Origin of the sequence: Roseofilum sp. SBFL, assembly GCF_017746885.1 — a bacterium.
Taxonomy (GTDB): domain Bacteria; phylum Cyanobacteriota; class Cyanobacteriia; order Cyanobacteriales; family Desertifilaceae; genus Roseofilum.
In genome coordinates this window covers 1-57671 of sequence record NZ_JAGHZH010000067.1, presented here as the reverse complement: position 1 = coordinate 57671, position 57671 = coordinate 1, and the positions used below count along the sequence as shown (strand labels likewise).

53 protein-coding genes, 1 tRNA gene and 2 pseudogenes (1 of these 56 running past the window's edge) are annotated in these 57671 nt (G+C 45.4%); 29 read left to right on the top strand and 27 right to left on the bottom strand.

The features are described from left to right. The 3 genes from lhgO to J7545_RS07550 form a co-directional block, all read left to right on the top strand. Positions 1-305, top strand: partial view of an L-2-hydroxyglutarate oxidase gene (gene lhgO / locus J7545_RS07560; RefSeq protein WP_413038601.1) — the final stretch only. It extends 886 nt beyond the left edge of the window; only the last 305 of its 1191 coding nucleotides appear in the window; its start codon lies off the left edge, out of view; the stop codon is at positions 303-305. Positions 306-566: 261 nt separating this feature from the next. Beyond that, positions 567-1934, top strand: a complete 1368-nt coding sequence (locus J7545_RS07555; protein WP_318698906.1) for an NAD-dependent succinate-semialdehyde dehydrogenase — start codon at positions 567-569, stop codon at positions 1932-1934. A gap of 155 nt (positions 1935-2089) precedes the next feature. Continuing rightward, positions 2090-3727 carry an acetolactate synthase large subunit gene (locus tag J7545_RS07550; protein WP_318698905.1) on the top strand — a complete coding sequence of 546 codons (1638 nt, stop codon included), beginning with the start codon at positions 2090-2092 and terminating at the stop codon, positions 3725-3727. 176 nt (positions 3728-3903) lie between these two features. On the opposite strand, the gene J7545_RS07545 is transcribed toward J7545_RS07550, so the two are convergent. Next, entirely contained in the window at positions 3904-4347 is a 444-nt protein-coding gene (locus tag J7545_RS07545; protein ID WP_318719376.1) for a retroviral-like aspartic protease family protein, read from the bottom strand. A 68-nt stretch (positions 4348-4415) separates the two neighbouring features. Further along, entirely contained in the window at positions 4416-4997 is a 582-nt protein-coding gene (locus J7545_RS07540) for a Uma2 family endonuclease (protein ID WP_318698903.1), read from the bottom strand. 151 nt (positions 4998-5148) lie between these two features. Here J7545_RS07540 and J7545_RS07535 point away from each other — a divergent pair, with 151 nt between their 5' ends. Continuing rightward, on the top strand, positions 5149-5727 hold the full coding sequence (locus tag J7545_RS07535) for a ComEA family DNA-binding protein (protein WP_318719374.1): 579 nt from the start codon (positions 5149-5151) through the stop codon (positions 5725-5727). Here the strand turns inward: J7545_RS07535 and lepB are convergent. The 7 genes from lepB to hisF all read right to left on the bottom strand — a co-directional run bounded on the left by lepB (position 5714) and on the right by hisF (position 11481). After that, on the bottom strand, positions 5714-6286 hold the full coding sequence (gene lepB / locus J7545_RS07530) for a signal peptidase I (RefSeq protein WP_318719372.1): 573 nt from the start codon (positions 6284-6286) through the stop codon (positions 5714-5716). The two genes, J7545_RS07535 and lepB, sit on opposite strands and share 14 nt — an antisense overlap. Positions 6287-6438: 152 nt before the next feature. Then, a complete protein-coding gene (locus tag J7545_RS07525; protein ID WP_318698900.1) occupies positions 6439-6846 on the bottom strand; it encodes a gamma-glutamylcyclotransferase in 408 nt (135 codons plus the stop codon). A gap of 45 nt (positions 6847-6891) precedes the next feature. After that, positions 6892-8121 (bottom strand): DUF445 domain-containing protein, encoded by a 1230-nt coding sequence (locus J7545_RS07520; protein ID WP_318698899.1) that lies wholly within the window; start codon positions 8119-8121, stop codon positions 6892-6894. Positions 8122-8129: 8 nt separating this feature from the next. Then, positions 8130-8816: a bifunctional demethylmenaquinone methyltransferase/2-methoxy-6-polyprenyl-1,4-benzoquinol methylase UbiE gene (ubiE, locus tag J7545_RS07515; RefSeq protein ID WP_318698898.1), complete on the bottom strand. Its 687-nt coding sequence runs from the start codon at positions 8814-8816 to the stop codon at positions 8130-8132. A gap of 114 nt (positions 8817-8930) precedes the next feature. Then, positions 8931-9782 (bottom strand): response regulator, encoded by an 852-nt coding sequence (locus J7545_RS07510; RefSeq protein ID WP_318719371.1) that lies wholly within the window; start codon positions 9780-9782, stop codon positions 8931-8933. A 490-nt stretch (positions 9783-10272) separates the two neighbouring features. After that, on the bottom strand, positions 10273-10587 hold the full coding sequence (locus J7545_RS07505) for a hypothetical protein (protein WP_318698896.1): 315 nt from the start codon (positions 10585-10587) through the stop codon (positions 10273-10275). 117 nt (positions 10588-10704) lie between these two features. Then, complete coding sequence (gene hisF, locus J7545_RS07500) at positions 10705-11481, bottom strand: imidazole glycerol phosphate synthase subunit HisF (RefSeq protein ID WP_318698895.1); 777 nt, start codon at positions 11479-11481, stop codon at positions 10705-10707. Between the two features lie 209 nt (positions 11482-11690). Here hisF and J7545_RS07495 point away from each other — a divergent pair, with 209 nt between their 5' ends. Continuing rightward, positions 11691-12563 carry a hypothetical protein gene (locus tag J7545_RS07495; protein WP_318698894.1) on the top strand — a complete coding sequence of 291 codons (873 nt, stop codon included), beginning with the start codon at positions 11691-11693 and terminating at the stop codon, positions 12561-12563. Positions 12564-12584: 21 nt separating this feature from the next. Here J7545_RS07495 and J7545_RS07490 read toward each other — a convergent pair whose 3' ends face one another. Next, on the bottom strand, positions 12585-14093 hold the full coding sequence (locus J7545_RS07490; RefSeq protein WP_318719370.1) for a serine/threonine-protein kinase: 1509 nt from the start codon (positions 14091-14093) through the stop codon (positions 12585-12587). A gap of 157 nt (positions 14094-14250) precedes the next feature. On the opposite strand from J7545_RS07490, the gene J7545_RS07485 reads away from it, so the two are divergent. Next, entirely contained in the window at positions 14251-15774 is a 1524-nt protein-coding gene (locus J7545_RS07485; RefSeq protein WP_318719369.1) for a UbiD family decarboxylase, read from the top strand. 201 nt (positions 15775-15975) lie between these two features. Beyond that, positions 15976-17901: a mechanosensitive ion channel domain-containing protein gene (locus J7545_RS07480; protein ID WP_318701206.1), complete on the top strand. Its 1926-nt coding sequence runs from the start codon at positions 15976-15978 to the stop codon at positions 17899-17901. Positions 17902-17946: 45 nt separating this feature from the next. Here J7545_RS07480 and J7545_RS07475 read toward each other — a convergent pair whose 3' ends face one another. Beyond that, complete coding sequence (locus J7545_RS07475; protein ID WP_318701207.1) at positions 17947-18636, bottom strand: TerC family protein; 690 nt, start codon at positions 18634-18636, stop codon at positions 17947-17949. 217 nt (positions 18637-18853) lie between these two features. Between J7545_RS07475 and J7545_RS07470 the strand changes: the two genes are divergently transcribed. Continuing rightward, a complete protein-coding gene (locus J7545_RS07470) occupies positions 18854-19777 on the top strand; it encodes a hypothetical protein (RefSeq protein WP_318701208.1) in 924 nt (307 codons plus the stop codon). A gap of 73 nt (positions 19778-19850) precedes the next feature. Here J7545_RS07470 and clpP read toward each other — a convergent pair whose 3' ends face one another. Beyond that, complete coding sequence (gene clpP, locus J7545_RS07465) at positions 19851-20459, bottom strand: ATP-dependent Clp endopeptidase proteolytic subunit ClpP (RefSeq protein ID WP_318701209.1); 609 nt, start codon at positions 20457-20459, stop codon at positions 19851-19853. Between the two features lie 283 nt (positions 20460-20742). On the opposite strand from clpP, the gene J7545_RS07460 reads away from it, so the two are divergent. The 5 genes and pseudogenes from J7545_RS07460 to J7545_RS07440 form a co-directional block, all read left to right on the top strand. Further along, on the top strand, positions 20743-25278 hold the full coding sequence (locus J7545_RS07460; RefSeq protein WP_318701210.1) for a CHAT domain-containing protein: 4536 nt from the start codon (positions 20743-20745) through the stop codon (positions 25276-25278). Between the two features lie 82 nt (positions 25279-25360). Then, on the top strand, positions 25361-25915 hold the full coding sequence (locus J7545_RS07455) for a zinc ribbon domain-containing protein (protein WP_318719368.1): 555 nt from the start codon (positions 25361-25363) through the stop codon (positions 25913-25915). A 119-nt stretch (positions 25916-26034) separates the two neighbouring features. Further along, entirely contained in the window at positions 26035-27225 is a 1191-nt protein-coding gene (gene dxr, locus J7545_RS07450; RefSeq protein ID WP_318701213.1) for a 1-deoxy-D-xylulose-5-phosphate reductoisomerase, read from the top strand. Positions 27226-27680: 455 nt separating this feature from the next. Continuing rightward, positions 27681-28064 (top strand): annotated as a pseudogene (locus tag J7545_RS07445) (alpha/beta hydrolase); the annotation flags it as partial. Between the two features lie 54 nt (positions 28065-28118). Continuing rightward, a pseudogene (locus tag J7545_RS07440) lies at positions 28119-28247 on the top strand (Uma2 family endonuclease); the annotation flags it as partial. A 7-nt stretch (positions 28248-28254) separates the two neighbouring features. Here the strand turns inward: J7545_RS07440 and trmD are convergent. Further along, a complete protein-coding gene (gene trmD, locus J7545_RS07435) occupies positions 28255-28941 on the bottom strand; it encodes a tRNA (guanosine(37)-N1)-methyltransferase TrmD (protein WP_318719366.1) in 687 nt (228 codons plus the stop codon). Between the two features lie 220 nt (positions 28942-29161). Between trmD and J7545_RS07430 the strand changes: the two genes are divergently transcribed. Further along, positions 29162-30043, top strand: a complete 882-nt coding sequence (locus J7545_RS07430) for a cyanophycinase (protein WP_413038682.1) — start codon at positions 29162-29164, stop codon at positions 30041-30043. A gap of 184 nt (positions 30044-30227) precedes the next feature. Continuing rightward, positions 30228-32852, top strand: coding sequence for a cyanophycin synthetase (gene cphA, locus J7545_RS07425; protein WP_318719364.1), 2625 nt, complete (start codon positions 30228-30230; stop codon positions 32850-32852). Here cphA and J7545_RS07420 read toward each other — a convergent pair. Further along, on the bottom strand, positions 32849-33046 hold the full coding sequence (locus J7545_RS07420; protein WP_318699106.1) for a TatA/E family twin arginine-targeting protein translocase: 198 nt from the start codon (positions 33044-33046) through the stop codon (positions 32849-32851). The genes cphA and J7545_RS07420 overlap by 4 nt on opposite strands. Before the next feature lie 155 nt (positions 33047-33201). On the opposite strand from J7545_RS07420, the gene J7545_RS07415 reads away from it, so the two are divergent. Further along, positions 33202-33951, top strand: a complete 750-nt coding sequence (locus J7545_RS07415) for a phycocyanobilin:ferredoxin oxidoreductase (protein ID WP_318699107.1) — start codon at positions 33202-33204, stop codon at positions 33949-33951. Between the two features lie 15 nt (positions 33952-33966). On the opposite strand, the gene J7545_RS07410 is transcribed toward J7545_RS07415, so the two are convergent. Further along, complete coding sequence (locus tag J7545_RS07410) at positions 33967-34485, bottom strand: dual specificity protein phosphatase (protein ID WP_318699108.1); 519 nt, start codon at positions 34483-34485, stop codon at positions 33967-33969. A gap of 163 nt (positions 34486-34648) precedes the next feature. On the opposite strand from J7545_RS07410, the gene J7545_RS07405 reads away from it, so the two are divergent. After that, positions 34649-36145, top strand: coding sequence for an SLBB domain-containing protein (locus J7545_RS07405; protein ID WP_318699109.1), 1497 nt, complete (start codon positions 34649-34651; stop codon positions 36143-36145). 70 nt (positions 36146-36215) lie between these two features. Next, complete coding sequence (locus J7545_RS07400) at positions 36216-38543, top strand: polysaccharide biosynthesis tyrosine autokinase (RefSeq protein WP_318699110.1); 2328 nt, start codon at positions 36216-36218, stop codon at positions 38541-38543. Between the two features lie 81 nt (positions 38544-38624). Here the strand turns inward: J7545_RS07400 and J7545_RS07395 are convergent, their stop codons facing one another. The 3 genes from J7545_RS07395 to J7545_RS07385 form a co-directional block, all read right to left on the bottom strand. Continuing rightward, a complete protein-coding gene (locus tag J7545_RS07395; RefSeq protein ID WP_318699111.1) occupies positions 38625-39881 on the bottom strand; it encodes a glycosyltransferase family 4 protein in 1257 nt (418 codons plus the stop codon). Between the two features lie 202 nt (positions 39882-40083). Next, positions 40084-41076 (bottom strand): SGNH/GDSL hydrolase family protein, encoded by a 993-nt coding sequence (locus J7545_RS07390; RefSeq protein WP_318699112.1) that lies wholly within the window; start codon positions 41074-41076, stop codon positions 40084-40086. 58 nt (positions 41077-41134) lie between these two features. Beyond that, a complete protein-coding gene (locus J7545_RS07385; RefSeq protein WP_318699113.1) occupies positions 41135-41854 on the bottom strand; it encodes a class I SAM-dependent methyltransferase in 720 nt (239 codons plus the stop codon). A 241-nt stretch (positions 41855-42095) separates the two neighbouring features. Here J7545_RS07385 and J7545_RS07380 point away from each other — a divergent pair, with 241 nt between their 5' ends. The 4 genes from J7545_RS07380 (at position 42096) to J7545_RS07365 (ending at position 45588) form a co-directional block, all read left to right on the top strand. Next, positions 42096-42311 (top strand): GNAT family N-acetyltransferase, encoded by a 216-nt coding sequence (locus J7545_RS07380; RefSeq protein ID WP_318699114.1) that lies wholly within the window; start codon positions 42096-42098, stop codon positions 42309-42311. Between the two features lie 20 nt (positions 42312-42331). Beyond that, positions 42332-43699: a hypothetical protein gene (locus tag J7545_RS07375; protein ID WP_318719363.1), complete on the top strand. Its 1368-nt coding sequence runs from the start codon at positions 42332-42334 to the stop codon at positions 43697-43699. A 99-nt stretch (positions 43700-43798) separates the two neighbouring features. Further along, entirely contained in the window at positions 43799-44377 is a 579-nt protein-coding gene (locus tag J7545_RS07370; RefSeq protein WP_318699116.1) for a gamma-glutamylcyclotransferase, read from the top strand. A gap of 173 nt (positions 44378-44550) precedes the next feature. After that, positions 44551-45588, top strand: a complete 1038-nt coding sequence (locus J7545_RS07365; protein WP_318699117.1) for an aldo/keto reductase — start codon at positions 44551-44553, stop codon at positions 45586-45588. A gap of 70 nt (positions 45589-45658) precedes the next feature. On the opposite strand, the gene J7545_RS07360 is transcribed toward J7545_RS07365, so the two are convergent. After that, the gene (locus tag J7545_RS07360) at positions 45659-46699 is read right to left on the bottom strand and encodes a hypothetical protein (protein WP_318699118.1); all 1041 of its coding nucleotides are present in this window, start codon (positions 46697-46699) and stop codon (positions 45659-45661) included. A gap of 247 nt (positions 46700-46946) precedes the next feature. Here J7545_RS07360 and J7545_RS07355 point away from each other — a divergent pair, with 247 nt between their 5' ends. Further along, on the top strand, positions 46947-47627 hold the full coding sequence (locus J7545_RS07355) for a GvpL/GvpF family gas vesicle protein (RefSeq protein WP_318699119.1): 681 nt from the start codon (positions 46947-46949) through the stop codon (positions 47625-47627). A gap of 150 nt (positions 47628-47777) precedes the next feature. On the opposite strand, the gene J7545_RS07350 is transcribed toward J7545_RS07355, so the two are convergent. The 4 genes from J7545_RS07350 to J7545_RS07335 all read right to left on the bottom strand — a co-directional run bounded on the left by J7545_RS07350 (position 47778) and on the right by J7545_RS07335 (position 49919). Continuing rightward, positions 47778-47850: transfer RNA gene (locus J7545_RS07350), tRNA-Ala, on the bottom strand. Between the two features lie 17 nt (positions 47851-47867). Then, complete coding sequence (locus J7545_RS07345; protein WP_318699120.1) at positions 47868-48593, bottom strand: HAD family phosphatase; 726 nt, start codon at positions 48591-48593, stop codon at positions 47868-47870. Positions 48594-48599: 6 nt separating this feature from the next. Beyond that, positions 48600-49460: a class I SAM-dependent methyltransferase gene (locus J7545_RS07340; RefSeq protein ID WP_318699121.1), complete on the bottom strand. Its 861-nt coding sequence runs from the start codon at positions 49458-49460 to the stop codon at positions 48600-48602. A 174-nt stretch (positions 49461-49634) separates the two neighbouring features. Beyond that, on the bottom strand, positions 49635-49919 hold the full coding sequence (locus tag J7545_RS07335; RefSeq protein WP_318699122.1) for a YggT family protein: 285 nt from the start codon (positions 49917-49919) through the stop codon (positions 49635-49637). Positions 49920-50056: 137 nt separating this feature from the next. Here J7545_RS07335 and psbX point away from each other — a divergent pair, with 137 nt between their 5' ends. The 4 genes from psbX (at position 50057) to J7545_RS07315 (ending at position 52264) form a co-directional block, all read left to right on the top strand. Beyond that, positions 50057-50176, top strand: coding sequence for a photosystem II reaction center X protein (gene psbX, locus J7545_RS07330; RefSeq protein ID WP_283764344.1), 120 nt, complete (start codon positions 50057-50059; stop codon positions 50174-50176). A gap of 121 nt (positions 50177-50297) precedes the next feature. After that, positions 50298-51149 carry a Ycf66 family protein gene (locus J7545_RS07325; RefSeq protein WP_318719362.1) on the top strand — a complete coding sequence of 284 codons (852 nt, stop codon included), beginning with the start codon at positions 50298-50300 and terminating at the stop codon, positions 51147-51149. A 14-nt stretch (positions 51150-51163) separates the two neighbouring features. Then, positions 51164-51697: a biopolymer transporter Tol gene (locus J7545_RS07320; RefSeq protein ID WP_318719361.1), complete on the top strand. Its 534-nt coding sequence runs from the start codon at positions 51164-51166 to the stop codon at positions 51695-51697. Positions 51698-51733: 36 nt separating this feature from the next. Further along, entirely contained in the window at positions 51734-52264 is a 531-nt protein-coding gene (locus J7545_RS07315; protein ID WP_318699125.1) for a Tol biopolymer transporter periplasmic protein, read from the top strand. A gap of 53 nt (positions 52265-52317) precedes the next feature. Here the strand turns inward: J7545_RS07315 and J7545_RS07310 are convergent, their stop codons facing one another. Both J7545_RS07310 and J7545_RS07305 read right to left on the bottom strand, forming a co-directional pair. Next, the gene (locus tag J7545_RS07310) at positions 52318-52545 is read right to left on the bottom strand and encodes a hypothetical protein (RefSeq protein WP_318719360.1); all 228 of its coding nucleotides are present in this window, start codon (positions 52543-52545) and stop codon (positions 52318-52320) included. Between the two features lie 155 nt (positions 52546-52700). Continuing rightward, a complete protein-coding gene (locus J7545_RS07305) occupies positions 52701-53702 on the bottom strand; it encodes a succinate dehydrogenase/fumarate reductase iron-sulfur subunit (protein WP_318719359.1) in 1002 nt (333 codons plus the stop codon). 443 nt (positions 53703-54145) lie between these two features. Here J7545_RS07305 and J7545_RS07300 point away from each other — a divergent pair, with 443 nt between their 5' ends. Both J7545_RS07300 and J7545_RS07295 read left to right on the top strand, forming a co-directional pair. Then, positions 54146-54559 carry an AbrB family transcriptional regulator gene (locus J7545_RS07300; RefSeq protein ID WP_318699128.1) on the top strand — a complete coding sequence of 138 codons (414 nt, stop codon included), beginning with the start codon at positions 54146-54148 and terminating at the stop codon, positions 54557-54559. Positions 54560-54746: 187 nt separating this feature from the next. Further along, positions 54747-55601 (top strand): CPBP family intramembrane glutamic endopeptidase, encoded by an 855-nt coding sequence (locus J7545_RS07295; protein ID WP_318699129.1) that lies wholly within the window; start codon positions 54747-54749, stop codon positions 55599-55601. On the opposite strand, the gene cbiE is transcribed toward J7545_RS07295, so the two are convergent. Both cbiE and J7545_RS07285 read right to left on the bottom strand, forming a co-directional pair. Further along, positions 55578-56837: a precorrin-6y C5,15-methyltransferase (decarboxylating) subunit CbiE gene (gene cbiE / locus J7545_RS07290; protein WP_318699130.1), complete on the bottom strand. Its 1260-nt coding sequence runs from the start codon at positions 56835-56837 to the stop codon at positions 55578-55580. The two genes, J7545_RS07295 and cbiE, sit on opposite strands and share 24 nt — an antisense overlap. An 8-nt stretch (positions 56838-56845) precedes the next feature. Next, entirely contained in the window at positions 56846-57445 is a 600-nt protein-coding gene (locus J7545_RS07285) for a cobalt-precorrin-8X methylmutase (protein WP_318699131.1), read from the bottom strand. Positions 57446-57671: the final 226 nt, after the last annotated feature.

Sequence of the window (57671 nt, the reverse complement as noted above, 5' to 3'; positions counted from 1 at the left end):
GACTGTGGAAACTCGCCGCTCAACATGGCAAAGAAGGGGTTAAAGAAATTATCCGTTCCTTTAGTAAGACGGCTTTTGTCCATAGTCTGCAACAATTGATTCCCGAAGTGCAAGCTGAAGATGTAATTCCTACCCATGCTGGGGTTCGCGCTCAAGCTTTGAAACCTGATGGGGGACTGGTGGATGATTTTTTGATTGTCCAGGATAACCGGAAAATGCATGTTTGTAATGCCCCTTCTCCGGCTGCGACAGCTTCCCTAGAAATTGGTCAGGAAATTGCCGCACAAGTTCCTGAACTTGATTGAGTTCATCAATATTCATAAATGGTCAAATAGTGATACTATATCGGATGACATTGAAGTAGGGCGATAAGACATATTTCTTAAGCTCTCATGCAGTAACTACACTCGACAAGTGCTACAAATTGTAGAGTTTAAATCTTGTAATCCTCTATTGTATCTAAAATTTAAATGAAGACAATCAGTAAAAGTCTTTTGCTAGAAAGACCTGTCTCCTATCCGGCAAAGGGCTTTTTTCGCAAATGATACACTGGACGGAGAACCTGCATGGGCATTGCCACTGTTAACCCAGCAACGGGAGAACCTTGCGAAACCTTTTGTGCGCTCACAGATGCTGAACTAGAGCAGAAATTGGCTTTAGCACAACAAGCCTTTTTAGAGTATCGTCAGACTTCCTTTGCCCAAAGAGCGACTTGGCTCAAGCAAACAGCCGATATTGTGGAAGCAGACGCGGAAAAGTTTGGCAAAATTGTTACTACAGAAATGGGGAAACCCATTAAGCAAGCGATCGCCGAAGTGAAAAAATGTGCCTTGGTTTGTCGCTACTATGCTGAGAACGCTGAAGATTTCCTCAGTCCCACCTATACCGAAACCGATGCGAGTCAAAGCTTTGTCGCTTACCATCCCTTGGGAGCCATTCTAGCAGTGATGCCTTGGAATTTTCCCTTCTGGCAAGTGTTCCGCTTTGCGGCTCCCGCACTCATGGCTGGTAATGTGGGACTGCTCAAACATGCCTCCAATGTGCCCCAATGCGCGATCGCCCTGGAAGAGATTTTTACCCAAGGGGGTTTTCCTCCAGGAGCGTTCCAAACTTTGCTGGTTGGAGCAGATAAAGTCGCCCAAATTGTTGCCGATGACCGGGTAAAAGCCGCGACCTTAACCGGCTCAGAACTGGCTGGAGCGAGTTTAGCCTCCATTGCAGGAAAACACATTAAAAAAACGGTCCTGGAACTGGGTGGAACTGACCCCTTTATTGTTTTAGAGAGCGCCGATCTTGAGGCGGCTGTCGCTACGGCTGTGACGGCTAGACTGCAAAATAACGGCCAATCTTGCATTGCGGCTAAACGGTTTATTCTGCTTGAGGCGATCGCCGATCGCTTCCAAAATGCCTTGTTAGAACAATACCGACAACTGAAGATCGGTGACCCCATGGACGAGGCGAATGATATCGGCCCCTTAGCGACTCCCAGCATCCTCACAGAACTCGATCGGCTCGTGCAAGCCTGCGTCAGTCAAGGTGCAGACGTTCTGATTGGCGGTCAACCCAAGAGAGATCGCCCCGGGAACTACTACCCGCCCACCATTTTAGCCAACATTCCCCCCGGAACTCCCGCAGATACCGAGGAATTTTTCGGCCCCGTTGCCTTACTGTTCCGAGTCAAAGATATTGACGAAGCCATTACCCTGGCTAACTCCACCTCCCTAGGACTAGGAGCCAGCGCTTGGACAAATAATCAACAAGAGCGCGATCGCCTAATTCGCGACCTAGAAGCTGGAGCTGTCTTCATCAATGGCATGGTCAAATCTAATCCTCGTCTCCCCTTCGGGGGTATCAAGCGATCGGGCTACGGCCGAGAACTAAGCGTCGAAGGCATCCGAGAATTTGTCAACCTCAAAACCGTTTGGATCAAATAAGGGCAAGGTAATAGGGAATAGGGAATAGGGAATAGGAAAAACCGTGTTTTCCTTATCTCCCCATCCTCCCGATCTCCCTATCCCCCTATCCCCCCATCTCCCTATCCTCTCCATCCTCCCTATCTCCCTATCCCCTCATCCCCCATCCCATTCCCATGAATACCGCAGAATTACTAATCCGTTGTTTAGAAAACGAAGGCGTTAAATACATCTTTGGACTTCCTGGAGAAGAAAATATGGCAGTGTTAAAAGCACTGACTAAATCCTCCATTCAATTTATTACCACCCGCCACGAACAAGGCGCAGCCTTCATGGCCGATGTTTATGGCCGTCTCACGGGTAAAGCTGGCATTTGTCTGTCCACCCTTGGCCCAGGAGCCACAAACCTAATGACCGGGGTTGCCGATGCCAACCTTGATGGCGCGCCCCTAGTCGCCATTACCGGCCAAGTGGGTACAGACCGGATGCATATTGAATCCCATCAATATCTCGATCTGGTCTCCATGTTTACTGCTGTAACCAAGTGGAATACCCAAATTGTGCGCCCCAGCAATACGAGGGAAATTGTGCGCCGAGCCTTCAAAATTGCCCAAACGGAAAAACCGGGGGCAGTTCATATTGATTTACCCGAAAATATTGCTGACATGCCAGCAGAAGGCGATCCCCTAAAACGAGATAAAATAGATAAGTTTTATTCGGCTTATCATAGCCTCAACGAAGCTGCTTTAGTGATTTCTAAAGCCAAATTCCCCATGATTTTAGTGGGCAATGGAGCCATTCGAGCTAATGCCCATGAAGCCCTAACGGAGTTTGCCACCCATTTGAATATTCCAGTGGCTAATACTTTTATGGGCAAAGGTGCAATTCCCTATACTCATCCCTTATCCCTTTGGACAACCGGATTGAAACAACGAGATTTTATCAGTTGTGCTTTTGACCGTACCGATTTAGTGATTGCCATTGGCTATGATTTGATTGAATATTCCCCGAAAAAATGGAATCCCAATAACAAAATTCCTATCATTCATATTGGGGCAAAACCAGCCGAAATTGATAGCAGCTATATTCCCGAAGTGGAAGTAGTGGGAGATATTTCAGATTCGCTTTTGGAAATTCTGCGGCGCTGCGAGCGATCGGAAAAACCCGATCCCTATATTCATCAATTGCGCTCGGAAATTCGTGAAGATTACGAACAATATGCCAACGATCCAGGGTTCCCAGTCAAACCCCAAAAAATCATCTATGATTTGCGGCAAGTGATGGAGCCAGAAGATATTGCTATTTCTGATGTGGGCGCTCACAAAATGTGGATGGCTCGCCATTATCACTGCGATCGCCCCAATACCTGTATTATTTCTAACGGTTTTGCCGCTATGGGGATTGCCATTCCAGGAGCGATCGCCGCGAAACTGGTTTATCCCGATCGCAAAGTCGTCGCCGTTACTGGTGATGGGGGATTCATGATGAACTGCCAAGAACTCGAAACCGCCCTGAGAGTAGGAACACCCTTTGTGACTATCATCTTTAATGATGGCGGTTATGGGCTAATCGAATGGAAACAGGAAGACCAATATGGTGAATCTGCCTTCATTAAATTTACTAACCCTGACTTCGTTAAATTGGCGGAAAGTATGGGATTAAAAGGATACCGAGTAGACGCTTCGGAAAACTTATTGCCCATCCTCAAAGAAGCGTTAGAACAAGACGTTCCTGCTGTGATTGACTGCCCTGTAGATTATCGAGAAAATGCTCGCTTTAGCAAAAAATCCGGGGGCTTAAGTTGTCCTATTTAGACACTTTAGGGTATGGAGATCGCTTGTAGGGTAAACTTGCAGGCGATCGCTATATCAATTAAAAATTAAAAATGGGTATGGCTTACAGCGCTTTGCGCTGTTATGAGGGACAGTGTTGAATCCTCAAAGCTATGTACCAAAAGCCTATTCCCTATTCCCTAGCGCAAAGCGCTATATTACAAAATAGTTAGATAAGTTTCTGTTGGAGTAATCGGTAAAGGTTTTAGAGTACGATTATTTAAGTCTATTTCTAAGCCTAACAATTCCAAGGGAATAACACCTAAAAGAGGGTCTCGACCTCCTGGTAATGCTAAACACTCAAAGGTTCCTTGGCGATCGCCAATTGATAAGGTAGCATCCCGGAAAATCCCAGCTTTACCGATTCCCATCGCTGTTGCTACATCGACTTCTCGCAGAAGTTTGAGTCCGAGTTGAGCGATCGCCTCTTCTGGCAAGCATAAGGTCGTCGCACCAGTGTCAACTAATACGTCTTTTAGAGTGATTGAGCGGATTTGATCTTCAGCAATTACCCTAGCTTCTGCTAAAATCTCATCGGCGCGATTGGTAACGGTTAGGTTGGTGAATACTTTTCCCATGCTACTGTCCTTCATCTGGCTCATATTGGTTCACTCTGTTGATCGTAGTAATGTATTTTACTAGGGAGCGATGTTGCATTAATCACGGATTTCTACAGGCAATCGCTGCTCTCTTCATCGGTAAATACAGGCGGCCAAATTTCGTTAATTTTTATTGACCAACCTGGTAAAAGTTCGGGAATCGTTAGCTCTTGTTTATCTCGTAAAATAATGGGTTCAGCATTCGCGCGATAAAGGGTTACTGTTTGCCGATCGGGATCGATCAGGAGACCAACCAAACTACCGAGACTGAGGAATAATTTAACTTTGTCTTCGAGTGATTTTATGCGATCGCTTTGAGATTTAATTTCAACCACTAAATCGGGAACCAGATCGCCGAAATAACGAGGGGTTGTTTTCAGTCGTGCAGCACGTACAAACGAAACATCCGGTGCTTTGAGGTCCCTATTGGGTAAGATGAAGCCACCAGAGGAATCAAAGACTCGTCCTAAACGTCGAGGATAAACCCAAATTGCGAGTAAACTAGACAACAGAACAGTTATTTCACTAGAAACAATATCTGAAGGCCCCATAACAATAATTTTTCCATCTTCAAGTTCTACGCGGTAATCTTGGCCAGATGCCTCGAGAATAGCCTGTACTTTTTCAAGGTCTTTTACGCTCATGCATGACATAATTGAATCTCCTGGATAGGCGACAAGAGCTATGTTAATTCTAGCGCTGCACGCTGGTAATGGGTAATAGGTAATTGGAACCTCGATAATGGGTAATACCGCTTTTCCTTTAAAATCGCCAAGTGCTGTATATTAAATATGCAGAGGTTAAATGTATCAAGTTATGGCTGAGTTAAATCGAGTCATTCAGATACTGAAAAATCAATTACGAGCTATATTATCTAATCCTACCCGGACTCGGCTTCTCGATCCCTATTATCGGTTTCAATCCTTAGAAGAAATCGCTTTAGCGGCTCAATTTGGGGTCAAAATTGATGTCAATCAAGCCACGGTAGATGATTGGTTACGGTTACCTCTTTTATCGATTCATCAAGCGCGATCGCTCGTTCATCTCACTCAAACAGGAGTACAATTCTACCGTTTAGAAGATATTGCTGCAGCCCTAGCTTTACCCGTAAAACGATTGCGTCCAATTGAGCCGATTTTACAGTTTTGTTATTACGATCGCAGCCTAGAGTTAAATGTGAATCAAGCGTCTTTATCAGAACTTGTACAAATTCCGGTCATCGATCGCTCCCTAGCTGAAGCAATGATTACCCAGAGGGAGCATCAGGGAGACTATCAAGATTGGGTCGATTTTCAACGTCGCCTCAGTTTATCTGGAGAGCAAATTATGGCCTTGCTCCCCTATTTACGCTTCATTGTGTCTAAGCCAATCAATGACGAATAATTTCTAGACGATCGAGAGGCCAAAAGCGAACAACAGCGCGACCTATAATATTTTTCTGGGGTAAGAACTTCCAAATATGGGAATCATTACTATCGTTGCGGTTGTCTCCCATAACAAATAATCGCCCCTCGGGAACAAGTTCTGGCCCCCAGTGATATTCTGGCGGTTCAGCAATATAATCTTCTTGAATCGGTCGATCGTTCAGATACACTTTACCTCCAGAAACTTCGACAGTTTGCCCCGGTTGACCAATGACTCGTTTAATAAAGGCTTGATCTTTGCGATATCCTTGAGCTTGGAGTTGGGGTGGGGGTTCAAAAACAACGATATCACCCGTTTCAGGGGGATGGAAATGATAGGAAACCTTTTCAATCACTAGGCGATCGCCGACTGCTAAGGTAGGAAACATAGAATCTGACGGAATAAAGCGGGGTTCGGCGATCGCCGTCCGTACCAATAGCGCTACGATCGCCGCGATCGCGATAATCACTACATTTTCCCGATGCTGATTCCATACTTTCCCCAAACCCGAAAGAGAGGATTTTGAAGGTTCTGTCATTTCAATTAACAACGAAAGTTTTATATCACAAGTCTCTCATTTTACCTAATGGCAGGTTATTCTCACAATACCTATCGTCAAACGTTACTTCTTTTCGAGGGGATATACTCTAGGAGCAAATTTGATCCTAGGGAAAAAGTCAGCAAATCTTATTAAGGATGAGGGGCACTCGGATCTAAGAGGTGCTGTTTATAAGCTGCCCATCCACCATATTTAGAAATATCTAGCCAACCATAGCTTTCAATCAGTTTTTGAGGGTAAAGCATGGCAGAAATTTCTGAGCCATCTTCTAGTTTTATTTGGCCTTCATATAATCCAGGGGGTTCATTCGCCATCAGATTATTATATTGCTCAATTGTAAGTTCATAAATTTCTCCTGGAATCGAAATTCCACCTTCAGAAACCTCATAAATTCCTGGATGCAAATCGTCAACAGAATAGAGGCGATAGAGTGGTAAAGTTTGAGTAGCACAAATCAAATGGGCACCTTGCAGATTTTGATGATCGGGTTGTCCAGTGAGGGCTGAACCACAAATAAAAAATCGTTTAGTGTCTACCATAGTTTAAGAAATTTTCAATTTATACTAGACTAGCTAAATGCCATTCTATTTTAACAATAAGAAACTGACTTGTAAACAGCCAACGATCGCCCCTAATATTCCACCTAAGTTTACAATGGCTTGTAATTCACTGCGGACAATTCCATTAATCGCCATTTCCAAATTAGCGGGAGAGGTTGCATTAACGCGGTCAATAATCACCTGATCGATATCTAAAATGGGAATAACTTGGGCAATAATCAATTCCATATCTTTTTCTAAGTAGCGGTCTAAAACTAGCGCCAGTTCTTGGCTAACAATTTCTAAGGAGGATTGCATAATGCTCGAATTTTGCAGCCGAGTTAAGATCAAGGTCGCAATATTTTCCCAGTTAATGGAGTTACCTAAGCCTTGAATTAAGTCCGATCCTCGTTCTTGTAAATAAATTCTGACACTGTGCCGGATATTTTTACGCAGTTGCCGCACGGTGAGAACGGGTAAATTTTGTAGGGAAAGACTTTGTAACCATTGTTTGATCTTATGCTGAATCCCTAAAGCATCTATGAGTTCTTTTATTTTTTGGTTAGCTTCTTCCCGTTCATCTAAACAATAGTTACGGAGACGATGTAAGGCGTTTTTCAGCCCGAGGAGGTTGGCAACTACCCAATAGGTGCCGCTGGTTTTTTCTCGAAACCCTTCGTCAATGATTTGAATATTGTAGTCAGTGAGAAAGTCTATCAGGGCTTGGCGAATGGTATTCGGGGGACAGACAACATGAAAGAGCCATTCACACAGCGATCGCGCCTGAACTTCCGTTAAACTAAAATCTAACAAGACTTGATCGAAGATATGATTAATCTGGTCTTCGAGAAAATCTTCTCGACGAGCTAACACCCGAATTAAGCGCGGTAGGGATTGACCGAGTAAATCTTTGAGGATGCCAGCAAGAATTTTAATCGTTTTTTGCTCTTTGTCTGCCTCTAGCTGCTTTAAGGCTAACTGGAGTAACCAAAGAATAGCCGATTGAGTGCGCTCGGTTTGTAATAAGCGACGGGCTAAATTTTGCAGTTCCGTAGGGGTGAGCAAAGACCCCATGATCGTATCTGCAACTCTCTGAGCTAACCGTCCTTGGTTACTGGGAATTAAACCGGGAGTAAAGGGGAGTTTCCGTTTACCAATATAAATCGCTCGATAGGGGCGAAAGAGCATTTTAATAGCTAAATCATTGGTGAAATAGCCAATAATGCCACCAGCAATGGGAGGAGTGATGTATATCCAAAGATCTAGAAAACGCAAGGCTAAGACTAGGAATCAACAGATTTGGTAGCGACCAATACTCCCATCATACCGCCTGCGATCGGATAATGAACAGCATGGGTAAATCCAGCTTGGTAGGCCAGGTCAACTTGTTCGAGGCCAAGGGGAAAACGCTGGAGACTGGGGATAATGTACGCATATTCTTCTGTGAGTCCTTGTTGTTGGGCGTAAGGAACGACAATTTGATTCAGATACCACTGTTGAAATTGCTCGAGTAGGAGTTGGTTGGGACGATGGAAGTCCAGGATAGCAGCCGTTGCACCGGGCTTGAGGACACGATGGAGTTCTTGCAAGGCTTGGGGAATACTGGAGACGTTGCGGAGTCCATAGCCCATGGTGGCAGCATTAAAGGTGCGATCGCTGAAGGGAAGATCGAGGACATCCGCTTCCATCCACTCGATGGGAGTCCAGGTATAGTGATTTTGGGCGATCTCCAGCAAATTCTGACAAAAATCCACCCCATACACTTGACCACTAGGCCCCACTTGTCGAGCTAATAACCGCGTCAGATCGCCACTGCCACAGCATAGATCGATCGCCACCGAGCCGGGTTTAGCTCCACTCCACTGAACCGTCATTTGTTTCCAAATGCGATGTTGCCCTAAACTCAACCAGTCGTTCATCTGGTCATAAACTGGAGCAATACGATTAAAGATATCCTGAACCTGAGGCATGAGTCATTGAAAGGCAATAGGTAATAGGCAATAGGCAATAGGTAGTGGGTAATAGGGAAATCATTCAGAAGTCTCTGTGTCCCCGTGTCTCCCTATCCCCCATTCTCCCATCCTCTAACCCATGGCAGCAATGAGCAAACCTACAAGTTGGGCAGAGGTATGAATAGAATTTTTTTCTTCCTCGCTCAGATTATACGCTTGCGTCCATTGTAGGGAAAGCAGAGCTAAGAGTTTTTGCTGATAGTAGATCGGCATAGCCAGATGGGACTTAATCGGGCCATCAGCAAGTTCTGAATATTGAAGGGTAGCCGAAGATAAAGCTTCTTGAGTTAAGGTATCCGTACTTAAGTCAAGAAGCTCATCAGTACTGCTATAACGACCCACAGGAGAAGCGAATCCACCATCTTTAATAATTTGCAGGATACACCCTTGAGTTTCAAAGGCTTGAGCAAATACTTCGGCGATCGCCCTTAAAGCCGTCTCTAACTCTTGAGACTCTTCAGTTAACTTGACTAAAGTCGAGAGCAGTAGGGTTTGAGACTCACAAGCTTCTAACTCTTCCGTGCGCTGTTTAAGCAGATCGTAGGTTTGAGCCGCTCGATCAACCACTCCCTTTAATTCTGTCGGGTCCCAAGGCTTCGTAATATATTTATAAACCTGGCCGGAATTAATCGCTTCTACCAGATCTTCCACATCCGTAAACCCAGTCAGAATAATCCGCATGGTATTCGGATATTGTTCGACTGTCTGACTCAGGAACTCCGTACCCTTCATTTGGGGCATTCGCTGGTCAGAGATAATAACTGCCACTTCCCCTTCTGTGGCTAACACATTGAGCGCGTCTGCTCCACTTTCAGCTTTCGACACCTGAAATTCACGCCGAAAGGTTCGGTAAAGCAAGTCCAAATTATCCGGTTCATCATCTACGACGAGCATTTTTGGCTTTTTCCGTCGGCTCATACTCATAATTAGGGAACTAGTGGGCAATTGAGACCAGAACTGAGCAACTGGTCAATCTTAATCTTGACATCCACCCCTGCCTAAAGGCGAGGGGATTCCTAAACCTCACGATTTAGGTTTCTGTTTCATAGCAGTTGCCTTCACAGATTTACTCTGTTTCCGCTTCGCGGACATGAACGGGTCTTACACTCGCTCCGCAGACTGACACGGCAAGCCCTGCCGCCTTATGTGTTGAAATCTCAAAGAAGAAATCTACTTTGTTGATTCAAGGGTTGGATTGCCCATTGCCCCATCCTCTTTTCCCGGTCTACCGATTTTTCTGCGCCGTTGCGGATTTCGCAATCTTTGAAGTTAGGCTTTCTGTTTCCATCGTCGCGGGTGGGTCAGTGACCAATTTCATTCTACTGTAAAGCCGTCCTTTTAGGACGGGGTTTTAGACCCATTTTTCTGATAATAGTTTTTGGATGGTTCACCAACTTAGCGATCGGACAATGGTTTAGCGATCGCCCAAATTTGGGTAGCCACTCATCTCTGTGCCTCCTACCCGGGTTTGTTGAGCTTCATCGAACTCTACCAGCCAACTGAGGACTTCACGGGGTTCTCCGATAGCCTGATTGTCCAGCCGAGCTGTTTCATTTAAATAGCCGAAGTAATGGCCCATGAGAAAATAAACCGCTACCATCGCTACAGCAGCCCCTGCCACTAGAACCCCAGCTAACATCAAAGAGAATTCCCGCGTATGAATCGCCGATTCCATTAGATGCAAAGACCAGGCTACTAAGGCAATGACAATTATGAGAATAATGATCATTGCTCGTTTAAGAAATGTAACAATTCCTGTATTGTAACAACTTATTGCAGGACTGTCGCGGTTCAATTCTTAAATTCTTCTAGAAATCTGTACTTTCTGAACAAAATGTGATATATATCACCTCGCCAGTTGTCTGATTTTCAAACCCTGGGTCGTCAGATGCTCCTTAATTTGAGCGACAGACAGTTGGCCGTAGTGGAGTAAAGAGGCTAAAAGGGCCGCCTCAGCCTTTCCTTCAGTTAACGCTTCATGGATATGTTCGCAGGTTCCCGCGCCACCAGACGCAATCACCGGAATTTCCACAGATTCAGCAATGGTGCGGGTTAGATCTAGATCGTAACCGGCTTGAGTGCCATCAGCATCCATACTCGTGAGTAAGATTTCTCCAGCCCCACGAGCCGCCACATCCTTAGCCCAGGAGAGTGCATCAAGCCCTGTATTCTCCCGTCCCCCGCGCACATACACATCCCATCCTGGATTCTCAGGATCGCTGCGTCGTTTAGCATCAATAGCGACAACAATACACTGATTTCCGAAGCGATCGCTGGCCCGATTTACCAAATCCGGGTCTCGGACTGCCGACGAGTTGATACTAACCTTATCCGCCCCGGCCCTTAACAAATTTTTAATCATTTCTAAGGATTGAATTCCCCCACCCACTGTCAGGGGAATAAACACCTGTTCAGCCGTCCGGTAAACCACATCCAGGATAATATCTCGGTCTTCATGAGTCGCCGTAATATCGAGAAACACCAACTCATCAGCACCCGCGTCATTATAGATCGAAGCCAACTCCACCGGATCGCCAGCATCCTGAAGGTTAACAAAATTAATCCCCTTCACCACTCGTCCCGCCCTCACATCCAGACAGGGTAAAATCCGTTTAGCAACCATCGGCTTTTTCTGTTCTCCTGTTTAACAGTTGTCCCCAGACATCATACAGTGCCAAGCCTGGGTAATGGGTGAACTCTTTTTCCTCTTCCCTATTCCTTAATTCCATAATTCCATGTAAACTTCTCAGGATTTGACCAGTTTAACGTCAACCTATTGTTTGGCTTCCCTCGCAATGACAAAATACTGGTATTGCTGTGAAAGACTAATTTATGCGTCTTCTATTTACGATCGCCCATTTTTATAACCCCCAAGGGTCTCAACGGCACGCTTCCCAACGTCCCGATCCCCAACCGCGCATCCAAGCGCTCACCTCAAGTCTGTCAGCTATTCATCAACTCTATAGCCAATTCCAATGCATGATTGACATTGCTCAAAGGGTTGTTGTACCGAGCAATCAACAATACACGAATCATATTGATATCGTGATTTGTACTACTGGGGAATACCATCTACTCAAACAACTACCTATCCCTCAGGAGTCTTATCATCACCATACTACCCAATGTGAACCGATGCTTCTCGGTTTTGAATGTCAAGCCGTATTGCGCAGCAACCTTGGCTGTTATGATTATTACTGCTTTCTAGAAGACGACTTAATCTTATCTGACCCCTGGTTTTTTGTTAAACTGATTTGGTTTAATCGGATTACTGGCGATCGCAACCTTCTGCAACCCAACCGCTACGAGAGCGCCATTGGCGGTACATTCCGCAAGGCCTACATCGATGGAGATCTAAAGCCTCACGTCACTCAACCTTTTCAAAACCTAGAAGAACATCCCCAACTCACAGGAAAAGTGATGGAATGCCCAGTCATCTTAAAACGTCCCCTCAATCCCCACTCCGGTTGTTACTTCCTCAATGGCGCACAAATGGATTATTGGGCCAATCAACCCCATTTTCTCGACCGAGATACCCGCTTTATCGGCCCCCTAGAAAGTGCCGCCACCCTAGGGATTATGAAAACCTTCCGCATCTACAAACCGGCCCCTCAGAATGCCAATTTTCTAGAAATTCAGCATTTTGGTACAGGATTTTTAAATCTTATTGGTAAAGAAGTGAAAATCCCCAATCAAACCACTTAAGGGTTGTTGAGGGGCTAAAGTCTAGAGAAGAGAAAAGAGAATACACAGGACTACCCCCACTCCTCCAGATCCCACCCGTACTTCTCCAACCGCCAATCCCCAAACCGCACTCGCAGGGAGGTGACCTTGCAGTGCATTTGTAGTAAATATGTAATCACTATAATTTAACAATGAACCATTTTTACGCCAGCCGACGCGATCGCCAAGTTTTATAAACGTATCATAATCATAATCGTCTAGCGTTCCTCCCAAATCAAGCCAAATCCGCTTTTGCACGCTAAAGCCAAATCGACCCCTGCTATATTTCACCCATAATTGGTCAATGGTTCTCAAGTCAATGCCAGGAAAATTTTTCAAGTCTTCAAGACGAAAGTAACTCTCTTTTTCCCGTTTCACCGCTTCCAGCATCCTGCGGTAGGTTTCCTCATCCGCATCCTTCCATCTCTGCTGCTGCAACAGTCTCTGCAAGAGCGTGTAGTCTACTCCTCGCTCTGACCTTAAATCATCCTCTTGCGGTTGATATACCTTCAATCCAGGAATGGAAGCAAGAGGTTTATTAATTTTAGATTTAGGAGCAGGTATAGGGAGCTGATGCACAGTCGATTGAGGCACAGGAGACACAGAACCATTCACCCAAGGTAACCAGGACCAGTCCCACCCCTTATTCTCCGGCTCAGGAAGTTCACTAATTCTGACTGTATCGGGAATATCTCTGGAAAAACACGGTAAGCCTAACCAGTTCTGTATTGACTGGGGACGTTTTCCTGCCTCCAAAGCCATCCCCCAGACAATAGCATAATTTAAGCTGGGACTAATCGATCTATAGCTTTTTGGCTCAATCAAAGGAACCTTTTTCAGTCGCTCTGTAGAAGGGGTTGGACACTCTCCCATCACCGCATAATATAAACCAGCAGCTAACGTATAGACATCTACCGTTACGTTCCGCTCTCCCAGAAACTGCTCGTAAGGGGCAAATGCTGGATTTCCCGTTTGCAAAGAAATCGAGCTAGGGGGACAATCTCCAGCAATGCCAAAATCGATTAATATAGCCGTTCCATCCGGTCGAATCATGATATTCATTGGAGTCGCATCGAAATGGACTAACCCCGTTTTGTGGATATGCATTAAGGCCCTACCGATTTGCTGAATATACCCCACTGCCTTATTTTCCGGGAGTGCCCCTCCATCTTTAACTAAATTGAATAAACTCTTTCCTTCAATAAACTCCATCATTAAACAAGGAATTCTCACCCTAGGGTCATTCTCATCCGGCTCCTCAAATAAATCAAACACCCGCACAATATGAGGATGGGGTTTTAGACTAGCCAGGGTTTTCGCCTCCTTGTAAAACCGGTATACAAACTCTCCATAGTTGTCATCCTGATGAAATTCTGTCCTTGGCGTTTTAATCACACAGAACGAATCCAGGGTCAGGTGTTTGGCTTTGTAAGTAATGCCAAACCCACCTCTACCCAACACTTTCTCAATCCTGTACTTGTGGTCAATAACTTTTCCAGGTTGCCAATCCACGATCTTCAGGTACACAAACGCTAGCTTTCCCCATTATGCTACATCCGTTCCTCTTCTCTCCCATCTCCCCCTCCCCGCGTCCCCGCGTCTCCCCACTCCCCCATCCCTCCATTCCCCCATTCACCTACAATAGAAAAGTAACCCTTTCACTCAACCCATGGCCAGAGACTTACGCGGATTTATCAACCTACTCGAAGAGCGCGGACAACTACGACGAATTAAAGCATCTGTCGATCCGGATTTAGAAATTGCCGAAATTGCCAACCGAATGTTGCAAGCGGGAGGCCCTGGGTTACTGTTTGAAAATGTTCAAGGATCGCCCTTTCCCATTGCCATTAATTTAATGGGAACGGTTGAGCGTATCTGTTGGGCGATGAATATGGATAATCCCCTAGAATTAGAAGATCTAGGGAAAAAATTGGGCATGTTGCAACAACCCAAACCGCCCAAAAAGATTTCCCAAGCGATTGATTTTGGCAAGGTTTTATTTGATGTGGTGAAAGCTAAACCAGGGCGCGATTTTTTCCCGAGTTGTCAACAGGTCACGATCCCAGAAGAAGACTTAGACTTAAATACTCTACCCCTGATTCGTCCCTATCCCGGAGATGCGGGAAAAATTATTACTTTGGGATTGGTAATTACCAAAGATTGTGAAACCGGAATTCCCAATGTTGGCGTGTATCGCTTACAGCTTCAATCAGCTAAAACAATGACCGTACACTGGTTATCGGTACGGGGTGGGGCGCGTCACCTGCGAAAATCCTCTGAGCAAGGAAAAAAACTAGAGGTGGCGATCGCCCTCGGCGTTGACCCCCTGATCATTATGGCTGCCGCAACCCCCATTCCCGTAGATCTCTCAGAATGGTTATTTGCCGGACTTTACGGAGGTTCCGGAGTTCCCTTAGCTAAATGTAAAACTGTAGACCTCGAAGTTCCCGCAGATGCCGAATTTGTCCTCGAAGGAACCATTACCCCTGGTGAAGTTCTCCCTGATGGTCCCTTTGGCGACCACATGGGTTACTATGGAGGTGTGGAAGACTCGCCCCTGATCCGCTTCCAATGCATGACTCATCGAAAAAATCCAGTATATTTAACAACTTTTAGCGGTCGTCCTCCCAAGGAAGAAGCCATGATGGCGATCGCCCTTAACCGCATTTACACCCCTATCCTGCGCCAACAAGTCTCCGAAATCGTTGATTTCTTCCTCCCTATGGAAGCCTTAAGTTACAAAGCTGCCATTATTTCCATCGATAAAGCTTATCCCGGCCAAGCTAAACGTGCAGCCCTCGCCTTTTGGAGCGCTCTACCCCAATTTACCTACACAAAATTTGTCATTGTTGTCGATAAAGACATTAATATTCGCGATCCTCGGCAAGTTGTTTGGGCAATTTCCTCTAAAGTTGACCCTTCACGAGATGTTTTTATCCTTCCAGAAACCCCTTTTGACACCCTCGATTTTGCTAGTGAAAAAATTGGCTTAGGAGGTAGAATGGGCGTTGATGCAACCACGAAAATATACCCAGAAACCACCCATGAATGGGGCGCAGTTCTCGAATCCGATCCAGACATAGCTACTAAAGTAGACCAACGCTGGCAAGAGTATGGATTAGCCGATCTCACCCTCGGAGAAATTGACCCCAATGTATTTGGTTACGAAATGCTATCAAAATTTAATCACTGAACCGGATCAATTCTGATACCATTTCTTCTAAGATTGCCATTAATCAATCCTTAGGAGCTAACTTGTTCTGGGACAATTGTTAAAGGACATCATTATAGAGAAATGGTATGACAAATCAAAATTTGTCGTTTACACTATCCCTACAGCCTGATTAAGTCTTTAATTATAGTTTTAAGACCAAGGAGAAGGAGATCCATAATTATGTCCAAGCCCAAGCGCCGCCTACGACAGCTCGTGTTAGCTGCCATGGTTTGCACCCTCGCTAGTTGGGGCGATGTTGTACCCAGACCCATGCGCTCTGCCGCAGTTGCCCAAGAAGAAGCCACAACTGTTTCTGCGCCTGCAGCCAAAACCATCGAAGATCCAGATATTCCTGTTGATGAACTCAGACTTTTAGTCAAGCCTCTAACCCTAGCTGAATTACAAATTGAAGCTGAAGGCTGGCAGGGTTTACTACAAGCCAAAGTACGGGAAATCTCCAACCAAGAAATTGCCATTAAGCGCAAGAACCGCAAGATTCAGGAGACCGAAGACGCGGTACAAAAACTTGAGGAAGCCCAACAAACTCTAGAGGAAGCCCAGGAAGCGGAAGTCACAGAAGGTGCTGGTAGTACCGCCGTGATTGAGAAAACAGAAGAAGCTGAAGCAGCCTTACAAGAAGCTCAGGAGTCCGTAGAAGCGGCAGCAGAAGCGGAGCAGCAAATTCAGGAGGATGAGGAATTACGAGAAACGGTTGAATCAACTTTGGACACTGAGCTAGAGCAAGAAGAATTGGGTTCTCTCCTAGAAAATGACCTCAATACTGAGGATGTAGAAGCCGTACAAGAAGACTTTGAAGAGGCGGCTGCTCTACTCGAAGGGGAAGTCGAAGGGGCAACTGAGGACTCAGAAGAAATCGATCCAGTCACTGGCGCTCCCCTAGGAGAAGGAGAAACGGCTGCTGAGAGTGATGGCATCACCGACACAGAGGAGAGGATTGGACAACTTGACCAAGTAGAAACTCAGTTGGAACAAGCCGCAGACGCGGAAGAAGATGTGAAGCAGGAGTTGATTGTTGGAGTCACTGAGCTGCAAAATCAGCAAACAGCTCTAGCAGACCGCTTTAAGGTGATTTTAGATGCCATAGATCAGCGAGGTGGAGAGACAGAATCTTATCGTACATATATCGCTGCCGTTAGTGGTATCGAAATTGATGTGACCGATACTCAAGGGTTAATGGTTCGGCTCCTAGCGTGGGCGCAGTCAGAAGAAGGGGGTTTACGCTGGGCCAGAAGTCTAGGAATCTTTGTGGGTATTGTCTCTGTTTCTGGGGTAGTGTCTTGGTTTGGTGGAAATGCGCTCGATGCATTGTTCCTCAAGACTTCGTTTGCCTCTGAGTTATTCGAGGGCTTTATCGTCAAGACCTTCCGCCGAGGAACTCTAGTGATGGGAGTTCTGCTCGGCTTAACTGCCCTAGGAGTAAGCCTTGGGCCTCTTCTGGCTCTTATTGGGGGTGCAAGTTTCATCCTTGCCTTCGCCCTGCAAAGCAACCTGAGTAACTTGGCCAGTGGTTTGATGCTGATGTTCTATAGACCCTTTGATGTGGGAGATGAAGTGAAGGTTGCTGGGATGTGGGCTATAGTTGATTCCATTAGCTTGGCGAACACAACGTTCAAAAGTTGGAATGGTGAACTGGTTGCTGTTCCCAATAGTACGGTTTGGAACGATAACATCTATAACCTCACCCATGCCGATGTCCGGAAAGTTAAGCATACGCTTCGTCTCAATGTGAATGAGGATCTGCCTCGTGTTAAAGAGCTATTGGTTGAGGTCATGAAATCCCATCCCAAAGTCCTGCAAGACAAACCGATTGGGACGTATGTCTATTGGTATCAAGAGGATCATATTCCCATTAGTGCAGCCTGCTGGGCAACAAAGGAAGATTACTGGTATGTTTGGGAAGAAACCTTGATCATGATTCAGGAACGATTCAAACAAGAAGGGATTAGTGTGGCAATTCCGACACAGGTGGAAATTGGATATGAGTTTCTCCAAAAACATAATGGCAATATGCCTTCCTCTCTGGGTGAGTCTCAGATGCCTTCATCTCTCCCTGATGCCACGGCCAGTTTTGCTAAAAATAGCTAAGTAGGGTTGTGTAGGTGGGGGACAATAATGCCCCCCTACAGCCTTTTAATTGGCTTTTAAGAGGTTGGGCTTCCAAAATCCCCACACAAAGGTGAGTAGAATTAGAGAGATCATCAGCCATTCTGGAGGCACAATATCGGGAGTAATGACCTTAGCTAGGAGTCTTAATCCCACAAAGGCGACGGTAATATATCCAGCATCTTCAAGATTTTCAAACTCATCTAACCAACGGATAAATAGGTTCGCGAGAAAGCGTAGAGCTACAATTCCTAAAATTCCTCCCATCAAAACTAACACAATTTCATCGGTAATGGCGATCGCCGTGGTCACACTGTCTAAAGAAAAGGCCAAATCAGTCACCGCAATGAGGGGAACAGCTTGCCACAGAGACTGGAATTTTGGCCCGTGGTGAGGACGATCGGCTTCCTCTTCGTCTGAGGTAAAATAGTTAAAAACTAACCAGAGCAGATACACGGCTCCTAAAAATTCAAATTGCCAGAAGCGAATCACCCAAGTTGCTGTTAAAATGAGTATAATCCGCAGAATAAATGCAGCAGCCAAGCCAAAATTGAGGGCTTGTTGTTGATGTTTCTGGCTCTCTAATCCCTTAGAAATTGAAGCCAAGGCAACAGCATTATCGGCTGAAAGTACGGCTTCTAGCGCCACTAAAATGATGATTAGAAATAGGGTGTCTAACCCAAAGTGGTGCGAAAAATCTAAGATAACGTCTAGCATTAATGGAGTCTCAAATTTGAATTAAACGACCAATAAAAACCCTATTTCAAGGAAACAGGGGGAAGCACAGTTGAATTAGAATCAGCGCGAAAAGTGTTGCCGCTGATTCGACCATCTTATTCTTACGAATTTAAGAGAAAGAGTGATGGAAAAAGCTTGTTTTTTCCTGTTTTGATTATACCAGAAATCCGTTGATTTTGCACAGAACTGATTACCTATGCTTGAGCAAATTTTATCTTCATCCTTGTGGACTCAATTTCGGGCGGCTTATCCTACGGCGAGCCTCATTTCAGAGCTACTTCATATTCACGATCGCCAGTATATTGTCCGGGTGCAAATCCAATGCGGGAACTTAGTCTTAGCAACGGGTTTATCAGCCGATCGCCAAATCGAAAAAGCAGAAGATCGAGCCAGAGAACGGGCGATCGCCCTTTTATATTCCTATTCCTCTCCACCCACTCCCACGCCCATTGCGGTACAACCGACTCCAGTGGAACCGACTCCAGTGGAACCGACTCTAGTGGAACCGACTCTAGTGGAACCGACTCCAGTGGAACCGACTCCAGTGGAAACAACTTCAGTGGAACCCACTCCAGTGGAACCCATTGCAGCACCTCAACCGAGTCCCCCAAAACCCACTCCTTCAAAAGTTGAAGTAAAAGCGCCCGAACCGGAACCCGAACCGGAAACCTGGTCACCCATTCCTCCCCTAGGAGAGAATACAGAAGATTACACCGATCAACCCCTACCTCCTCCACCCGAACCCGAACCCGAACCCTTACCTGAACTAGAAGAAGAATTTGACTTCACTGACATTAGCCTCAAAATCGATATGGAACTCAAGCATATTGGATGGAACAGTAAGCGAGAGAGCGAATATCTCAAACGTATCTATGGCAAAAACAAACGCATGATTCTGGGCGATCGGGAAATGAAAGAATTTCTAGAATATCTACAAACCTATGCCCAAACCGATGTCGAACTGAAAAAAGTCGGGTGGAGCGCTCAACAAGGAAAAGACTATCTGAAGAGCCAATATCCAGATAGTCAAGGTTCCCGTTTGATGTTGACCTGTAGTCAAATGAAAGAATTTCTCGATTACCTGCAACAAACTGCTTCATCTAATGAAGAGTTCTTTTAGAGATTAGATGGAGAGGAATGGGGCGATAGGCAGATAAGCTATTGCCTATTGTCCATTCCCCATTCTCTATTCCCTAATTAACCACACTGATGGGTTGACTAGCAGAAGGACGGCGATTAATCACTTGATCGATTAACCCGTATTCCATTGCCTCATTGGAGGACATAAAGAAATCACGTTCTGTATCTTCTTGAATACGCTCTAAGGGTTGGCTGGTATGACTGGCTAATAATTCATTCAACCGTTGCTTATGGTAGAGGATTTCCTTGGCTTGGATCTCGATATCCGTTGCTTGGCCTTGCGCTCCTCCTAGGGGTTGGTGAATCATAATCCGAGAATGGGGTAAGCTCATTCGCTTGCCTTTCATCCCTGCACTGAGGAGAAAAGCTCCCATACTAGCAGCCAAGCCTACACAAATGGTAGACACATCCGGCCGAATTTGATTCATGGTGTCAAAAATCCCCATACCCGCCGTGACCGATCCTCCCGGTGAGTTAATGTAGAGATAGATATCTTTCTCTGGCTCTTCAGCATCCAAAAATAGGAGCTGGGCTACCACTAAGTTCGCCACATCTGCATCGATCGCCTGTCCGAGAAATACGATTCTTTCCCGTAACAGTCGGGAATAGATATCAAAAGCCCGTTCACCACGTCCAGATTGTTCAATGACGGTCGGAATCATCCTGTTCTACCCTATTTTCGTAAAGTTTTATTAATTCTGACACTTTTCTGCGAACAATGACAGTGGTAATGATCGCACCTAGGGAATGGGGAGATGGGAAGAATTCGTTGATGCGGAGACCTGGAGGACGGTGATTACTTAATTGCCCATGATCCCATAATTGCTGAGTTAAAATGGGCAAGTGCGATCGCCGAGCAAAGATCGTAAATCATTTTAGGGCATAACCTCTACTAGCGCCATTTGTCTTAACTTTCCTTTTATCCTCCAAGATTAAAAAACTACCATGGCCGCATTTTTCCCTCGCCTATCTTCAGGCTCAACCCTTCTAGTCCTTAGCCTTTGTCCTTGGCTCAGTGTTTTCTGGTCTGTCAAAGGAGCAGCCCAACCCGCTCCGATTATAGCGGCTCCTGATGGGACAAGAACGCAAGTGCAGGCGATCGGTAACCAATACCAAATTACCGGCGGTCAGGTCTCTTCAGATGGAGCCAACCTCTTTCATAGCTTTACCCAATTTGGACTCTCTCCAGGACAAATTGCTAACTTCCTGGCCAACCCCAACCTGCAAAATATCCTCGGTCGTATTAATGGTGGAGATCCTTCAGTTATCAACGGATTACTACAAGTGAGTGGGGGAAATCCGAACCTCTATCTGGTTAACCCCGCCGGTATTGTCTTTGGCTCCAACGCCAGTCTCAACGTCCCGGCTGCTTTTCATGCCAGCACCGCCACCGCCCTTGGATTTGATGGACTGAATGGAGAGACCAATTGGTTTCAAGTCTTGGGATCGAATGACTATAACGCACTGATAGGTCAACCCACGACTTTTGAGTTTCAGACTGCCAATCCTGGTGTAATTGTTAACTTAGGAAACTTAGAAGTTGCAGCCGGCGAGAGCTTAACCCTGATGGGAGGAACAGCACTCAATACCGGAACTCTTACCGCTCCTGGAGGAAGCCTTACTGTTACAGCTATTCCAGGAGCGCAACGGGTAAAGATTTCTCAGCCCGGTCATTTGTTGAGCTTAGATTTACCCCTGAGTCCTAATCCTAGTCCATTCATTGCTCCCAATTTAGCTACCTTACTCTCCAACTCAGGAATCGATCACGCTTCTCAACTGCACATTAACCATCAGGGACAGGTGATTTTAACGGGTTCAGGAATGATTGTACCTGAAACACCAGGAGTGGCGATCGCCTCTGGAACGCTGGATGTTTCCACCTCCAATCCCAATAGTCTCCCCAGCACCCTGAGCATTTTTGGTCAACACGTCGGTCTTATCAACGCGCATCTCAACGCTTCAAGTCCTTCTCAAGGGGGAACCATCCGCATTGGGGGAGGATTTCAAGGACAAGGAGACCAACCCAACGCTACCCATACCCTTATTGATAGCAAAACCCTGATTCAGTCCAATAGCACCCATCAGGGAAACGGTGGTGAAATCATTATTTGGTCAGATGAAGTTACCCAATTTTACGGCACAGTAGAAGCCACTGGAGGACCGATTTGGGGAAATGGTGGATTTGTCGAAATTTCTGGTAAAGATGCCCTAGTCTTTCAAGGAAACGTCGATCTGAGCGCTGTCAATGGAGAGCAGGGAACACTTCTACTTGACCCCAAAAATATCACTATTTCTAACGATTCTTCCCAACCGAATGATATTGAACCAGAATTACCCATTATTCAGTTTGACCTCCTTCCGAATGAAGATATTACGATCAATGCTGGGGTCTTAGAGCAACAAAATGGCAATATAGAACTACAAGCGACCAACAATATTACCATCGCTAGTGGAGTTTCTCTTGATTTTGTCCAAGGGGGATCGATTACGTTTATTGCTGATGCGGATACAGATAACCAAGGTTCATTTATTATGGACTCCTCCGCTACTCTGACTGCTCCGGGTCGAGAGATCAATATTTCTGGAGCCAGCATTAGCATCGGAAACTTAAATACTAGCAATAATCAACCTGGGGGAAATATTTCTCTAACCGCTTCTTCGGGAAATATTACAACAGGCAATTTGGATGCCCACTCTCATCAAGGAGGGGGCAATATTTCCTTAACTGCTTCTGGGGGAAATATTACGACAGGAAATGTGAATACATTCACTAAAATAGGTAATGGGGGTACGATTGAACTGAGTACAAGTCAAGGCAATATAACAACAGGAGAACTAAACTCAAGGGTCAGTCAGGGAGGTGGAAATGGTGGAGAGATTCAGCTAACTATTGCAGAAAGTGGGAATATTACCACCAGTGGTCTGAATATTTCGAGCACACAAAATGGGAAGTCAGGAAATATTATCTTTGAAACGCAACAAGGGGACATTACTGTTGATGGTGTTACTGATGCGAGTACCCACAATGGAGATGCAGGAAATATTATCTTTGAAACGCAACAAGGGAACATTACCGTTAATGATCTTACCGTTTCGAGGACACAAAATGGGAAATCAGGCAATATTACCTTTGAAACTCAACAAGGAAATATTACAGCACGAGATGTTAACTCAAGCACTCAAAATGGGGATGCGGGTGATATTACACTGAGGATTATATCGGGAAATGGGGCGATCGCCCATGGAAGCTTAGATGCGAGTGCCAACAACGGCACACCTGGCAGCGTGATTGTTGAACCAACACCGAGTCCATTTCCTACTCCCTCTCCCACACCGAGTCCGGTTCCCATTCCCAATCCTACTCCTACTCCCTCTCCCACACCGAGTCCGGTTCCCATTCCCAATCCTACTCCTACTCCCTCTCCCACACCGAGTCCGGTTCCCATTCCCAACCCTACTCCTTCTCCCACACCGAATCCGAGTCCAGTTCCCATTCCCAATCCTACTCCCTCGCCAATACCGAATCCGAGTCCAGTTCCCACTCCCAATCCTACTCCCTCGCCAATACCGAATCCGAGTCCAGTTCCCACTCCCAATCCTACTCCCTCGCCAATACCGAGTCCGAGTCCGTCTCCCACTCCAGTTCCTTTGCCTATTCCCAATCCCATACCCACACCTGAGCAAAGTCCTATACCTGCACCAACACCAGAAGCGAGTCAAACACCAACTCCTACTCCAACGTCCACAGCTAGCAATCAAGGTTCGTCAGAGGATAATTCTAATGCCAATACTCTATCGCCAAAATCACAAACACCAACCCCCTCTAATGCCGTAGAGACTAACCCTTCAGAATCCATAGAATCAGAGACTCAAAATACAAGTTCTTTAGAAGATTCTGAAGTTGAAATTGCTAAAGTCTTTGATTTTACGGCTGGCTTTGAACTATCTAAGTTCCCTAGCCCTCCAGAAGCAGAAATTGGAACCTTTCTTAATCTCGATCCTAATATCTCCCAATTAAATCCTGTTTTACATTCGCCTACTGTGCATTCAGTAGAAACATCAGAAATTTCATCTTTGAGTCTTCAAAATCATATTGACGGCAGTGCCAACACCCCCATTTCCTATGTAAGTGCCGATCGAGAATCAGATGAAAAGAAAGAACAAATAAGGGTTGTGAACCTGGGTAATTTAATGTCTCCACAAGAATTTAATGTGGTAATTCAGGAGCGAGAGAAACAATTGAGTAATGAGTATGTTAATTATTTCAATTTAGATTTGCAAGGAGTTCAATATCATGCGGTTCGAGAGAGTCAAGAGATCTTGGAACGTATGGAGCAGCAGACAGGAGTCAGAAGTGCAATTATCTATGTAGGTTTTTATGTGCCAGAGGTGATTAACGCTCAGAATAAAGCAGAGATTACTGAGAAGACTGAGCCAGAAGCGCAATATCTAGAATTGATGATGATAACGCCGGAAGGTAAACCTTTTCGCAAAATTATTGCAGGGGCAACAGAGGCACAGGTATTAGAGCAAGTTAGGGAGTTAACGTTAGAAATCACTAATCCCCGCAGACGATATACGACCAGTTATTTAAGTTCGTCTGAGCAACTCTATGATTGGATTATTCGCCCGCTAGAAGAGGAACTGAACAGGCAACAGATCGAGAATTTAGGATTTGTTTTAACCGCAGGCTTGCGATCGCTGCCCATGGCTGCTCTCTATGATGGCAATCAGTTCTTAATCGAACAGTACAGTCTGGCAATTATGCCTAATCTAACTTTAACAAATACAAATTTGTCTAAGTTTGAGGGCACTCAAGTATTAGCTATGGGTGCATCCGAATTTACTGAACTTGCTCCCTTACCGGCTGTACCGATAGAGATTAACACCATTGTCAATACTTGGAGAGGGAATGAATTTCTCAATCAAGGATTTACACTCAATAACTTGATCGACAGTCGCGAGCAAGAAAAGTATAGTATTGTTCACTTGGCAACCCATGGTGAATTTCGCCCAGGGAGTCCAGAAAATTCCTATATTCAATTGTGGGATAGTCAACTCAAACTCAATCAGCTCGATCAACTCAACTTAAAAAATCCCTTGGTTGAACTTTTAGTCTTAAGTGCTTGTCGCACAGCATTAGGGAATCCGGATGCAGAATTAGGGTTTACCGGATTAGCCGTTCAAGCAGGCGTGAAAACAGCCTTGGGCAGTTTATGGTATGTCAGTGATGAAGGAACTTTGGGATTAATGAGTGAATTTTATGCTCACCTCAAACACTCAGACATCAAGGCGCAAGCGTTGCAAAAAAGTCAACAGGAAATGATTCAAGGATTGGTTAAAATTAAAGAAGGACAGTTGATTGTTCCTAGCTTAGAACAGCCCATTCCTTTGCCAGATAGTCTCAAAAATATGGATGATGAAGTTCTAAGCCATCCTTATTTTTGGTCTGGGTTTACCTTGGTTGGTTCGCCTTGGTAATCTCAATTCATTATTAAACAATTAACCGATCTAAAACTGACGTTACACTAGATCTTAAGAGAAAGCTTCAAGGTGAACAAAGATGACTTATATGTGTGAGTTGGGCGCAGGGCATCGAATCTACTTGGATAATCCAGGGATGCAAACTGTAGTCACGGCGATCGCCAGTAGTCCAGGACAACAACAGCAATCGAGCAATTCTTGGGAAACCGGCAGTTGGAGCAGTGCCCCAGAAGTGTTTGCTACTGGGGGTGGAGTGGTGGTTAAGATAAAAACCTCTGGAGGCGATCGCCTCATTCAAGTTCAAGGAACCCAAATGAGTATGCTCAGTTCAACCAATATTTCTGGACAGCAACAGGCGATCGCCTTGCAAACCGTTGACGCTATGCCCAATACCTTCCAAACCATGAAACCCATGGAACCCATGAAAACCATGGAACCTATGAAAATGGGCAATATGGAAATGAGCTTTGCCCCCATGGAAATGAAAATAGGCAATATGGAAATGAAAATGGGATCAACCTCCCCTTCTGCTTCTTCCTCGACAACTCCTCAACGGCGCTTTTGTAGTCAATGCGGTACAGCGATACAACCAGAAGATCGGTTTTGCTCCAGTTGTGGACATCGTTTGGGCTAAAGTGATGGGGGGATAGGGAAGATTGCCTCTTGTCTATTCCCTATTACCCAAATTATGAATTATTAATTAATTGTTAATTGGTATAGTGGGTTGTGTGATCCCCCATTAAAAAAAATCTCGTGAAAGCAATTACACTCCTTGGTTCCACCGGTTCGATAGGTACTCAAACCCTTGATATTGTCGCAGAACATCCCGATCGGTTCCGCATTGTTGGATTGGCAGCCGGTAATAATATCACTTTACTTGCCCAACAAATTAAGCAATTTCGCCCAGAAATCGTTGCGATTCACAATCCTGATAAACTACCCGAATTAAAGGCCGCGATCGCCTCTATTGATCCCCAACCTATTTTACTCGCTGGAGAAACGGGGGTAGTTGAAGTCGCTGGTTATGGTGATTCCGAAAGTGTAGTCACCGGAATTGTCGGTTGTGCTGGACTTCTACCTACCCTAGCAGCGATTAAAGCAGGTAAAGATATTGCCTTAGCCAATAAGGAAACCCTGATTGCTGGCGGGCCAGTTGTATTACCCTTGGTAGAAGAACATGGAGTGAAATTACTCCCCGCAGATTCCGAACATTCAGCAATTTTTCAATGTTTGCAAGGTGTTCCTGAAGGAGGCTTGCGTAAGATTATTTTAACCGCTTCTGGGGGAGCATTCCGAGATTGGCCCGTAGAAAAGTTAGCTCAAGCTAAGGTCAGTGATGCCCTGAAACACCCCAATTGGTCAATGGGGCGCAAGATTACCATTGATTCAGCAACCTTGATGAACAAGGGGCTAGAAGTAATTGAAGCCCATTTCTTGTTTGGTATGGATTACGATAATATCGAGATTGTGATTCATCCCCAAAGTATCATTCATTCCTTAATTGAGGTTCAGGATACTTCAGTTTTAGCGCAATTGGGATGGCCAGATATGCGCTTACCTCTGCTCTATGCCCTATCTTGGCCAGAGCGAATTTATACAGATTGGGAAACCTTAGATTTAGTTAAAGTAGGTAATTTAACCTTTAGAAACCCAGATCACAATAAATATCCTTGTATGCAATTAGCCTATGCTGTGGGTAGAGCTGGGGGATCGATGCCTGCGGTGTTAAATGCAGCCAACGAGCAAGCAGTCGCTTTATTTTTAGATGAGAAAATTGGCTTTTTAGAGATTCCCAAGGTGATTGAACAAGTGTGCGATCGCCACCAATCCCAGAATACCTCCCATCCTTCTCTAGATGACATTCTAGAGGCAGATCAATGGGCCAGACAAATGGTCTTAGAAGTCGCAGATGGAGTAAAAAGTACTCCTTTAGTGATGCGTTAAGTCGCAAATAAGGATTGCTACTCTTTCTTGATGAAGTTGCACTTAACAAGGGGCCTCCGGCCCCTTGTCTTTCCTAACTGACGTTAATTAACTGCTCTGGATTAGAAGCCCTACCTCAGTATTTTGGAAAGAGTTCTATAGAAATATATTCTAAAGCTTGAGGAGTTGTCTTCTTATAAAAATCAAGAGTTGGTCAAGAATCCGGGGAAAAGTTCAAAGATTAGGAATTCTTCAAAGTATAACTGCTGGAATCTTAACTATATCGACAGCTATTTTTACCGCCCTTCCGAGTTATAGCGCGGAAAGAATTGTGTTAAGTTATGGCTCCTTGGAATTATATAGCCTTTATCGAATTAGTGAGGTACATTAGAAGAGAGGAGTAAAAAACTGGTCAATGAAAGCATACTTTTTATTGTACCTCATCTATTTGAGAAACGCTATATTTATCGGTTAGAGATCTAGAAGCCTTTGCTGAAGATGGTAGAGTAAGCAACCAACTCGGTTTTTATCTTAAATTTCTCAGTCCAGAGGGGCAAGAAGATTTTCGGCAAGTTTTGACCTCTCCCCTAGAGGCAGAAGCCGCTTTAGAAGAAGGATTACCCGGAGAGATTAAAGTTAGCCCGCTTTCCATGTCCAAGTTTTTCTCTTCTCCCATGGGTAGAGGAATGATTACTGATTTAGGAAAAATATTACAAACCGACTCCCGATTTAATGGTGGCTCGTCTATCCGTTCAGCTTTAGTCTTATCGGCTGCCTCTCCAGAGGGAAGGATTTCAGAAAAAAACAAAATTTCTGAGTTTCTGTTAGTTTGCGATCTCTCAATATCATGCCCTGACTAAGTTTTAGGATTGGACTTCGATTTTACTTTTCCCAGAGTGACAGAAGAGGAGTCTGTCTTGGTTTATCGCTCTGCCCAAGAATCCGATCTCCTACTGAAATCTGTTGACGCTTTAGGTGGTGAAGAGGTGATTCCTGGCTTTACCTTACGCGTGGCCGATCTATTCCAAAAACTTTCATTTTAACAAGCAATCATTGCTCCAACCACGCTTCATACAAATCGGGTCGTCGCTCCTTCGTTCGTTTGATCTGCTGCTCGTAGCGCCATTGGGCAATTCGGCCATGATCTCCTGACAGGAGGACATCAGGAACTCTCTGGCCGCGAAACTCAGCCGGTCGGGTATAGTGAGGATAATCCAACAATCCCGCCTCAAAACTCTCCGCCTTTAAAGACTCCTCCTTTCCCACTGTCCCTGGTAACAGCCGAATCACCCCATTAACGATCGCCAATGCCGGAATCTCGCCTCCTGTTAGCACAAAATCCCCCAAAGATACCTCACGAGTCACCAAACTTAACACCCGCTCATCTACCCCCTCATAATGGCCGCAAATAATCGCCAACTGGTCATACTTCCTCGCCCAAGTTTTAAACAATTCCTGTTCTAGAGGCTCTCCCTGGGGAGTCATCAACAGCACCTCACGATGATTCCCCAGCGGTAAAGATTCCACCGCTGCAAAAATAGGTTCCGGCTTAATCACCATTCCTACCCCCCCCCCATAAGGTTCATCATCTACCTTATGGTGCTTATCAGTGGTAAAATCGCGGGGGTTGGTCAAATAAACCTGAGCAATGTTTTTGGCAAGAGCCTTGCCCAACAATCCTGAACTCAGGGGGGACGAGAAAAAATCAGGAAACAATGTAATGAGATCGAATCGCAAGAGTGACTCCTATTCAACTGAACTAGCATCACAGAGAGCGGATTTCCCTGTGATTAGATTATCTATTGGCCATTAAGCTATAGCATAGAAGATACCTGAAATCCCAGAGGTTGAAGGTCTTCAGGGTTGAATGGCTCAACCCATTGCTAGTCCCTTGTTGACCGTTTCAGAAGAGAATCCTTTTTTAAAATGTCTCTTCTAATCCCCATAAGTCACCATGATGTGTAAAGTCAGTTCCATGTTAAAGTTTCAATCCCAACCCCAATCGCCACACGCTCCTCGATCGACCAAAACCTCAATTATGATCATTGGCGGTGCAGAAGACAAAATTCATGGTCGAGAAATTCTGCAAACCTTTTTTAACCGCTCTGGGGGGAAAGAGGCCAAACTAGGGATTATCCCCTCAGCCTCTCGCGAACCCTTATTGGTGGGCGATCGCTACCGCACCATTTTTACAGATATGGGGGCTAAAGATATCATGGTCTTTGACATTCGAGACCGGGAAAGTGCCAGTGCCTCCCAATGGCAAACGTTCCTCGAAGAGTGTACCGGAGTCTTCATGACTGGAGGAGATCAACTGCGGTTATGTGGACTTCTGGCCGATACTCCAGTGATGGAAACCGTGCGTAAAAAGGCCCAAGCCGGTCAAATTACCCTAGCTGGAACAAGCGCTGGGGCCGCTGTTATGGGAGAATATATGATTGCTGGTGGCGGCAGTGGTGAATCCCCCAATCGTTCCCTGGTTGATGTAACGACGGGATTGGCGATCGTGCCCGAACTGCTCGTCGATCAACATTTCCATAACCGTAATCGTATGGCTCGACTAATCAGTGCCATATCTGCTTACTCAGACCGTATCGGCATCGGTATAGACGAAGATACCTGCGCGATCGTTGAAGGGGATGGACTCTTATCTGTCATTGGCAAAGGCACCGTCACCATCGTCGATCCTGGAAATCTCCTCTTCAACAATGAACACATCGTTGGTGCAACCGATCCCCTAAGTATCTGCAACCTCAAGGTTCATATCCTTTGCCATGGAGGACACTACAATATGCACTCAAGAGAAATCATTATCGATCCCGGCCAAACCGGAAACTGACCAATGTCGAGTTAAATCCCAAGAACTGTCCAATATGAACAGTTTCTCATCCACTTTACCCTTCATGCTTACCAGAGGGTGGAATCAGGATGTCAAAATCGTTAACTAACAACCTGTATCAACCTATCTGCCATAGCAGCTTGCCGTCCTTAGCATCCCTAGCATTGCGCGATCCATCTGCCCCATGAAAATCCTCAGAACCCTAACCTTACGTGGCCCAAATTACTGGAGTATTCGCCGAACCAAATTGGTGATCCTACGCCTAAACTTAGAAGATCTAGCCGAAAGACCCTCGAATACAATTCCCGGTTTCTATGAAGGTCTCACCCAAGCTTTACCCAGTTTAGTTGAACACTATTGTGCCCCAGGATATCGAGGAGGATTCCTACAAAGAGTTCAAGAAGGCACATACATGGGCCATATTGTTGAGCATGTTGCCTTAGAACTACAAACCCTGGCCGGAATGAGCGTTGGCTTTGGTCGAACTCGTGAAACTGCTGATTCAGGTGTGTATCAAGTCGTCTTTGCATACTTGGATGAAAAAGCAGGTCGATATGCAGGGAGAGCGGCTGTCCGACTGTGCCAAAGCATTGTCGAGACGGGCAGTTATCCCCTCTCGGAATTAGAACAAGATTTACAAGATTTACGAGAAGTTTGGGCAGATGCAGCCCTGGGTCCCTCTACCGATGTTTTAGTCAAAGAAGCCACAGCCCGTGATATCCCTTGGATGCAACTGAGTGCCCGATTTATGATCCAATTGGGCTATGGGGTGTACCAAAAACGAATTCAAGCCACTCTCAGTAATAGAACTGGTATTCTGGGTGTAGAACTGGCCTGTGACAAAGAAGGAACTAAAAAGATTCTTCGGGATTCGGGTATTCCCGTTCCTAGAGGAACTGTAATTGAATACCTTGATGAACTCGAAGATGCTATTGATGAAGTCGGCGGCTATCCTCTTGTTATTAAACCCCTTGATGGTAACCATGGCCGCGGAATTACCATCAATGTCAAATCGTTTGAGGAAGCAGAATTAGCCTACGATGATGCCAGTTCTGCATCTAAAACCCGTCGAGTCATTGTAGAACGCTATTATGAAGGCAACGATCATCGAGTTCTCGCGATCAATGGTAAAGTGATCGCGGTTGCTGAACGAGTGCCAGCCCATGTGGTTGGAGATGGAAAATCTACCATTGCTGAGTTAATTGAAGAAACGAACCGTGACCCTAGGCGAGGACAAGGGCATGACAATGTTCTGACTCGAATTGAAATAGACCGAAATAGTATGAACTTGCTAGATCGGCAAGGCTATACCCTCGATAGTGTGCCCAAAAAAGATGAAAGGTGTATGCTTCGGGCAACGGCTAACCTGAGTACGGGGGGGATTGCTATTGACCGAACGGATGAAATGCATCCCGAAAATATTTGGTTAGCTGAACGGGTGGTGAAAACTATTGGCTTGGATATTGCCGGAATTGATATCGTGACTTCTGATATTAGCCGCCCTTTGCGAGAAACGGATGGTGTGATTGTAGAAGTTAATGCAGCTCCTGGCTTTAGGATGCACGCAGCTCCGAGTTATGGGCTTCCCCGGAATATTGCTGCACCAGTGATGGATATGCTGTTTCCTCCGGGCACGCCATCGCGCGTGCCTATTTTGGCGCTAACGGGGACTAATGGCAAAACAACAACCACTCGCCTCACAGCCCATATCATGAAACAAACGGGCAAAGTGGTCGGATATACGACTACAGATGGCACGTACATTGGGGATTATTTAGCAGAGCCAGGGGATAATACGGGGCCGCAAAGTGCCGAATTAATTCTAAAAGACCCGACGGTAGAAATTGCTGTGCTAGAAACAGCTCGCGGTGGCATTTTGCGTAGTGGATTGGCCTTTGATAGCTCGGATGTGGGCGTAGTCTTAAATGTGGCGGCTGACCATTTAGGACTAGGAGATATTAATACCATTGAACAAATGGCTCAAGTGAAAGCTGTGGTAGCCGAAACCGTTAAACCCGATGGTTATGCTGTTCTTAATGCTGACGATCCTCTGGTTTGTGCCATGGTAGAACGCTTAAAATGCAATATTGCCTATTTTTCTATGGAATCGGATAACCAGGTGGTTAAACGGCATACGGCTCAAGGGGGTATGGCGGCAATTTATGACAAGGGTGACTTACTGATCCTGAAAGGGGAATGGAAAATGAGGATTAGTAAAGCGGTAGATATTCCAATGACGATGAAGGGAATGGCTCCATTCATGATTGCGAATGCTTTAGCGGCAAGTTTAGCCGCGTTTGTCTATGGAGTGAGTCTTGAGAATATTCGAGCAGCGTTGGAGACGTTTGAGGCTTCATCGAGCCAAACCCCAGGACGGATGAATTTATTCGAGCTTGGTGATTATAGTGCTTTGATCGATTATGCCCATAATCCCCACAGTTATAAGGCGTTAGGGCAATTTGTGAAAAACTGGCCGGGAGAGCGCATAGGCGTGGTTGGCGGTCCTGGAGACCGCAGGGATGAGGATTTTATTACCCTTGGGGAGCTGTCGGTGGGTATTTTTGACCGGATTATTGTTAAAGAGGATGACGATACTCGCGGCCGGTCTCGCGGACATGCGGCTGAGTTAATCGCTAAGGGGATTGAAAAGTGCGATCGCCAATGTCAGTATGAGGTAATTCTCAATGAAACCGATGCCATTAATACAGCTTTAGATTCGGCTCCCAAAGAGAGCTTAGTTGTCATTTTGCCGGAGACGGTTTCACGGGCAATTCGCTTAATTGAGAGCCGCCTTCCGTCTAGAAATTAGGATTTTGGTGAGTCCGAAGGGTTGGCTTCTGAAGTGAAGTCAACCTCTGACTCTGACTCACTGTTCATTTCTTCTTTAAATCCACGAATGGTTTTGCCCATAGCTCTACCCATTTCGGGGATTTTTTTAGGCCCAAAAATAAGTAGAGCAACCACAGCAATAATGCCAATTTCTGGTAATCCGAGACCAAACATAGGGGTTCCCTGAGCTATAGAGTGAAGGGTTGCTGCTGCCCGACCCTAAGGAGAGGGTTTTGGTCAGATCAAGCAACCTGGTATACTGATATGCTTAAAGGTTAGCATCCTTTTGAAGTCCCTTGCTGATGTCTTGAATGGGTGAAGGTCTGGTTATGTCACGAGTGGTATTGAGAGAGCAACAACATCCCCTAATTCGGCAGTTGGCCGATACTCTAGAGCAGGTTTGGAAAACTTATCTAGAGCTGGAACCCTATGATTTGCCTGGAGAGTTAGGTTATGTGGAGGGACGACTAGAGGGGGAGAAGCTAACGATTGAAAATAAATGTTATCAAACGCCTCAGTTTCGGAAGATTCATCTGGAGTTGGCAAAGCTAGGCAAGGGTTTGGATATTCTCCATTGTGTGATGTTTCCTCGACCGAATTATAATTTGCCCATGTTTGGTTGCGATTTAGTGGCGGGGAAGGGACAGATTAGTGCGGCGATCGCCGATTTATCTCCAGTGAATCCTAACCGCACCTTGCCAGAGTCCTATCATCGAGCGCTGCAATCTTTACCTAAACCAGAGTTTGCCCAATATCGCCAGCTCCCCCCTTGGGCGGATATTTTTTCCGAGTTTTGTTTGTTTATTCGCCCAGAAAATGAAGCGGAAGAAGTTCATTTTGTCCAACGGGTAGAGGCGTTTATGAAAATTCATTGTGCCCAAGCTGCCGCCGCGCAACCAGTTTCAGCCGGAGAACAGAAGACCATTTTGGCCGGTCAACGCTATTACTGTACCCAACAACAACAAAATGATAAAACTCGCCGAGTTTTAGAAAAAGCGTTTGGCCGCGAATGGGCAGATAATTATATGAATAAGGTGCTGTTTGATTACGTTGAAAGCCCGGAAGATTGTGTAGTTTAAATTGCTTTAAAAAGACTACAATGGGGACTTGAGATAGGCTTGGATTGCCTGAAGTTCAGTTTCTGTGGGAGCGCTACGGCGATGGACTTCCTTGAGGAATCGTAGGCTCTCCCAGAGTTCAAGACCTTGGTGGCGACACAGATAAGCAAGACACACCGTAGGCGATCGCTCTATACCCGCAAAGCAATGGATATAAAGAGATGTTTCTTCCTCCAGGGTTTGGTGAACCAGCTTAACCGCTTCAGCTAAGTCTTCAGGTTTCAACGGTTCTTGATAGTGACTATCGGGCAGAGGATAGCACAGACACTGAAATTGGTTCTTAAATTCAGGTTGGATTGCCCCTTCTGCCTCTGGACAGAGGGAGAGAATGGCTTCAATCTGTTCTGCCTGTAGACGGGCATAATGGTTTTTATGGATTGGCAGGGGGCCGATCGCCAATTTTCCAGGTAAAACCCAATGACAACAAAATCGATCTTTACGGTTTGGAGGTTGCCCTGGGGACTTTTGAGTTAATTTCTTCCAGAATGAAATCACGATAGTCAGGAACGATTCAGATCATTACTATAATCAAGGGGAGGTAAGAAACCTCCGGAATTTCAGTTGTTAAGGGTGATGTAGTAATCGTCAACCACCAGAAGGAGTTGAGTGTTAAACTATATCTCCAATAGTATAGAGTTGAATTTTAAAAAAAGCATATATGGCTAAATTGATAATGGCAAAGGCGATCGCTCAAGAACCAAAACGATTAAGTCCCTTAAAAACAAAGCAGAGAAAAAACATATGGGTAAAATGGATACGATCTTCTGGGGCGATCGCCTTGGCTGCTTGTCTCACCTGGAGTAGCTTCCCCACCCTCGCTTTAGCTCAAAGTCCAGTTGCCCCCGTCCCCACTTCCTTACCCGTAGATGAAGGCTATACCCTTGGAGCAGGCGATCGGCTACAAGTTGATATATTTAACGTCCCTGAATATAGCGGCGAATTTTTGATTTTATCTGATGGCTCCCTCAATTTACCCCTTGTAGGTGCAGTGCAAGTGCAAGGCTTAACTTTTCCTCAAGCATCAGATAAAATAGCTACAGTTATGTCTCGCTATCTGCGGAACCCCATTGTTACCCTGAGCTTAATCAATGTCCGTCCTGTGAAAGTGGGGATAGCGGGAGAAGTCTATAGTCCTGGCGTATACTCCATGTCCTTAGATGGAAATGAAGAAGTTGCTCTGCCAACTGTTACCCGTGTGATTGATTTAGCTGGAGGAATTACTCAAGCAGCGGATATCCGAAGGATTCAAGTCCGTCGCTCTCGTCCCAGTCAACAAGATAGCGATCAGATCATTACGGTAGATTTGTGGAGGTTATTACAAACTGCCGATCTGAGTCAAGACCTCTTATTAAGAGATGGCGATAGTATCTTTATTCCTACGGCCGCAGATGTAGATTTACAAGAAAGTAGTATTTTAGCGAATGCCAGCTTTGCAGGTGCAGACTCGGGCCCCTTAAAAATTGCAGTCGTCGGTGAAGTAAATCGACCGGGTCCCTATACCATCAACAATAACTCAGAAGAAAATGATGTTACCGTGACTGCTGCCATTCAATCAGCCGGGGGCATCACAGAACAAGCTGATATTCGCAATATTCAAGTGCGCCGGTTAACCAAATCGGGAAAAGAGCAAATTGTTGATGTTGATTTGTGGAAACTGCTTCAAGAAGGTGATTTGCGCCAGGATATGCCTCTCCAAGAAGGGGATACTATTGTCATTGGCACAGCGACTGAATTAAGTCCAGATGAAGCCACGGAACTAGCTTCAACCAGCTTTTCCCCACAAGTAATTAACGTTAATATTGTCGGAGAAGTTATCAGACCGGGCAGGGTAGAAATACTCCCCAATACCCCCTTAGCCCAGGCTTTATTAGCGGCAGGAGGATTCAATAACAATGCCAGAGAACGTTCAGTGGAATTAATCCGCCTGAATCCCAATGGGACCGTCAGCAAGCGAGAAGTCTCCATTGACTTTAGCCGAGCGCTAGACGAAGGGAATAATCCAGCCTTGCGTAATAACGATACAATTGTTGTATCCCCATCCCGTGTAGCTGAATTGGGCAATGCTGTAAGTCCAGTCTTTAATGTCTTAGGAACCGTAGGCGGAATCTTTTCGATTCCCAGAACGGTGTATCGTTTATTTGATGATTTATTTTAATTGATAAAATCATGCTCCTCAGCCATCAGTTTTACTGTTACACTGCTGTCAATTGAGAGGTTTTGAATCCATGCAAGCTGGTACTCCCCCTAAATCTAATCAAAACGGCAATGGCCACAATGGTAATGGCCATAATGGCAATGGTCACAACGGATATAAGCCCTATCCCGTTGCCATTCCTGCTCTTCCCCAGGCATCGGAGACGGAGGAATTTGATCCGAAACAGTTGTTGGTCATTGCTCGTAGACGTTGGCTGGCGCTGGCTGGAGTGGCGATCGCTGTTACCGGAGCTATTTGGGGCTGGACGCTTACCCGCACCCCGGTTTATCAATCGAATTTCCGCATGTTGGTTGAGCCAATTTCAGAAGATGATAACTCTAAGGAATTATTACGATTAGGGTTGGGGCCGAGCTTTGATTATGCAACTCAAATTGAAGTGTTGCGATCGCCCACTCTTCTCGAACCCCTGGTGCGAGATATGCAACAAACCTATCCTGATATGACTTATGGGGAATTGGTCAGTAATTTGACGATTCAACAGGCGATCGGTGACCAAGATCGATACACCAAGATCTTAAATATCTCCTTCCAAGGAGACGATCCCCAAAAAATAAAAGATATTTTAGATACGTTGCTCCAGGGATATTCCCTGTATGGCATCCAACTGCGCCAATTGAGTATCCAACGAGTTGTGCAATTCGTAGAAGAACAACTCCCTGTCATCCGAGAGCAAGTTAACTCATACCAAGCAGAATTAGAAGCCTTCCGGGAACAACATAGCGTTATTGACCCAGAATTTAGAGGGAATGACATCTCTCGCTTACTTACTGACATTAACAAGCAGCAAAAAGACTCACAAGCCCAACTCGCAGAACTCCAATCCCTCTATGTCGTCTTGCAAAGACAATTAGGAGCTTCTCCAGAACAAGCCTTAGCGGGAGCAGCCCTTAGTGAATCCTCTCGATACCAACAACTGCTCAATCAACTACTAGAAATAGAAACCGAAATTGCCGAAGAATCTGTTCGTTTTCAACCAGATAGTCCAAATATTAAAGCCCTCTTAGAGCAACGGCAAAATCTGTTACCCCTAATTGACCGAGAAGCTCAACGGGTTGTTGGCGATCAAGCGATCCCTAGCAATGGCGGACAATTGACTCCTATTTCCGTGGGCCTGAGTACACAATTGGTAGACACAACCAATCAAATTCAGGTGCTACAAGTTCGCTTATCTGCCTTAGCACAAGTTGAAAATCGGCTGAAAGAAGAATTTTCAATTATTCCCGGTTTAGCCAGAGAATATACTGATATTCAACTGAAACTAGAAGTCGCGACTCAAAGTCTAGCCCGACTACTCGAAACTCGACAAACCCTACAATTAGAGGCAGCCCAAAAATCCGTATCTTGGGAAGTTCTTTCTGAACCGTTCCAACCTGGAGCGCCTATCTCTCCCAATGTTCCCCGCAATTTAGTCTTAGGCCTGTTCGCAGGAACTTTAATGGGATTAGGTGCGGCCTTACTGGCTGAACAACTCGATAACGCCTTCCACTCCACCAACGACCTCAAAGATCTGACCGGTTTACCCCTATTGGGGATTATTCCCTTTAAGCGAGGCTTGAAACCCATTAGTGCCCCAGAAACGGTTAGGGCTAAAGTGGCGGCCGGTTCTGACCATGAACCTCCTCCAGAACAAGCGCCAAAACGTCCTCTTAATCTCAGTTTAGGCTCTAAGGGCACTTACTATAACTCGTCTCCCTTCTTAGAGTCGTTCCGTTCCTTATACACCAATATTCGCTTTCTCAGTTCGGATACTCCGATCCGTTCCCTGGTCATCAGCTCCTGTTTGCCCATGGAAGGGAAATCCACCGTATCGGTCAATTTAGCGCGATCGGCCGCTGCCATGGGTCAACGGGTACTGCTTGTTGATGCAGACTTACGTCATCCTATTCTCCATACCCGCTTAGGGCTACCTAATTTGCGAGGCTTAAGCAATATTATTACCAGTGAAATTGACCCCCGTGACGTAATTCATGCCGTTGAAGATCATTTTTATATCCTCACATCAGGTCAAGTCCCCCCCGATCCGATCAAACTATTGTCTTCTCGCAAAATGCAGCATCTGGTCGAACAATTCCAAACGGAATATGATTTAGTTATTTATGATACTCCTCCCAGCTTTGGATTAGCGGACGGTAGTCTTCTCGCCAAGCGTTCAGATGGCATTATGTTAGTCGTTGCCCTAGGAAAAACAGGGCGTTCTGAACTGAACCAAGTCTTAGATAACCTCAAAATGTCCTATGTATCGGTGCTGGGCATTATTGCGAATGGTGTTAAAGGGTTTGGTTCGGGCGTAGATTATTATTATCGCAACTATATGCCCAACGAAGACCAAGTGATTTAAGATTGATTGAACTGGACAAGACATCAACCCTCAATAAACTTGTTGGTTGATGTTCGGGAAGGTTGGGCTTTAGAGAGATACCTAAAATTCTTTGAATTTCACTAGCCTTCCCCCATTGAGTTTCAGTTTCCATTCTGGATTAACTGTTAAAACCTCTCCATATTGTTGGGCAATGCGTTCTGGGGTAAAGTGAGTTTCGAGATAACGACGACCTTGACAACCCATAAACTCAGCTTGTTCGCGATTAGCCGCTAGTTCTCGAATAAACTGGGCCAATCCTTCAGAATCTCCATTGTCAAATGCTTGTCCAAAATTGACTTCTGATAACATTTGACGCAGATAGGAATGGGGTTCACAAATCGCGGCTACTGGGCGGCCAGCAGCTAGAATTCCATAGAGTTTACTGGGAGCCACTAAGCCTTCCATACCCGGACTAATGCTAACTAAAGATAGGTCACAGGCAGTCAGAGAGTAGGGTAAGCATTCTTTGTCTTGATAAGGCAAGAAAGTAATTTGATTTAAGCCCAAAATCCTGGCTTGCTCCTGACAGGCTTGATATTTAGCCCCATTGCCAATAAATACAAATTGGATGGGTTCATCTTTGAGGTGTTGCGCTGTAGAAATAATGGTATCTATATCATGGCAGCGTCCCATATTTCCTGAGTAGAGAACACAGAATTTTTTGACTAGATTATGTTGATGGGCAAACCAATTTTCTTCTTTAGGAATAGGAGTAATATGATGGGGGTCTGCCCAACTGTGAATCACGGCTACACGCTCGGTAATATCTGGACATTGTGCAAGTACTCGTTGCTTCATGCTTGGACTCAGAACAATCACTGATTTAGCTCTGCGCCAAACTAAACGATTAACGTGATTCCAAAGACGGACTAATTTATGGGTTCTGGAAACTACTTTGAGTTCTACAGCTACATCTGGATAGAGATCATAGATGAGGCAAACATAGGGAACACCAAAACAGAGGTTAGCTACATACCCTAATAGGGGTAAGAAGGGTGGGGCAGTCGTTACTAATAAAACATCTCCGCGACTGGCTGTTTTTAGCAAGTGAAGTCCAGCCCGTAAACAGAAAATAATCCCATTGATCGCTTTTCCTCGGATGCGTTGTGATAAGATTCGGGTAGTACGCGATCGCCGAACGGACAAATGCTCATCTTCTTCTAACGTCGGGGCATCCTCTTGACCAAAGGCATATCCTGGCTGTCCAGTAAAAATATGAACTTTCATCCCCTGACGACCCAGTTGATGAGCTAGTTCTTCAATCAATTGACCCGTCGCTGCATAATCCGGGGGATAATACTGAGTTAATATGGACAACCTTGTTGAATAGGATGCCTTTTTACCATTTTGGCTCCTATTGATTACGCTGAGATTCTGAGTAAAAGAGCGATACAATTTAGAGTCCTCCTCAACAAGGATAAGGTTTAAATCTCTTTGCTTGGGTTACTTTATGTGGGCTATGGTAGACTTCACACTGTCTTTTCCCAATTCCAGTTAAAAGCGCTCGATTTAGGATAATTTATTTAATACAGGATGGCAACTGATTGCCGAGTTGTAGATGTTGGCAAATGAGAGTGGCAACAGCTTGGTTACCTTGTTCATTAAGGTGTACGCTATCCCGAAACAGGCCATCAATGGCTGATGGAGTTAAGGTAGACCAAGCTTCATAGACATCAATGACAGGAATACTTTGTGAGTTTAAAAGAGAAAAAAACTCTTGCTGGTAAGGTGGAGTTTTAGGTGTGGGAAGTAGATCAAAGCGGTTGGGAGTAAATAGCACTATGAGAGGAATATTTTGTGCGCGAATAAACCGAACCATTTCCTGAAAAAACGTCATATTTTCAGCAAACTGTTCTTGGGGTTTAAGTTGTAATCTAGGAATTTCTGAACTCGGTGTATTTAAGGGAATATAACCGGTAATTCTGGGCCAAGCATACCGACTCCAAGCTTCTGAAATCGCCAACGGAGGAGGGCGATCCGGAAAGTATATTGAACCGACAGTATCACTGGTACTTGTAGGTTGAACTAAATCATGGACTCCAATTTGCAAAATTACCAAATCACTCTCAAAAAGACCAAATTTTTGCAAATATCCCCATTGATTCCCCAGTCCCCAAGATCCAGAGGAAGCATTAAGGACTTCCAAGGGATATCCAGATGTCTCTAGTTTTTCTTTAAGCTGTTCAGAAATAATTTCTGATTGATCGATAGGATTACCACCATTTAAAACAGAATCACCAACCATCAAAATTCTTAAGGTTTCTGGGGGAGGTTCCAGATCGATCGGATCGGAGCGTTGAGAATATTGATTATAAATGATAGTTTTACCAAACCGCCATAAGTGCTGATTGGGTTGAAAACGGTATCCTGTTTGACTATCTGCTTGCACAAGGGCTGGTTTTCCTAAGCCTAAACCCAACCTAAGAATCGTTTCAGTTATGAGAAAAACAGCTAAAATTGCCAGAGGAATTCGATAAGATTTTTTTAAGTTTAAAAGATGTAAAAAGTTCATAAAAAGTAAAGTTTATTATCGGATTGATTGAGTCCTCTACATCAATCGATTTTATAGCTTATTTTTTGCATATCCAAATCACAGTACTATTAAATAGATTACCGAAAACAGGAAAGGGGGAAAACATTTTCTTTTCGATGGTAAGTCTATTTTTAAGTAAGGATTCTAAGTCCCGATAATCAAAACCTTTGTGGGCGCGATAGGAGGATTTTTGGGCATGGGATGAGGGGAAGCTTTTGCAATCCCAAAGAATAGCAGCCGAAAAGAGTTCCTGGGGCGTGTATCGCTCATACCCATACCCACCTTTTCGGTTCGCCAGATAGCGCCCCGTTTGTTTAACGAATAGGGAAGGACCAACTTCAATAGGAACGGAAATTACGATTTTGGCGTTGGGTTTACACAGGGGTAAAATGGTGTTGAGAATAGCCGAAGGATCGGGGACATGCTCTAAGGTTTCAGTGCAGAAAACCAGATCCAGACTTTGAGGAAGAATGAGGGTATTGGTTTCTGAGGGTAACCCTAATTTGAATCCAGGAATATCCCTTAAAGTTTCTTGAGAAGCGGCGATCATATCGGCAGAAATATCAATGCCAAAACCTGATTGAATAAATCCTTGCTCATAGGCCGATCGCAGTAACCATCCATCACCACAGCCGTAATCTAGGGCACAGGGGTACTTTTGATTTCCCAAAGCATTAAGAACAGCTTGAAAACGGGATTTATGGGCAACACGAGTGAGGGTATTTCCTTTTTCTAGAAGGCGTTCTGAATAGGACATAAACTAAGGTGAGTTGGGTTAGAGGAACTGGAGTGGGAGTGAGTTTTAAGTTTAAGTTAGTTTATCATAAGAGATACCATCAATCTGGTATCAAGTGATTCGCAAACCAATAGCAGCATGAGACAAATTTACGGGCACTCAAGGTTAGTCTACATTAGAGTTAGGCGTTATTCCTGATTTTCTGGATAACCCATTGGGGTCAGTAGTAAGGTTTCGTTTCATAAGGACATATGATGAACCGATGTTTAGAGTCCGATCGCCTCCAACGGTAGAAGCAGCTAAAATCATCGTTAACTATAGCTTTAATATCCTCAATCTGGCTACTCTCTATGCCGCGATCCATCCCGAAAACCATCGTTCTGTTAGCGTGATCCAACGGTTAGGAATGACCAATTTAGGATTATGCGATCGCTACTACAACTGCCAACTCCTGCTCTTTGCACTTCAGAAACCCTAAGCCTAACCTATTCCAGCACCATGTCTGAATCCATCACCGATCGCATCCAACCTCCTCTAGAACATATTCCCCCCCAATTCAACCCCCTCATCCTCAAAGGAGTACAACTCATTCTGCCCTTGTGGTTACGCACCCAATGTAAAATCAGCCAAATTAACACCCACAACACCGTTACCTTAGCCCAGCTCTATCATCAATTTCAGCACCAGCAGATCCGTCTCATCCTAGCCTTTCGCCATCCCAGTACCTATGACCCCTATTCCATGGCCCATTTACTCTGGAAAGCCTTACCCCAAGCCGCCAAACAGCATAAAATCCCCCTAAAATACCCCGTTCATACTCACTTTATGTACGATCGCGGCATTCCCATTTGGGCCGGCAAATTCGTCAGTACCCTCTTTTCCCAACTTGGAGGGACATCCATCCAGCGTGGAAAACTCGACCGCGAAGGCTTAAAATGTGCCCGCTCCTTACTCTTCGATGGTCGTTTTCCCCTCACCTTAGCTCCAGAAGGAGGAATTAACGACCATAGCGAACTCATCAGCCCCCTAGAACCGGGCGTTGCCCAACTCGGATTTTGGTGTGTGGAAGATTTACAAAAAGCCAATCGTTCCGAAAAAGTAGCCATTCTTCCCATTGGCATTCGCTACTCCTTCGCCCAACCGCCATGGGAACAACTGGATCGGCTTTTAAGTGAACTCGAACAAGATTTAGGCTTACCCCCCTTTACCAACAATTCCTCAGATGATGTCACCCAATCCCGTTATCCTAGACTGCTGAGAGTCGGTCAAAGTTTACTCTCCTTAATGGAATCCTTTTACAGCCAATTTTATGATGTCAAATTTGAAGAATTACCAGACTTAGAAGATCCCAATCACAACCTTTCGCAACGCCTAAACAGGCTCCTCGAAAATGCCCTTCAGGTCTCCGAAAGTTACTTTAAAATACAACCAAAAGGGTCATTTATCGATCGGTGTCGGCGGTTAGAACAAGCAGGTTGGGAGCGCATTTATCGCTCAGACATCGACAGTTTATCACCCGTAGAATTTGGGTTAGGTAATTGGGTTGCAGAAGAAGCCAGTTTACGCATGGGTCATATGCGAATGGTGGAGCGCGTTTGTGCGGTGACCGGCAAATATGTGCGAGAAAAACCGACAGCTGAACGATTGGCAGAAACGTTATTAATTTTGTGGAAAGTGATTACCTGGATTAAAACAGGAAAAGTTGAGGGTCACCCCAATTTAGGGAAGTTAGAAACAACCTTAACCGTGGGGGAACCCCTATGGGTTAATGATCGATGGACAGAGTACAGAAACAGCCGCCGCCAAGCCGTTTCCGGCTTAACGCAGGAGCTGCAAGTTGCCTTAGATCAATTAATAATTTCCTAATGTGAATTCGTACCTCAAGATACTTTATGGTATTGCTCTATATAATCTCCTTTGCTATACTCCCTAGCAACATTTAGGTTATATAAACTGTAAACAACAATGACTGTTCAAGGCAAACATTTTAGATTTTCAGCAGGTGATAAACTCCATTTAGTCCATTCAATCCTATCCCAGAACTCAGAGGTGCAGTATTTTGACTACTTTGCCTACGGGTCATGCATGTGTCCTGTAGATCTTCAGCGCACCCTGGGAGAGGCAACCTATCCCTATGTTATTGGTCAAGCTACGTTGCGCGGATATCGACTTGGGTTTTATCGTCGTTCCTTAAAACGCAATTGTGGCGCTCTCGATGTGGTTCCGGATACGGACAAATCAGTGGAAGGGGTACTTTATCGATTGCCTTTGCGCTTCAGTGAGTTACTCGATATTCGCGAAGAAATTCCCCGCAATGGATATCGCCATGAGACAGTAGAAGTTTATTGTCAAGATAAGCTTTATAAAAATGTGCGTACCTATGTGGTGGTAGATAAATTGCCGAAAGAATTAGCGCCAAATGATTGGTATTTTAATGTAGTAATGCGCGGTGCAATCACTTGCGGTTTGCCGGAACAGTATTGTTGGGATTTATTTAACCATATGCATCGCCTGCAAGAAAGTCAATTGCGGCGATCGGCATAAAGAAATGGGGATGGGGAGACACGGGGATTGAGATGATTGTAAGGACGAAAAATTGTTCGCCCCTAGAGAATCATGCCCAACATATTTCCTCTTTAGCCTTCTTCTCACCCCTTGAGTCCTATTACCTGTACTTGTCTGGTGGTAAACTTTATTAGTCAATCGGGATTAAATAAATGAAGTATCATCCATTAGGTCATAGCAATTTATCTGTATCTGAATTGTGCTTGGGAACGATGACCTTTGCGAGTCAAACTACCATACAGGAAGCTCATCAGCAATTAAATTATGCTGTTTCTCAAGGAATTAATTTTATTGATACGGCTGAACTCTATCCACTGCCGGGTAATGCTGAAACTCAGGGGAACAGTGAGAGTGCGATTGGTCAGTGGTTAGTTAACCAACCTAGAGATCAATTAATTATTGCTTCTAAAGTAGCAGGAGCTGGCCCGCGATTTCCCTGGATTCGTGGCAAAAATCGCCGGGTTGATCGTACTAATATTGAACAAGCTATTAATGAAAGTCTCCGCCGCTTACAAACAGATTATATTGATTTATACTATATTCATTGGCCCGATCGCTATGTCCCAGTATTTGGGGAAATCCATTATAACCCTTCCCATGAAAGAGAAACAGTTCCGATTGCGGAACAGCTAGAAGTATTCAGCGATTTAGTGAAAGCTGGTAAAATTCGTTACGTTGGATTATCCAATGAAACTCCTTGGGGAGTCTGTGAATTTTGTCGTGTTGCCAAAGAATTGAAGTTGCCGAAAGTTGTTGCTATTCAAAATGCCTATAATTTAACTAATCGTATTTTTGAAATATATTTATCGGAAAGTTGTCGCTTTCATAAACTGGGATTATTAGCGTATAGCCCGTTGGCTTTTGGTCATCTGACTGGAAAATATATGCAGACAATTCCCCAAAAATCAAGATTAAAATTATTTCCTGGATTTGATCAAAGATATCAGAAGCCAAATTTTGAAAAAGCTGTATCTGCTTACGTTAAGATCGCTCAAAAGTTTGCCTTAACTCCCTTGCAAATGGCTCTAGCATTTGTTCGTTCGCGTTGGTTTGTAACCAGTACCATTATTGGATGTTCTAGCCTGGAGCAATTGCAAGAAAATATTAATACCATCGAAATTCAAATATCTCAAGAAATTATTGCAGAAATTAATGCAGTTCATTCTATTTATCCTAATCCCACCCCTTAAAGTCTATTTAGTTTATGTAGGGTGATTTCCCTTCTCCCACCGGAAGAAGGGGATGACAAAAGAGGGATATTTATTTCAGTTCAAAACTGGTTCCGCGATAACATCCTTGAAAAGAGGTCAGGGGAATTTGAGTCTGGTTTTGTAATTGAGCGACTAAGGATTGACTATTGGCAGTGGCGGAAGCTTCACCCCAATTGTAGTGAATCATGCCCAACATATTTCCAGTTTGGTGATAACTGTATTCTTCGATGGGAATGCCTTCTGCACCGACGATCGCCTGATCGTAATAGCCATTAATGATAATTTTCTCGATTTTCACCCCAGGAGCAGTGCTGAGATGCCATTGTACGGGTTCATAAGCAGAGAGGGCTAGGGTGATGGGCCGATCGCGTCTTTCAACCTGGATATCTACTTGTCCGGTAGGATGATAACCTCCACTATGATCCCAATGAGCTTCATAGATACTAATTAAGTGTAATTCGCGATCGCCAACTTCATGGGCTACATAGCCCGAAAAATCGCCGGTTCCTCCAATACCACAGCTATAACCTGGAGCAAAGGTGGTGCGGGTAACCGTTTGGCTCAGTTGTTCTTGCAGTCTGGGTTTAAGCCACATCCAAGCGGCAAATCCAAGTCCAGCGATCAGTACTATTCCCACACCCACAGGAAGAACAGTTTTTAGTAAGCGTCCTGCGTCTGATTGACTCCACTGATTGAACGTTTGTTTGACCGTGTCTGCGGTATCTTGAATGGAGTTAGTATTGCCATCAAGCTGGGCGAGTAGGCGTAAGCTTTCTGGGTTATCGAGTAAGCTTTGAATCGCTTGACCTTCACCTACATAAAACTGGCGGGAGGTGCGGTCAAGCAGCAGCCAATTTTCTTCTTGTTCAAGATGGTAAGGTTCAACGATGGGATCTACTTCGGGATGTTGGAGAAAGACTTGCCAGGCGATCGCCTGACCCGCTCCCACAGCATCTCCATCGGTATACATCAATTGCCCAATATCACTATCCCAGTGCCAGGCAACCCAACGGCGATCGCCTGTATAACCGAGAGATTTTTCTAACTGAGCATGGGCGGTAAGATTAATCCGTTCAACTAATTTAGACATAATAATATCATTGTGGGTTAAGCAATCCCTTCGCCCTTGTCCCGTAGGTTGGGTTTGACTGGGCTTAATAATTGGCGAAGGTCTTGCTAAGGACTTTGCTCTGTTCTACGGTAACCTGTCTTTTTTTCCGGGCCAAGTGTGGGGGAATTAAAAATTAAACCCTGTTACCGGTTGGTGCAATTAGACGATGTATCGTTAGTGAGGTTCCTAGCAAGGGTATGATCGCGGGGATGGATTATGGGCAATCATGTATACTTACGCTTTAATTAAAACGCCAGAAACACCTCTAGAACTGCCTCCGGGATTAGTTGGAGATTTAGAGGTCGTTACGACTGGGACGTTAGCCGCGATTACTGAGCCACAACTATCGCCGACTAAAATGGAAGCGCTGGTGCAAGACGATCAACTGCTAGAACAAGCTTATATTCATTATGGAGTTGTGGTCTGTGATTTATTTGCCAAAACCACAATTTTACCTCTCAAGTTTTACCATTGTTTTCGCGATCGCCTTGCCCTAGAAGAGCATCTTACTACCCATCAAGACCAGTATCTAAACACCCTCAATACCTTAGACGGGAAAGGGGAATATATCTTAAAGGCATTTCCCAAGCCCCTAGAGCTTCCTCCTTTAGACAAGGAACAAAAGGGAAAAGCCTATTTTCTGGCCAAGAAACAACGATATCAGCAGCAGCAAGAGTATCAGAACCAGCAAAATTCACAATGGCAAACGCTCACAGAACAAGTGCTGGCATTATATCCAGAGGCTGTTATTCCCGAACCCCAAGAGGATAAATGGCAACTGTTTTGGTTAGCACAAAAAGATCGGCGATCGCTCTTAGAAGAACACCTCTTCACCTGGCAAGAACTTTGCCCAGATTGGGATTTGAACCTCAGCGATCCCATTCCTCCCTACGATTTTTTGGAGTGATACAGCGCTTGGCGCTGGGGAATAGGGAATAGGGAATAGGGAATAGGGAGGGACTCTACTTCCTTTCGCTGCTATATAGGCTGGTAATGGGTAATAGGTAATAGAGTGATCCTATCCCTCTTGCCTAGAGCGCAGCACTATATTGCCTAATGGAGAATAGGGAACTCGAATCCCTGACCTCTGCGGTGCGATCGCAGCGCTCTACCAACTGAGCTAATTCCCCAGATAGCCTCTAGTTTATCATTCTGTATTGGGGAAGGGAAGGGCAGACGGCTCAAAATAGGCTTTTACGCGGTCTAGCTCTAGCTCATGGAGGTAGTCTACTGTCCAATTGGCTTGCCGTTGAATCATGTGGAAAGGATAGGTATTAGCGACTCCAACAACTTGCATTCCGGCACTTTTGGCAGCTAAGATGCCTGCCGGAGTATCTTCAATCACCAGACAGCATTGAGGAGAGAGTTGTAGGGTGGGATCGAGTTGATTAAAGCGCTCTACCGCACGTAAATAGCCTTCAGGATGGGGTTTGCTCTGTTGCACTTCATCCCCAGCAACAATAACCTCAAAATACGAGAATAGGTTAGCTTGTTTAAGAATCCACTCGACTTCTGAACGTAATGCTCCCGTGACTAATCCTAAGCGTAACCGAGCCACCCGTACCTTATATATAAGATCTTCGACTCCCGGATAAATCGGGAGTTTGTTGAGCGCTTCAAGTTTTTGCTGGTATCTTTGGGCTTTCTGAGCAATCAGGGGAGCAAGCGATCGCTCATTGACGGCTCGTCCCCTGCGTTGGAGTAACTCCAACAAACCCGCGAGATCGGTTCGTCCTAGACAGCATTCATTGTAATCACTGGGATTCGGAGGCAGATTTTGTGAGAGGAGAATCTCATTAATCAGTTCCTGGTGGATGGGTTCATCGTTAATGATGACCCCATTAAAATCAAAGAGGACAGCCTGAAGACTCATTTTGTCTTAAAATGCCGGTGACAATACACTGCTTAAATTATGCTCCACTTGGACAGAATTCTCCAGTTTCTGTGGTAAAGGTTTCATCGCTTTAGTTACCTGATTGACCCAGAAAATCGGCTCTGCACTCACCTTTTCAAAGCGTGCTTGTTGCATCCATTGTTCGAGATCGCCAGCAGCAAAGGCTTTCATATACGGCTCTTCAAAGATATTAGTAATCCATTCAGCTTGTCTGAGACTGGTTTGACTGCCGTCTAGGATGATACATTGCCCTCCTGGAGTGAGCAGGCGAAAGGCTTCTTGTAAAATGGCTTTGGTAATGGCGGGAGGAGTTTCGTGGAAGAGGAGTGTGGCAGTTACCAAGTCAAAATGTTCACCTTCCCAGGGAGTTTGTTCTGCCAGTCCATGATGCCAGAGAATATCTAGATTGGCTTCCTTGGCTTTGTGTTCTGCCATGACTAGCATATAGGGAGAAAGGTCTAACCCAATAACCTCAGCTTGGGGATATTCTTGTTTGAGTAGCAGAGTAGACGATCCAGTCCCACAGCCAAGATCCAGGATGTGACGAGGATAACCACCGATCGCATCGATTAACTGTTCTCTCACCCAATGTTCTTGGGGAAAGACTGCATATTGAGTAATGGGATCGTAGGTAATGGCGGCATCAATACTTAAATAGCCATTTTCAATTCCGTGGAAATTCTGGCTACTGTAATAGTTGGGATAGCTGAGGTTGGGGTTCGAGAGGCGATCGCTTTCTTCTTCCCAGTTGATTTGATTACGGAGCTTTATCAAGGCATCTTTATCCAAAAAGAGCATGATAATGGGTTTGAGGTATTGTTCCCAAAGGGTTGTTGGTGCAGTCATATATTTAGGGCATAGAGAATAAGGGAATATTCTAACTATGCCATATAATAAATTTCACGGTAGTGCGTTAGGAGTAAAATTCCCAGAGCGCTACAGTGCCACAACGAAGGAAATATAATGCCCGATTTTAGAGGGGTCGCGAGACAACAGGGTCAAGCCTAATACCAGTCGTAATTAAAGCATCATTTTTAACAATCCCTGTTGACCAATAAGCAATTCTCGGATCAGAGAGCAGATGCCTACCCAAATAATAGGGGTAATATCGACACCCCCTAGGGGAGGGACAACTTGGCGTAAGGGACTTAAAAAGGGTTCGGTGGGCCAAGCAACAATATTAAAGGGAAAACTGTTGAGATTGATTTGAGGATACCAGGTGAGGACAATCCGGAAAATAAACAAAAAGGTCATGATTGCCAGGGTGATTCCTAAAATTAAACCGATCAGGCTCAGGGGGGTCATCTGATTTTCTTATATCCCTTATCATGCTACGTCTCATTAATTGTACAGCAACTGCCTAGCGCGAAGCGCTATACAACGCTAGACTCTGTTAGAATTAAACCAAAAGTAAATCTTTTAGTAATCTTGCGTGAGGATCTATGACTCCTTCTTTAGCCAATTTTTTGTGGAGCCTAGTCTGGGGTGGCGTAATTGTCGTCATTCCGGCAACCGTTGCTTTAATCTTTATTAGCCAACGGGACAAAATCCAGCGCTCTTAAGAGATTAGAGCCGATTTTAAACCGCAGATCCTTAGAGTTGGTGACATAACTGAGTCTCAAGGGTTTGCGGTAAAATTTTAAAAATGCAGGATTACGGTCAGTTTCGTGGAGTAGGCAAGTCATGGTCAATATTGGACTCAACCCAGGGGCAATGTTGGGCGTTGTCCTGTTTGGGGCCGGCGCTGGGTTGTATTTTCTTCGGTCTGTTCGCCCAGAACTGGCACGGGATCATGATATTTTTTTCATGGCAGTGGCAGTTCTCAGTGGTGGGATTCTGTTTTTTCAAGGATGGCGACTCGATCCCATTTTAACGTTTGGTCAGTTTCTGTTGACCGGATCGGCGATTTTTTTTGCGGTGGAAAGTATTCGCTTAAGAGGCTTGGCGACTTCGCGGGCGAAGCAAAATACGCCGATTGTGGATGAGGATCGACCGGTGAGCCGGGCTTATACTTATGATGGATATGAGGGTTACGATCCTCGGTTGGATCGGTTGGAACCGGATGAAGATCCGCGTCCTCAGCGGATGATTGGTACAAAGGAAGACCGCTATAGTCAAGGAGATCGCTATGAGGAGGACTATCCTCGACGCTCTTCTTCAAGTCGTCGGCGGAGCAGCTCCCGACCTCCAGCAGCATCTTCTAGCTCAGGACGTAGACCCTCTCGCCGTCCTTCGGGAACAACGAGCAGAGGTTCTGAGGATTGGGAAACGTCAAGTTATCGGTCAGTTGGGTATGAAGACCCCTATGGCCCCATGGATATGGATGATGAGCGCTCCTATGGTCGTCCTCCAGAGTCGCGAGAGTCCCGTCCCCCGTCTGAACCCCGTCGCCCTCGGCCTCCAGAGAGCGATAATGCCACCTATCGCGATCGCCGGCCACCAGAACCACCAAGGGAAGATTATGTGGATTTTGAGCCGCTGGATGACTTGAAAAGCGATCGCCCCAACGATGAACCGGGGAATTTTGATTATTAGGGAGTGAACCAACCATGGCTGGTGGCTCTCGGTTAAGCCAGGTTATTCTACTCAGTATGGGAGTCTGGGCCGTTCTTCTGGGGGGATGCAACCAGGTAGAGGTTCCCCTCGGCCCCCAGGCGATTAATAGTCGCTATCGGGAGGAACAACCAGCGGTGAGTGGCAGCGGTCAATATGTGGCGTTTGTCTCCAATCGCGATCGCCGTCAGCAAATTTATCTGTATCATCTGAGCCAACGTCAATTTATCCAACTCCCCCGTCTGAATCAACCCAACGCCATCATTGAATCTCCCAGTATTAGCTACAATGCCCGCTACATTGTCTACCTCAGTAGTATTCGCGGCAAACCAGAAATCATTCTTTACGATCGAGTGACGAAAAGACAAGAAGCGCTCACCTTGGCTTATCCAGGTTGGGTACGCAATCCCAGCATTAGCCCAGATGGCCGTTATGTGGTTTTTGAAACTGATCGTCGGGGGCAATGGGATATTGAAACGATCGATCGCGGCCCAAATATTGAATTAGATATTCCGGATGGCCCAGTATAGTGCTACGCCCTAGTAATAGGTAATAGGTAATGGGGAATGGATAATCGATCCAAGTGTCAGAAAAGAGCTACTATTCTTTGGCTTTCTATGCTAGTGGTTCTTGGTAACTTGATGGGGTGTAGCTATCCTCAAGTGCTGGCAGAACCCTACGATCCCAATGGGAAAAGTCTCAATAGTGCCTATAGTGAATCTGACCCCCATGTAGCCGGTCGTTATCTGGTGTTTGCTTCCGATCGCAGCTTCAGTCAAGATATTTATCTGTATGATTTAGTGGAACGCCGTTTAATCGATTTGCCCGGTCTCAATTCCTTAGATATGATTGCCTCCCATCCCGATGTCTCCGTAGATGGTCGCTATATCGCCTTTGCCGGTAACCGTCAGGGGGAAACTGATATTTATCTGTATGACCGATCTCTGCGGCAATTACGTAATCTCACTCGTAGTTTAAATACTCAAGTACAGCATCCAATGTTAAATGCTGATGGTTCTCGAATCGTCTTTGAAGCCAATGCTAAGGGGCAATGGGATATTTTTGTCTATAACCGTTTGGGAGAACGGATAGAGTAGGGAATAGGCAAGGGAATGGGGAGTTTACCGCGCCTCCCCGTCCCCCTATTCCTTTACTGCCAGCCAATCCATTCAAAGAACGTTTGTTGACTGACCCATTCTAAAATGAGCAGGAGAATAATACCGATCATGGCAAATCGGCCGTTGAGTTGTTCGGCGTAGGTTGTCCAGCCAAAAGAGGTTTCGGAAGGGTTAGGCTCTGGTGTGGCAGGTTCTGGGGGTGATTCGGGGATTTCGGGGGTTAATTCTGGGGGGGATTCAGGCATTTCATCAGAAGTCATAAGTGATAAGCGCTTTGCGCTGGTAATGGGTCATAAGTATTAGTCGCAAGTTAAGGCTGTAATCTAGGAGAGGTAATAGGCAAAAGGCAATAGAAAAGGTAATTTCTCCATCCTCCCATCTCCGTGTCTCCGTGTCTCCGTGTCCTCCCTACTGCCTACTCCCCACTCCCTACTCCCTTTGAGGATTCTAAGGTTTGAACCGCTTCAATGAGCGATCGCACTTCGGACGTGCCTTCTGAAGGCTCAAACGTAAAGGGGAACTTGCCCCGTGCTAACAATCGTAAGCCAACGGGTGTAAGGCTCAACAGGCCTTTAAGATCTCGAAAGGCATTACCGACTACTTTAAGTGCAAATTGCCGCTCATCGACCCAACCGCCTTCTTTAACCATATCCACAAGAACCTTACGATGGCGGATCGGGCGGCTAGATTCGGCTGTCTGGCGATCGAGAATTTCTCCTTTAATTTTACTAATTTGCTCTAAAGGATTGACCTCCATGGGACAAACCGTATCACAATAGAGGCAGCGGGTGCAGGCCCAAACGCCATCAGTCGCATCATTATATCGATCTAATCGCTCTGAGGTTTGACTATCACGGGTATCGGCAACCATACGATAGGCTTTAGCTAGGGCATGGGGGCCAACAAAATCCGGATTGACTTCCACCGCATTACATTCAGAATAGCAAGCGCCACAGAGAATACAGTTGCCCGTTTTATCCAGTTGCGATCGCTCTTCAGGCGCTTGCAGAAACTCCCGTTCTGGAACCGATCTTGAGGCAGTACTCACATAGGGATCGACCTTTTCTAAGTTGTCCCAGAATGATTGCATATCGACCACCAAATCCTTAATGATGGGGAAATTCCCCAACGGAGCAATGGTAATGGTGGGGGGAGAATCAGCTTGAGCAGTCGCGCTGAGTTCACCCGCCACATTTTCTTTACACGCGAGTGCCGAACGGCCATTAATTCGCATTCCACAACTGCCACAAATCGTATTTCGGCAATTTTTGCGGAAGGCAAGAGTACCATCAAATTCCCATTTAATGCGGTTGAGACAACTTAAGATAGTTTCACTCGGATCGACATCTAAGGTATAGCGCTGAACTGTTGGGGCGCTCTTTTGCTCTTGGCGAATAATCTGAAAAACAACTTCCATGACTTTAGAGGTTTGCTTGAGCAGGTCAAGGGATGACCTTATCATTCTACCGTTCTTCCTGGTATTGATTGACAGACCTTGGCGATCGACTGGTCTTGATATGGCTTGAACCCGTTTAATCCTACTCAGGTTTTCCTCAATCTTCTCATAATTGAACCGAGCTTTTTTCCTCCTTGCCCAATAGGGATAGGGAGGATAATCCGAAAGGGTTCAAGAAAGAGTAAACGGCTTCTTTCCCAAAACGATGAAAAAAATAAAAAAAAAATTCAAAAATTCACTATAATTGTGTAATATACTTGTTAAGTCTGTCAGAAAAAACCTGACCCAGACCAATCCAAGAGTGAGGCGAACCAACTCTGAAGCAAGTTTCTTCAGGGTCGTACAGTTATAGCTCTGAAATTGGGTCTGTTTTGTTCAAGTCCACCGAAAAATAAGGTATCCAAATGAGCGAAAAGGATTTACCACTTCCAGAAGCACCCTATACAGGGAAAGCGTTGCTTCAAAAAGTCAGCGAACTCTCCCACCTATCCCGTAGAGAAAGGGCCAAATATTGTGGGTACTATAACTCTGCAAAAAAAGGGGATGATATCCGGGTTAATTTAGGGGCATTCTATGATGCCGTATTAGCCGCCAGAGGCATCGATCTCGATCCAGGGAAATCTAAAGATGGCCGGGGACGCGAGCCAACTTATCGTGTCAGTGTTCATAAAAATGGCCAAATTGTGATTGGTTCTACTTATACGGAAGCCATGGGGCTGAAGAAAGGGGATGAATTTGAGATTAAATTGGGCTACAAACACATTCACTTAATTCAAGTGGATGAGAATGATGATAAAAATGGCTCTGAGCCGGATTAACCCTAGCTAAAATCCAGACGAAAGAGTATAGGGCTTTGTGCTAGGTAAAAGGAAATAGGCAAAAGGCAAAAGCTTGTTTTACTCAGGGTTTGAGCCTTTGATAACGAACCTCAGTACAGGGCGTTTCATGTCCGAGACAGTCTAAATCTCTGTAAGTGTGCGAGCATCTACGTCTGGATCGGGAGTTATGTTTTCTCTATTTGTTTCTAGATGGTCATCCCATCTTCACCCCAGTTCAGGAATTCTTAAGAGTTTTGCTTTTTTTGCCCTGTGGGTAACATTGTGGTTACCGATCGCCATTCCTATTGCTCGTCATCTGAAATGGCATCCTCCCCATCCCTTAGATCCCCAACAAAAACTGTCCTTACTAATGCCCCTATACCTTTTGGTTCCCTTGTTGTTAGGGGCAATAGTTTGGATGGAGAAGCGGCCAATTTCTGACTATGGTTTGGGGCTAGATCGGTCAGTTTTCATCTCGCTAATGGCAGGTCTGGTTCTGAGTATCCTGACATTATTTATTGCCTATGGCTTGCAGGTAGCCTGGGGAAGCTTGGTATGGCAACCCGAAGCGATTGCCGCCTCTTTCCTACCCACACTCGGCTCAATTTTAGCCCTAAGTTTATGGATCGGTGTCATAGAAGAAACCGTATTTCGGGGATTTTTGCTGACCGAACTGCAAGGGGATATGGGGCTGGTATGGGCGGCTATCCTTTCGAGTTTAATCTTTGCCCTTTCCCATCTAATTTGGGATTTTAAGGGCAGTTTAATCCAAGTCCCTGGACTTGCCTTGATGGGCCTAGTTTTAGTGCTAGCCCGTTGGGTCGATGGAGGAAGTTTGGGGTTAGCTTGGGGACTTCATGGGGGTTGGATCTGGGGATTAATCAGTTTAGATACGACCCAAATTTTAAAGCCAAAATCCGATCGCCCCTGGCCCGAATGGGTAACGGGTATAAACGGACAACCGTTAAGTGGACTGGTGGGGATTTTGATTTTGGGGATAACGGGCTTAATTCTGGGATTAATGGGCCATTTTGGCAGTTGAATCAAAGGGTTCAATCGTCAGGAGGATAGCAGGATTGAGAGGAGCAAAACGGGTAAATCGGCCTACGGGAAGTGAGCGGGAGACCTGGACTTGTAGCACCCGATAGGTCAATTGGAGGCGATCGATCCAGGCGATCGCCTCTTGTAGATGCTCTAATGTAGCTAGGGCCATGACTATTTTACCCCCAGGTAACAAGGTGGCTAAACAACAGGCTAAAATTCCTTCTAAAGAATCTCCAGTACCGCCAATAAACACCCGGTGAGGGGCAGGAATTTGACGTAAAATGTCGGGTGCTTTGCCTTGAATAGAGACGATATTCGAGAGGGCAAAGCGCCGAGCATTATTTTGAATCAGTTGAATTCCAGCAGCCGTTTTTTCAATGGCATAAATTTGGGCTGTGGGGACTAAACGTCCGATTTCCACGGAGACGGAACCGGTTCCAGCACCAATATCCCAGATGACTTGCTTGGGTTGTAGACCGAGTTCTCCTAGGATGAGAAGACGGATTTCCCGCTTGGTGATTAAGCCAGGTCGATCGCCGAAACTGTAGAATTGGCGATCGGGTATGCCGAGGGCGGGTAAGGCATTTAAATCAATGGAACGATCTTGGGGTTTCTCTACCAAGATCGTAATATTCAGGGGCGCAAACGTCCGCATCAAGGCTTCTTGAGGGGATAAGTTTTGGATGCGCTCATCGCTTCCTCCTAGGTTTTCACACACCCAGAAGTCATAACAGGTGGGGCTGTCTACATTCAATAATAGATGGGCGATCGCTCCTGGACTATGGAGCGGATCGGTCAATACGGCGATGGGAGATGTCCCTTTTTGCAGCGCCTTCACCAATTCATCAAACTCTCGACCATGGATACTAAGGATTGTCGCTCCTTGCCAAGGGACTTTCACCCGACTAAAGGCGAGTTGAACCGAACTGACATGGGGATGAAAGCATAATTGCTCTGGCGGAAAATAGGTAAGCAATAGTCGTCCGAGACCAAAAAATAGGGGGTCACCAGAAACCAGGATGACGATAGTTTCTGAGCTGAGGCGTTCTTTAGCTTGGTGTAGGGTTTGGGAGATGTCGTTTAAGCTGAGGCGCTGGGCTAGGTGTTGGGGAAAATAGGCCAAGTGGCGATCGCTCCCTACTAATACTGTTGCGCGATCGACGATCTCTTGCACCACTGCCGACAGTCCAGATGCACCCTCTAAGCCAATACCCACAACATTAATCTGATTCATCTGTTTCCCTACGCCAGATGGATCAAAGCATTAATAATAGCTGCCGCCACTGGCGATCCTCCCTTACGCCCATTCACCACAATTTGGGGAACTGACAATTGTGCTAAACGGGATTTCGCTTCTACCACAGACACAAATCCCACAGGAGCGCCGATGACTAGAGCCGGTTGCACCCTACCCTGTTCGATCTCCTCACATAGGGCTAATAGAGCCGTAGGTGCGTTTCCAATTACAAAAATGCCATTTGGAAACTGACGGGCTAAATGAAGCATTCCGGTTTCTGTGCGGGTTTTTCCCGGTTCCGCTTCAGGTGCTGCTTCGACTGCGACCCAGAGAGGATTATTAAAGGTTTGAGTGACTAAACGGTGAATTCCTTTGTTCACCATCGAGACATCGGTAATAATGGGATACTGTTGGCGAAGGGCATCGATACCGGATTGAATGGCTGTGGGACTAAAGTGAAGTAAGTCTTTGAATTCAAAATCGGCAGTGGTGTGAATGACACGACGGGCGATCGCATATTCCTGAACATTTAAAGTATGGGGGCCAATCTCGCGATCGATCAAGGCAAAACTTTCCAGCGCGATCGGATGTTCAAATTTCTTCATCGTTACGTCAAAACCACCACAGTAATATCATCAAACACCTTATACTCGCCAATAAATTTCCGCTTCCGTAATCCCATCTGTATACAATATAGCAGTGAAAGGGAGAGTTAGGACATAATAGAAAGATGAAGTTAGCGATCGTGAGATGATGCCATCAGCTTATAGTATAGACCTAAGACATAAAGCCGTGGGGGCCTATGATAGAGGGGAGCGTAAGAGCCATGTG

Excerpts from the sequence above, each read along its gene's own strand:
- J7545_RS07360 (WP_318699118.1), bottom strand. The coding sequence starts at position 46,699 with ATGTCTAAATTAGTTGAACGGATTAATCTTACCGCCCATGCTCAGTTA.
- J7545_RS07295 (WP_318699129.1), top strand. The coding sequence starts at position 54,747 with ATGTTTTCTCTATTTGTTTCTAGATGGTCATCCCATCTTCACCCCAGT.
- J7545_RS07540 (WP_318698903.1), bottom strand. The coding sequence starts at position 4,997 with ATGTCATGCATGAGCGTAAAAGACCTTGAAAAAGTACAGGCTATTCTC.
- J7545_RS07345 (WP_318699120.1), bottom strand. The coding sequence starts at position 48,593 with ATGAGTCTTCAGGCTGTCCTCTTTGATTTTAATGGGGTCATCATTAAC.
- J7545_RS07470 (WP_318701208.1), top strand. The coding sequence starts at position 18,854 with ATGCTTGAGCAAATTTTATCTTCATCCTTGTGGACTCAATTTCGGGCG.
- J7545_RS07505 (WP_318698896.1), bottom strand. The coding sequence starts at position 10,587 with ATGATCATTATTCTCATAATTGTCATTGCCTTAGTAGCCTGGTCTTTG.
- J7545_RS07525 (WP_318698900.1), bottom strand. The coding sequence starts at position 6,846 with ATGGTAGACACTAAACGATTTTTTATTTGTGGTTCAGCCCTCACTGGA.
- J7545_RS07510 (WP_318719371.1), bottom strand. The coding sequence starts at position 9,782 with ATGAGTATGAGCCGACGGAAAAAGCCAAAAATGCTCGTCGTAGATGAT.
- J7545_RS07365 (WP_318699117.1), top strand. The coding sequence starts at position 44,551 with ATGAAGTATCATCCATTAGGTCATAGCAATTTATCTGTATCTGAATTG.
- J7545_RS07390 (WP_318699112.1), bottom strand. The coding sequence starts at position 41,076 with ATGAACTTTTTACATCTTTTAAACTTAAAAAAATCTTATCGAATTCCT.
- J7545_RS07355 (WP_318699119.1), top strand. The coding sequence starts at position 46,947 with ATGTATACTTACGCTTTAATTAAAACGCCAGAAACACCTCTAGAACTG.
- J7545_RS07430 (WP_413038682.1), top strand. The coding sequence starts at position 29,162 with ATGTGTAAAGTCAGTTCCATGTTAAAGTTTCAATCCCAACCCCAATCG.
- J7545_RS07310 (WP_318719360.1), bottom strand. The coding sequence starts at position 52,545 with ATGACTTCTGATGAAATGCCTGAATCCCCCCCAGAATTAACCCCCGAA.
- J7545_RS07475 (WP_318701207.1), bottom strand. The coding sequence starts at position 18,636 with ATGCTAGACGTTATCTTAGATTTTTCGCACCACTTTGGGTTAGACACC.
- J7545_RS07300 (WP_318699128.1), top strand. The coding sequence starts at position 54,146 with ATGAGCGAAAAGGATTTACCACTTCCAGAAGCACCCTATACAGGGAAA.
- J7545_RS07285 (WP_318699131.1), bottom strand. The coding sequence starts at position 57,445 with ATGAAGAAATTTGAACATCCGATCGCGCTGGAAAGTTTTGCCTTGATC.
- hisF (WP_318698895.1), bottom strand. The coding sequence starts at position 11,481 with ATGGTTGCTAAACGGATTTTACCCTGTCTGGATGTGAGGGCGGGACGA.
- psbX (WP_283764344.1), top strand. The coding sequence starts at position 50,057 with ATGACTCCTTCTTTAGCCAATTTTTTGTGGAGCCTAGTCTGGGGTGGC.
- ubiE (WP_318698898.1), bottom strand. The coding sequence starts at position 8,816 with ATGCCTCAGGTTCAGGATATCTTTAATCGTATTGCTCCAGTTTATGAC.
- J7545_RS07495 (WP_318698894.1), top strand. The coding sequence starts at position 11,691 with ATGCGTCTTCTATTTACGATCGCCCATTTTTATAACCCCCAAGGGTCT.
- clpP (WP_318701209.1), bottom strand. The coding sequence starts at position 20,459 with ATGATTCCGACCGTCATTGAACAATCTGGACGTGGTGAACGGGCTTTT.
- J7545_RS07400 (WP_318699110.1), top strand. The coding sequence starts at position 36,216 with ATGCAAGCTGGTACTCCCCCTAAATCTAATCAAAACGGCAATGGCCAC.
- J7545_RS07375 (WP_318719363.1), top strand. The coding sequence starts at position 42,332 with ATGTCTGAATCCATCACCGATCGCATCCAACCTCCTCTAGAACATATT.
- J7545_RS07335 (WP_318699122.1), bottom strand. The coding sequence starts at position 49,919 with ATGACCCCCCTGAGCCTGATCGGTTTAATTTTAGGAATCACCCTGGCA.
- J7545_RS07535 (WP_318719374.1), top strand. The coding sequence starts at position 5,149 with ATGTATCAAGTTATGGCTGAGTTAAATCGAGTCATTCAGATACTGAAA.
- J7545_RS07320 (WP_318719361.1), top strand. The coding sequence starts at position 51,164 with ATGGCTGGTGGCTCTCGGTTAAGCCAGGTTATTCTACTCAGTATGGGA.
- cbiE (WP_318699130.1), bottom strand. The coding sequence starts at position 56,837 with ATGAATCAGATTAATGTTGTGGGTATTGGCTTAGAGGGTGCATCTGGA.
- J7545_RS07325 (WP_318719362.1), top strand. The coding sequence starts at position 50,298 with ATGGTCAATATTGGACTCAACCCAGGGGCAATGTTGGGCGTTGTCCTG.
- J7545_RS07305 (WP_318719359.1), bottom strand. The coding sequence starts at position 53,702 with ATGGAAGTTGTTTTTCAGATTATTCGCCAAGAGCAAAAGAGCGCCCCA.
- J7545_RS07370 (WP_318699116.1), top strand. The coding sequence starts at position 43,799 with ATGACTGTTCAAGGCAAACATTTTAGATTTTCAGCAGGTGATAAACTC.
- J7545_RS07380 (WP_318699114.1), top strand. The coding sequence starts at position 42,096 with ATGTTTAGAGTCCGATCGCCTCCAACGGTAGAAGCAGCTAAAATCATC.
- J7545_RS07415 (WP_318699107.1), top strand. The coding sequence starts at position 33,202 with ATGTCACGAGTGGTATTGAGAGAGCAACAACATCCCCTAATTCGGCAG.
- J7545_RS07455 (WP_318719368.1), top strand. The coding sequence starts at position 25,361 with ATGACTTATATGTGTGAGTTGGGCGCAGGGCATCGAATCTACTTGGAT.
- J7545_RS07550 (WP_318698905.1), top strand. The coding sequence starts at position 2,090 with ATGAATACCGCAGAATTACTAATCCGTTGTTTAGAAAACGAAGGCGTT.
- J7545_RS07385 (WP_318699113.1), bottom strand. The coding sequence starts at position 41,854 with ATGTCCTATTCAGAACGCCTTCTAGAAAAAGGAAATACCCTCACTCGT.
- J7545_RS07545 (WP_318719376.1), bottom strand. The coding sequence starts at position 4,347 with ATGAGCCAGATGAAGGACAGTAGCATGGGAAAAGTATTCACCAACCTA.
- J7545_RS07480 (WP_318701206.1), top strand. The coding sequence starts at position 15,976 with ATGTCCAAGCCCAAGCGCCGCCTACGACAGCTCGTGTTAGCTGCCATG.
- J7545_RS07340 (WP_318699121.1), bottom strand. The coding sequence starts at position 49,460 with ATGACTGCACCAACAACCCTTTGGGAACAATACCTCAAACCCATTATC.
- J7545_RS07315 (WP_318699125.1), top strand. The coding sequence starts at position 51,734 with ATGGATAATCGATCCAAGTGTCAGAAAAGAGCTACTATTCTTTGGCTT.
- J7545_RS07485 (WP_318719369.1), top strand. The coding sequence starts at position 14,251 with ATGGCCAGAGACTTACGCGGATTTATCAACCTACTCGAAGAGCGCGGA.
- cphA (WP_318719364.1), top strand. The coding sequence starts at position 30,228 with ATGAAAATCCTCAGAACCCTAACCTTACGTGGCCCAAATTACTGGAGT.
- J7545_RS07555 (WP_318698906.1), top strand. The coding sequence starts at position 567 with ATGGGCATTGCCACTGTTAACCCAGCAACGGGAGAACCTTGCGAAACC.
- J7545_RS07405 (WP_318699109.1), top strand. The coding sequence starts at position 34,649 with ATGGCTAAATTGATAATGGCAAAGGCGATCGCTCAAGAACCAAAACGA.
- J7545_RS07460 (WP_318701210.1), top strand. The coding sequence starts at position 20,743 with ATGGCCGCATTTTTCCCTCGCCTATCTTCAGGCTCAACCCTTCTAGTC.
- J7545_RS07420 (WP_318699106.1), bottom strand. The coding sequence starts at position 33,046 with ATGTTTGGTCTCGGATTACCAGAAATTGGCATTATTGCTGTGGTTGCT.
- lepB (WP_318719372.1), bottom strand. The coding sequence starts at position 6,286 with ATGACAGAACCTTCAAAATCCTCTCTTTCGGGTTTGGGGAAAGTATGG.